This window comes from Moorena producens 3L (assembly GCF_000211815.1).
GTDB classification, from domain to species: Bacteria; Cyanobacteriota; Cyanobacteriia; order Cyanobacteriales; family Coleofasciculaceae; genus Moorena; species Moorena producens.
Genome location: NZ_GL890923.1, coordinates 1 through 44,429 on the forward strand (window position 1 = coordinate 1; position 44,429 = coordinate 44,429).

Sequence of the window (44,429 nt, forward strand, 5' to 3'; positions counted from 1 at the left end):
CATATGCACCATGGCTATTATGGCTGGGCGGGTACGTGAGAAGAAACCGACATCAGGCACAAATTGACTTGATTGAGGAATTGCTCTGTTGGGCTGAAGTGGAGCAAGCTAGTACTATTCTGGATGTCGGTTGTGGGATTGGTGGGAGTTCACTTTATTTAGCGCAACAGTTTGAAGCAAATGTTACTGGAATTACCTTAAGTCCAGTTCAAGCATCACGAGGGACTGAACGAGCGCAAGTGGCTGGGTTGGCAACACGGGTTCAGTTTCAGGTTGCTAATGCTTTGGATATGCCTTTTGCTGATGAAACCTTTGATTTTGTCTGGTCGATGGAGAGTGGAGAACATATGCCGGATAAGCAACAGTTTCTTCAAGAATGTTATCGGGTGCTGAAACCTGGGGGAAGGTTTTTAATGGCAACTTGGTGTCATCGTCCGATAACCTTGGCGACGGGACAATTGACAACAGATGAACAGCAGCATTTGGCTGAGATTTATCGGGTTTATTGTTTGCCTTATGTGATTTCTTTGCAGGAGTATGAGGAAATTGCTGGCAATTTGAATTTCCAAACTATTCGGACGGCGGATTGGTCAGATGCGGTTGAACCGTTTTGGGATATTGTGATTGATTCTGCTTTTGAGCCGAAAGCGCTTTTAGGGTTGCTCAATAGTAATTGGAAAATTGTGGAAGCGGCACTGTCGATGGGGTTGATGAGTCGAGGGTATCGCCGGGGCTTGATTCGTTATGGGTTGTTGTCTGGAACCAAGTGAAGGGAACAGGTCGGAGTTGTAGAACATATGAACTATAGCAATCCGATCTGATTCGTGAAATATAGTGGCCGAATCGCTATAACCCTTGCCCAGCAAGGATTTCCTATTTTGCTGATTGAAAAAATGATTTAGTAGGATTGCTATAGGTACTATCAGAGCAAGCTAAAACCGATGAGGGGGCTATAGTTTTAGTCCAAATTTTCTGCATAAGTGACATGCTCCTATAGCTAACTGTATTTTGTAGCTTTAAATTTTAACTAGGGGTAAGTCATGAACCACTTTACTATAGTGATGGAGTTTTTGGGCGATCGCGAAAGATTCCTGAAGGAGGTTGACCAAGGGATTAGGATTGATATCAAAATTATCTCTTTATTAATTGCCAGCTCGGCATTTTTTGGGATTTATGGTGCAATTATCGGCTCGTTTAGTAGCCCTCTCCAGATTATCTCTTCAGCTATCAAATTACCGGCGCTATACTTGTTAACGCTGTTGATTTGTTTACCGACTTTATATTTTTATGAGATTAGCTCAGGCTCTAAACGTAGTTTTGGGCAGTACCTAGCTTTGCTTTTGGCGGCGACATCTGTGATTAGTGTGATGCTATTTGGCTTTGCTCCTATCACTCTCTTTTTCCGTCTCTCGATTGATGATTATACATTTTTTCAGCTCTTAAATATAGTAATATTTGGCATCACTGGGTTAATTGGTGTCAATGTGTTTTACCAATGCATGGGATTGATCACTGAGCAAGAAGCTGAAGAAAACAAATCTCGCACTAGACTTCTTAAAGCTTGGTTAGTGCTGTATGGATTTGTTGGGAGCCAATTGGGATGGACCCTCAGACCATTTTTCGGAGATCCTGGGGAACCTTTTGCCGTATTTCGCGAGCTAGAGAGTAATTTTTATCTGCATTTGTTGGAGTTAATTGGTAAAGTGCTGGGTTGGGGTTAAGGCTTACTATTGATTTGTTGTTTTGAAGCCACACTTGTGGCAGCTATAGCGCTGCCCGCAGCGCTATTTATTCTATCGATAACGGATGGGATTGCTTGGGTGGAAGTAAGAGGACTTGATTTATTCGCGGTGTGATTTTCACTACTGACTGGTGGGTGATTGGGATTGGTTAAAGATATCAGAAAATGGTGTAACAGGAGCGAGATGATATGTCATCAAATTTAGGTAATTTACAGATTACGTCAGAAGATATCAGAAACCTGGTAGATCTGAATTTTGCTAAGCTTGTGGCTATTGATTTTTGTCGGGGGTTTATCTTTAAGAAGCCTAAGCATATGTTATCGGTTCTGTTAACTGAGATATTTATATTGGGTCTGAGTTTAATTTTATTTTTGCCTCCAATCCTGATTTTTATGAAAAATTCTGGCAATTTGCCTGAAGACCAGGCTGGGACAACGGGGCTATTTAGTCTATTGGTGGGATTGTTTGTGTCAGGAATAGTGATTGGGAATGTATATTTATATAAACAAGGGAAGCGAATTAAGTCTTTGGTTAGGTTAATGGATCAGGTTGATAACTATAATGGTGTGATTAAAGCGATTGAGTTAGCTGAACGGATAGAGGCGATTGAGGGGTCAAGTACTGAGTTGAAACAATCTGAAAGCCGTAAAAAAGTTATTGACTCTCTAGCTATTACTAAACAAAGTTTAGTGAATGCTTTACAAGTAGAAAATTTAATCAGAAGTCATGATAATTTAATTGACAGTCGTCAGGTATTGTTAAGCAATCTTGATGATAATTTTGCTACTTTGATGGCTTTTGAGCTGAGTGAGGAAACTGGTGAGTATGGTCGCTTACTTAATCAGTCTCTTCAGATTGGTATGAGTGTACATAAGGAGGTGATAAATTTACAAGGTAAGCGGTAGTTAGTTGAACGCGATCGCGTGGCCGAAAGGCCAAGGTTGTCTGTCAGAATGCAGAATTAAGAATGCAGAAGGCAGAATGTAGAATGTAGAATGTAGAATGTAGAATGTAGAATGTAGAATGTAGAATGTAGAATGCAGAATTACAAATTCTTAATTCTTAATTCTTAATTCTTAATTCTTAATTCTTAATTCTTAATTCTTAATTCTTAATTCTTAATTCAAAAATAAGGTAAGCTGATACCTAATCCCTATTAGATAACCATTTTTCTTTGATGCGTTGGATTTGTGCTTGAAAGAGGGCTGCTTTTTCGGGATTGACCATGGCGATGAAGTTGGCATAGCCTTGAATCGCTGCGATTACATTACTGGAGTTTCCCCAGTGTTTGCTGTCTGGACCGTCTTTTTCGATTTGATAGAGGGTGGCACGGAAGCGTTTTAATTGTTTTCTGGAAATATTGAGATGGTCGTTGACTACAATTCCTGTTACTTCTTGCTGCTGGGATTTCCGTAGGATTCGGGTCTTTTGTTGATTGATAGTAAACCCTTCGTGAGCTACTACGGAGCTGGTGCGTTTTAGGAGTTTACCGATAAAGCGGAGGCTATTACCGGAGGCGGAAAAGGTGAGATCATCGGCATAGCGGGTGTAAATAAAGCCTAAGTCTGTGGCTAGTTTGGTTAGTCGGTGGTCTAAACGACGGCACAATATGTTGGTAATGGCTGGTGAAGCGGGGGAGCCTTGGGGGAGGTGGCGATCGCTTGTGGCTACGTAGTAGGTTTTGCTATCTAGTTCGACTTCTTCGATGTCCGCTTCTGTACATAGTAATCCAAATACTGTTGCTGCTGCTTCTGAATAACCGAATGACCGGAAAAGTCCTTTGACTCGTTGGTAGGAAATGGATGGGAAGAAGTTTTTGAGGTCAATGTTGATAATGACATCAGCACCAACATGAGGCTGGGCGTTGGTTACTATGGAGCGATCGCGTCGAAAGCCGTGAGCTGCATTGTCTAGTTCTAGTTTTTCTAGTATGTTGCTGAGAATCCAGTGTTGTGCTTGTTTTAGTTTTGGTTTGGGTGCGGAAATTAATCGCTCTCCACCGGTTTTTTTGGGAATCTTGAAACGAATGTAGTGAGATATGGTGGCGGTTTTGCGATTAAATGCGAGAAAGCGTAGTTGTCCGAGGGTAATCCCCATGGCTTGAGCAATTTGTTGGGGTGTGCTAAGCAGCGGTAATTTATAGGTTTCTAATCGTATGCGATCGCTTTCGGTATGGTTTAGACCTGGGGATACTTGCTCACCGAGATAGAGTATTTCCTGTTCCTGGCGTATAGCCCACGCTTCGGCACGTTCGAGCCGTTGTTGTTCCCGTCGTTGTTTGGTTTCCTGACGCTTAAGCCTAGACTGGGCTAACCGTTCTTTTAGCAACCGCTTACGCAGTGCTTGTTCGTTTTGTAGTTTCTTACTTTCTTGGCGCAGTTGGGCTAGTTCTCGCTGGAGTTCTCCCCGCCGTCGAATTTCATCAGCTGGATCTTCTGGCATCTCACCTTGTGCTGGCCAAAATCCGTAGCGAATCATTTCTTCGAGGACGAATTCTTCTTTACCTATTTGGCGGATGCGATCGTAGAGTTCCTGACGGGTACGGGGTTGGTCTGACATGGGAACTATTTTTTAGTTTTTAGGTTGGTTGTTCGCGTAGCGTGGCCGTTCGCGTAGCGTGGCCAAAAGGCCAAAAGGCCAAGGTTGTTTGTTATAGCGCTATGGGCAGGGAATAGGGAACAGCGGATCACCGGAACAAAGAAGAGGCAAGAGGCAAGAGGCAAGAGATAAAAAATCCTCTGTACCTGATTAGGCTATAAACCGCTATACATTTTTTCCCATTGTCTTGATGAAGTCGCTGATGGGGGAAATTCCCTTTGGTGGCACCGGTACAGGCAGTTATGGGTGATTGTCAACTGCGCTTTTTCAATTTTAGCTGCTTGCACAAGAGTGTTCCAAGGTGATAGACAGAGCGGTAAGGGGCAGCCCTTTCGATACATCACAGCAGATTCATTTTTGACTAATGTTGCCAGATTTTCAGTTTGAGATACACTCGCAATCCCGTTATATATCACTAGGCATTAAGGTTAGGAAATTTATAAAAGCTGAAAAAGGTGCGACCCGTGGCGAATTTAATTCTTAATGCGGAAAGCGCACCTAAGTTTTTGTAGTCAACTTTAGCATGCATGCCCGCCCTGCTTACTAAGGGGGGTTAGGGGGGATTCCTCTTGCCTTGCGGGTAGCGCTATATGCGTCTTGACAACCTGGGATGGCTTAATCGGCATAGGCATAATCACCATAGAACACAGACAGGCAAAGTATATCGAGCACAATCAAGATTTTTTTCAGTTGTTTCATAGCTAGAACAGCTAGTGTAAAAATTTATTATTGACCGATGCTAATGTAATCACAACTATTATCACAAGTAGTTTATGATTAATTTTTTTTACTCTATTTTAATGTCCATCAGGAAATGATTGAATTTGTCCTACCTGTTGATTGAAAGGCTAAGCAGTGGATACATAAACCAATTTATCGTAAAAATTCCTGGAAAATAAATTATTATGACTCGAAGCTCCTGACTCGAAGCTCCTGACTCGGAGGATAGTTGGTTATGTCGAACTGAGGTAATTTTCAATTATCAATTTTTAATTGACGAAAAACACTGATGGTCTATAGATAAATCAGCAGCTAAGATCGATGAATTAACAGATCAGATGTGATAGGAGATGACAATGTCTGTACCTACCCGTACTCCTTTACCAATTATCCTAATTCGTGGGTTTGGCGGTCTCAATATTGAAGAGGAACAGCGCTTAACCTACCAGGGCTTTAACCAAGGCAGTGTCTATGAACACAAAAAGGGAACAAATGAGATTTATGAAGGATTAATCCTGAGTTTCCTCAAGTCAGACTGGCAATACCAGGATGCTACTAACGTGGTGACCTTTAGTAGTCGGGAAATTGAAGATGAACCAACCCTGCCTCGGAAACTAAAGTCTTTGCAGCAAATGCTCCAGGATGGCAAACCCCTGCCATCATCACTTCAGTGGTTAAAGGATAATGGTATTTTCGATAAATTTAAGCGCCTCAAAGAAGAAACCTATACTTTAAACTATCCAGACAAAACTGAACAAAAAAGATATTTTTCAGGGGATAAAGTAGTCATAAACCCAGAGATGTCAGAATACTTTTTGGAGTCTATCAAAGAGCCTTGGCGCTCTATTTGGGTATTTCGCTACTATGACCTAAAAGAGCGTAAATTTGACACCTATGGTAATGCCTTGGTGCGTCTGATCTACTTAATTCGTGAACTAACGGCGAATCAAGCAGGTGTTAAACCTAAGGTTAACATCATCGCCCATTCTATGGGTGGGTTAATCGCTCGCGAAGCAGTTCAAGTCACCTATCCCAGCCTTGGTCTTAAGGCTGAAGACTACATCAATAAAATTATCACTTTGGGCACTCCTCACCAAGGCATTACCTTCCAAATCTTAGAAGATTGGCTGGGTTTTGGGGGAGAACTAGGAGCTCAAGAAGAATTAGAGCGCTTTAATCTCAAAAATCAAAGTAAGCTCAACAACCCCTATTCGTTCCAAAATTTTGAGAAACACTTTCCCTTAGAACGACTTTTAACTATTGTTGGCACCAACTATAAGTCTTACAATTTGCGACAAGCCTCCTTTCTCAACCGCGTTTTCTCCCCGAGATATGAGTTTGGTTCTAACTATAACCGTAGTGATGGCTTAGTTAAGCAATTCTCTGCCCAAATTCCTGGGGCACCCCGTACCTTTATCCACAAATCCCACGGTGGTTTCGACTCCGTGATTACTTCCCGAGAAGCATTTGAAGTAGCAACGCGCTTTTTCTTTGGGAATGTGCGATCGCGTTTACGTTTTGTCAACGGCCAAATCACTCGGGGTAAGGATTGGTTTGGCAAAAGTGAGTTCTTTCTGGGAGTATCCATTAAACCCCGTCTGGTGGATTTTGAACTGTTCCACCAGAGTGAGGCTGCGGAAAACTGCTATGGTCCGTTTATTAAAGAGGATTTGACCGACGAAAAGCCAGCATTTCCTTGGGCAGATGGCAAAAATCTGATCTGGGAAGGGTACTTGAATACCATATCGATTCTAGAGGATGAGAGCATCCCAGCCCAAGAGAAAGACATGGTCTTACGGCTGGACTTTTACGTCGGTGAGCGGGATTTGTTAGGTCTTGGTTTCTCTGACAATGTCATCTTCCGCAAACAATACTATATTCGGGTTCTGATTGCCAAGACACCCATAGAACTCTACCTCCATAGCGATGAAAAATTTTCTCAGCCAGATTTTACCGCCAATCCCGCTGATAAGATGAAAGAAGTGGATGGTGCCTGGGAATTTCAAGTGCAAGACACTGGATTTGAAGGAACCTTCCAGATCGAAATTGATTGTCTTCCTGAACAGGGACATCCAGAACCGTTCCTTTCCGGGATAGAGTAATGGGTAATGGTTAATTAGTAATGGGTAATGGGTAATTGGTAGTTGATGATTACCGATTACCGATTACCCTGACCCAAAAATCCAGCCACTATTTGGTAAGTGATTGTAAGCTATCAGCGTGTCGCGTATCAGCTTATGCGCTACTTGAGGTGCTACTTGAGGTAGTTATGGGCTATGGGCAAGCTACACCGAACAGCTTTTGAATAAAACCGGTAAGCATTGGTTTATCTCTGTTACGGAAAGCTGACGGCTGACCACTGACGGCTGAATGCTTACAAGTAATTAACCGGAATTGTAAATAGATTGATACTAGATTTAACCAATGGCTTCATCAAAATCAAAACGCAATGCTTCTGACTCCAAAACCTCTGGCAATCGAACTGTCTACCAGGAATTTGGCACTAGCAACGACGCTGCAGTGGAACGACCGATTCAGGAACTTCCCCCAAATCAGCAAGATTTGCGGGTACAGGCATCACGGAAGGGACGTAAGGGAAAAACCGTTACAGTAATTAGTGGATTTCAATCATCACCAGAAACCTTAACCAAGTTACTTAAACAGCTGAAAGGCCAATGTGGTAGTGGTGGTACAGTTAAAGATAATACTATTGAAATTCAAGGAAATCATACTGATAAACTAGTGCAAATAATGATTAAACTGGGCTACAAAGCTAAAGTTAGTGGTGGTTAATGGTATAAGATAAAATAAACCTGGATGTTTAAACACGGATAAACGGATAACCTAATCTTAGGTTATCCGTTTGAATTACTAATTTTAATGACTAAATTTAAATTACTAGTTTGGTAATCCTTAAAACATCGTGATCGGAACGAAGATAGGGAACTGAGGTACTTCTGAATCCAGTAACAAAGGGTCGATGATACAACTTCCAATAAATGGGACTCAGGTCATGAGCGATCGCTTTTAGGGCTTTGAGTTCTTCTGCTAGTTCCGCTGCCAGTTCATTAATCCGTTCAGCGTGGTCATAAGCTTGTTGTGTGGCTTGTTCTATTTGGTCTTCCAGGGTTAGGGGTTGACTGATGGTAAGTGCTGGCTGTAACTGCTGCTGTTTTTGTTCCAACTGGGCTTCTAAGGCTGCGATCGCATTATCGATTCCTAGTATCTCTACCGAGCGTTGGGCGTTTTCACTGGCTTGACGACGGTAGGCTTGAGCGATCGCTTCTGGAGACTGGTCTTCTAAGATAATTTCCTGGCGGGTTAGGGTATCACGTTCAGCACGTAGTGCGGCAATGCTCTGGCGAATTGCGTCAATTTCTGAGTTTATTTGCTCCATTTTTGCCTTTAGCTATGAGTTTTATACTCTTTTTATATTGAACAGTCAACAGCCCCATCCACAAGGGGATGGGGCTTGTCACTAACAGGACTTACGCCATAACTATACCAGTAAGGTGCGTTAATAACGCACTCTACTATAGGGTTTGTATTTGAGATGTAAACCTAGGAGGTCTTGTTTTTTTGTCAAATAAAACTCCGGAGCTCTTGCCCCTCTTGGTTTTTCTCTAACTTCTGGTAATCTCTTGGTGTATCAATATCAATTACACCTAATGGAAAAGGAATACTACATACTTCGTTGTAGTATTTATTGATTAATTTTTTGGCACCCACGGTCTCATCTAAGGTTGCTAGTTCAGAGAAAAATATATGTTTAAACAAAACAGGTACACCTAATGTATCTGCATATTGGCAAGCAACGATGGGTTTTCCCGTATCATGATAGGCTGCCACTAAATAATTAATAATTTCAGGAGAAAGAAACGGCTGGTCACAAACAGTAATAACTGCTGCGTCTATGGTTTCAGAACAAGTGGCAAGGGATAGAATTCCCCTACGAATTGAGGAACCCATTCCCAAATTCCAATCTAGGTTTTCAACTACCGTTACAGAAGGTTGGTTAACTTCAGAATATATCTGTTGGGCATTTGCTCCTAAAACTACTACGACAGGCTTGCAGACTGAAGCCATTGCAGTCTCTATGGTATGGCGAAGCAAGCTGCATCCCTGATAGGGTAAGAGTTGTTTAGGTCTACCCATGCGGGTTGATGCACCTGCTGCTAAGATAATAATAGCAATATTTGATTCAGTTATTTTTAGCTTTGAATTGGTTATTTTCATTTCATAATTAAAATATTAAAAAGTTAAATTCAACAACCTTTATAGTTTTTAATTGGGATTTTATTGACTTGATTTCGTTTATGAATTGGTTCCATGCGGTGTTTTAAAAAGCCACCACCACGGTTTGCTAACACAGCTTGAATTTCAGCAATGATGGATAATGCGATCGCTTCTGGTGTATCTGCACCAATATCAATGCCAACAGGAGTGTGTAACTTTTGTAGCTGTATGGGTGTACATTCTACTCCTGCTGCACGTAAATCTTGCAGTAACCTGGCAGTGCGTTGCTTTGAACCCAAACAACCCAGATAGCTGATAGCAGCAGGGATTAGCACTTTCAAAATTTCTAAATCATCGAGGTAGTTATGAGTCATGACCACAGCAATGGTGTTATCATCAATACAGATTTGCTTGTCTAGAATTTCCCTGCGGGTGAGAATCACCTGATCAGCCATGATAAAACGCTCTTGAGTTACCTCACTCCCTCGACAATCAACTATAGTGACTCGCCACCCTAAGGCTTTAGCAAACTCTGCTACAGGTACACTATCACGACCTGCACCAAAAATTATTAGATGTGGCGGGGGTTTAATCAACTCGATAAAAATATCTACTTTACCGACTGCTAATTGGTATTGATGGAAACTTGAATGTTGATTTTCCAGAGCAGCTTGAGCATCTTTGAGCAAAGCAGCAGTCAAATACTCGTCTTTAATATCAGTATTTACAGTATTATTTGATTGCAGGATTAAACGCGCCCCAACCTTAACATTTACCCTACCTTCCACAGCAATAACAGTGGCAATAATACCTTGCTGCTGGTTATAGAAACATTGATGAATAAAAGCTAAGGGGTTAAGGGGATTATCTTGATTTAGAAGCTCAATAAAGACGTTTACCACACCGTTACAACCCAGCCCAAATCCCCAGATAATGTCCTCATCAGCAGTGGTATCATAAGTGATGACTATGGGTTTTCCGTCTGGCATCGAAACGCGAGTATGCTCAAATACATCATTTTCCAAACAACCACCGCTAATGGTTCCTACCATTTTACCACTTGATGTGATCAGCATTCGCGCACCAGGTTGGCGATAGGTAGAGCCTTGAGCATTGACAACAGTAGCAAGAAATACTTGTTCATTGTTGTGTTGAATTTTGGCAAATGCTGCTATAATATTATTTAGCTCTTTCATCTTGGCTGCTGGACACTCCTGTTATAGCCAAGCTTAACAATTTGGGCTCAATGATGTAAAGTAAAAATTTTCGTGGCTTTTGTGGAGATATTTGATGAATAGAATATTGTATTATCACCAGCAATCAAACTTTTCTCGTAAAATTCGCATATTGTTAGCTGAAAAAAAATTAGATTGCGAACTCAAAGAAGTTAATCTTAAGAATAAACCGTCTGAATTTATTAAAATTTCTCCCATTGGTAAAGTCCCTGTGTTTGTAGAACAAGATGGTACAGTTATTTGGGATTCTACATTAATTGCAGAGTATTTAGACGAAACCTATCCACAACCTAGTTTTTATCCAAGTAATTATCAGGCAAAGCTTGAATGTCGTAAATGGGAAGAAATCGCTGATTATTTAGGTGATAATATCATCAATTTATGGCTTTTAAATTTGACTAATAATTTAGAGGTAACTGATTATCGAACCAAATTAGAAACGTCAATTAATCGCCTTTTACCAATTTTTGATCAACAATTAGCCCAATCTCAATACTTATTAGGCAATGACACATGGACAGCAGCAGATGTAGCAGCGTTATGTTCCTTGGGTTACTACAGCCTTCGCTTGGATAAAGATTGGGGTTCGCGGTATCCTAACTTAGGAAATTGGTTCGAGAAATTACACGAGCGTGAGTCGGTAAATTCAACTGTTCCTATGCCGTTAAATTAAGTATGAAACTACAGGCAAGCGCACAAGAAAAAACTCAAATGGGGAAGTCATCCAAACCATTTATGGAAAAAGTGGCGATTATTGGTGCTGGACTTGGAGGTTTGGCTGTTGCTATAGCACTCCGGAAATGGGGGTATGATGTCCAAGTTTACGAAAAAGCTCAAGATTTTCGGCCCGTTGGTGGTGGTTTGGGGTTGTTACCAAATGGTTTAAATTTCCTTGATGCTATTGAACCGGGGATAGTAGAAACTATCAAAAAGTCAGGTTGTGAGGTTAGGAAAAGCGTTTTAAAGAATACTCAAGGTGAAACACTTCGCACTAACCCAGCAAGCAGATTTGATGATAAATATGGTCAGCCATTGATAACTGTTTGGTGGTGGCGTTTGCAGCAAATTATGGCATCTAAGTTACCATCTGATAGTATTCATCTTAACCATCGCTGCATCGGTTTTGAACAATACGACCGTCACGTGTCAATATATTTTGATAACGGGGAAAAGGTTAGTGCAGATTTGCTAATTGGAGGCGATGGTATAAATTCTGCCATTAGAGAAGCTTTAATTGGAGACGGTAAACCCCGCTATTTAGGAAGTATGTCTTGGCGTACTGTTATCAAATGTAACCAAGAATTACTTAATCCCGGTGAACTCGGATTTGTGAAAGGTAATCAAGAATTTATGTACCTCCTAAATGTCGGTGATGGGCATATTTCCTGGCTATATCGTAAGTTATTACCAGATTGTATTGTTTCCCAAGATGCGGCTGAGGTCAAATCTCGGGTTCTCGATCAATTAGCGGACTGGGGAGAATCATTGCGATCGCTTGTGGAAGCAACACCAGCAGAGCGCATTTTGGCCGGACCAATTTGCGACCGCTTACCGCTAAAATATTGGAGTCAAGGCAGAGTTACGTTGTTGGGTGATGCGGCTCACCCAATGGCTCCTGCTATGGCACAGGGAGCCAATAGTACGTTTGAAGACGCCTATGAACTAGCATTTTGCTGTTCCCAAGCATCGAGCATTGAAGAAGCTCTGGCTACTTATGAACACCGTCGTATACCCCGTACCCAACTGATGCAAACCCGTAGCGCTTTGGGTGAAATGCGTTACTACACAACCGATAGAGAGACTGCTAATCAGCAAATCCAGGAACAGTCACAGATGCGTAGCGAAGAATATCAAGATTGGGTTTTTAACTATAAGCCTGAGGTTAAATTCGATTATAATTATTCTAGTCTCTAGAAACAGTAAATTTTATGATTATCAAAAATCCATTAAAACAAACACAATATAAATCTAGACTAGGAATGGAAGTCCTTCCAGGATGTAACTTACTGCATCTGACCGATTCACAAAGACATGAATTAAAACAATCTCTATGGGAACATGGTGTGATTGTTGTCAAAAATCAACAGCTTACTGCATCGGAGTTAGAAGAATTTGCCATAAAAACTTTTGGAAATTTGATGTTTGGAGGTAATTCTTTTTCTTTAGACCCCGATCTCCCTCCAGATATCCAGAGCCAATATACAGCTATTTTAGGTAATCCTAAAGGATTTGATCAAGAACCTCCTGAAAAGATTTATGGAGCCCGGGTGTGGCATCAAGATAAAGATGGAGTACCCAGAAGAGAAGAATTAGATATGAATGCACTGTATGTTGTCATGCTCTACACTATAAAAGTTCCTGAAGAGGGAGAAAATGGACAACCTCACACCACAGAATATTTAGACTTAGTAGAAGCTTATAACAATCTTGATCCTAGTTATCAAAAGGAATTAGAAGGAATATCAATGTATCAAATGCCACCCATGTTTGATCGTCAAAATCTTGACTGGGATGATGTTCCTAAAAAAGTCCATCCCATTGTTTCAACTCACAAAGTTACGGGTCAAAAAGGATTATATTTGGGTTCTTGGAACACAGCAATTCCTCTGGGTATGGAAGATAAACGAGAAGAAGCCAAACAATACTGGCAAGATTTGTTTCAGACTGTTTTAAAACGCACCCCTGTATATTCCCATGTTTGGGAGCCAGGAGATATTATTTTTTGGGATAACTCACAAGTAATGCACCGGGGAACTTTCTATGATTCTACCAAATACCAGCGTATTGGATTACGGTTAGGAGTTGTGGATTGTCAATGAAATAATGTATCAGCAGTTTGACAAGTCGCTCAAGGAAAAAGAGAACAGGGAAGAGATAAGAGGGCATAGGGAATAGCGATGCGCTGGATCAAGAGGTGCGACCCGTGGCGAATTTAATTCTTAATGGGTCAAGCGCACCTAACAGGGAATTAACGTCCAAGAAGACTGTACCTCATAACTGCAATAAACTCTATATGTATGTTTATGTATTCTCTCTCTATCTGCCTGTTTTCTTATCCAAAACTCAGGTCACATTAAGTTTCAAAAGCTAATTTATCACCAAAGACTTGTTGCCAATCAGTATTAAATTGTTCAACTGCCAAAGGTGTAGCCGGATGTAAAACCATTTGTCCCATTAAACCTACAGGCAAAGTAATCGCACCAACCCCTGCTTGTAATACCTCTAAAACTTGACGCGAATTTTTAAAACTAGCCGGTAATAAACAACAACTTAGGTTTTGTTGTTGGACAAGTTGTTGAAGTTGCTCCACAACTGTGACACCATTTCCCCCCAAAACATCAATTCGATTTACATAAGGAGCTAAATAATCGGCACCTGCTAGTGCAGCTAAAAAACCTTGTTGAACTGTATAAATTGCCGTAGCTAATAGAGGTATCTGCTTCCGATGTAACTGTTTTATTGCCACCAGACCTATTTCCGTGGCGGGAATTTTAACCACAATATCATAGGGTAAAGCTGTTATTTTATCAGCTTCCAAGATTATTTCATCTACAGATTGACTGATAACTTGAATGTGGAAACGTGCCTCATTCCCTAGTATAGAATTTACTTCTTTAAGTAATTGATTAACACCTATATTGGCTTGAGCCAGAATACTGGGGTTGGTTGTTATTCCTTTAATGGGTAAGCAAGAGTGAAAACGTGCTATTTGTTCAACATCGGCACTGTCTAAATATAGTTCTAACATTATTAAATCCTGATTAACCTTTACTGACTGAAAATGCTCCGCAGCACAGTTATGTAAGCGTTAAGGTAAACTTTTTGATATTGAACACCAGATTATGCCAAAACCATATAGTTATGATTTGAGAATAAAAGTGATTTTGGCCAGCAAATTGCGTTCGCTCGTGCTGAGCAAACCTCCAAGCAACTCATAGAATGAGCCATAGCGCAAGTCCCCAGAAAGGAATAAATCGAAACCAGCCAATCCTGGTGTTAACTGCCCCCAAAAGTAAAGCCTGAAAAAGGGAAAAAAGTAATAAATCTACACAGAAAGCTAATGTAAGTCGGTTCGTCATCAATTGCTCCCCAAAATAGTTCATTCTCTCGACCAAATCTCCAAACTCTGGTCGTCCCATAACCCCCCAAACTAAGGCAATGATCCCCACTATCATTCCTGTCCAACCAAATACACGAGCTAATATTCCCTTGTTCGTTTCCTCCTTTACTGGAGGAATTGGTGTATTATAGCGCAGTGCCATATAAGGGGTAAGAACAGCATTGGTTCCGAACATCGCCAGACTCCAAATGAGAATCTTGGGGAAATGAGTTGTCCTTCTATCGACGAGGAGTAGAGGTAAAAACATAAAAATCCAAGCTTCGGCAAAGTTGAAGAGTGCTTCTAAGCTAGGATGAACCACTGGTGCTTCTAGATAATGAATGCCTACGAGGTTCAAAAGGGGTAAAATAAAGAAAAAATTCAGAGATTCATTTACTATTTCCTCTATAGTTTCTGGTTGAATAGCCCAAGCGGGTTCCCCTGGAATAAGTTGCCCTGGTGGAGATAGCAACAGAATGTAAATATAGGCGATCGCTATTAACCAAAAGACTAGAGCAAGAAAGCGTTGACTTTTTGGAATCCCTTGGCCTAAGGGAGAGATTTCCCTGGTACTTTTATCTTGCCGAGGTTTCAGCAGTCGCCGTATCAGCGGAGATACCAGTCGGATGATCAAGAATGCCGCCTTCCCTGGTTTTATGGGGGGTTCAACCAGATCACGGGCTAAAACTAACTTGCCAGTTACCTCAGAAAAACGATAAAAGCTAACACCTCGTCCGTTGGGAAAGGGAATGCCGTCTAACTCAACGTGCCATAGTACTCCTACTGCCAGGGGATCCCCTGTGGTGATATCGTCAATGACAAATTTTAAATCATCCGGGATACCTTGACAGGATTCTTCCAGAAGTTGTCTGACAGCTTCCTTTCCTTTGAATGGTTGGGAAAAGTTGAGATCCTCGTAAATACACTGGTCGTCTATCCACTCCATCGCAGCGTTAACATCCCTACGATTGATTGCTTCATACATGGACTGGATCAGATTATGGGCAGGTGTGGTCATGAGATTTTAGATTTTAGATTTTAAGTAAGCATTTAGTGGTAAACCTGCATGGCAGGGATTAACAGAAGCACCTTTCCAAAACTTATCTGGTGTAATTGGTAAATCACGGATACATTTACCTGTAGCATGCTAAATAAGCTGTTGCGCATTTAAACTGTGATAACAGCATTGCCTTTGTTTTTTATTTTTCGTACCCATTTTATAATTAACCCTCCTTCATTTAAAAGATGATTTAACAAACATTCTAATTCTTCAATTGATTTGAAAACTCGATTGGCAATATATTCTTTTGCTGAATGCCAAACCAATTCAATTAAGTTATAATCAGGACTATACTCGGGAAGATATTCTAAATAAATATTCGGCATATCTTCTTCTATTTTATGAATATATTCGGCTTTTTTGTGAAAACTAGCATTGTCTAAAATAATGACGATTTTCGGTCCTTTCTTAGCAAAGTCTTCTAGTTTATTACCCGCTTCCATCCATTCATTTTCTAGCTCTTTATAAAAGGTTTTTAAAACTTTATAAAAAGTTTGACTATTGCTTTTTTTGAGGAAATCTACAAATCTTTTTTTATCTGAATATCGCAAAGCTCCCATCACATTAACTCTCCCTTGCCTTTCGGGCAAAGCCCGACGCTGCGCGAACGGTCTCCTCTAACTTTTTTTCGCTTTCCTCTTTTACACCAGTTTTTTCTTCTGATGACTCTCAAACTAAATCCGCTTTCATCCCAAAACCATACCTGAAGACGCTCTGGGCTTTCTTTTTCTATTTTTAAATACTCATCTAGTTTCTTTTTAAATGCTTCCCTTTTTTTAGGGTCTTTTTTAGAATCTAAGCTATACTTTGACCAAAGGTAAACATATTTTTTCTTGACTAGTATCCTACGAACTTGAGACCCACTTAACTTGATGCCTGTTGTATCTTCTAAATGAACGGCTAATTTTTGAGCTGTCCATCGACCAAATTCATATCCTAATTCTTCGGGTTCTTTTTCGACTAATTCTAATAATACTTCTATATATTGTTTTGTTGCTTTTTGGTGATTGCCTTTCATTCTTTTATCTTTAAGACTCTCTAAGTCATCTGGATCTCCGTGGACACACCAATAACAGACTGTGTTCTTTGAACAACCCAAAACTTCAGCAATTTCTAACTGTGTTTTTCCACTATTCAACAACAGCAAAATTAAAATACGTTCTCTAATATTTCCATTTTCTTCTATTTTTAAGGCTTTTTGAAGTATTGTTTTTTGCTCTTGTGTCAGATAATTTTTTGCTGGCATATTTCCTATTATTGGGTTATTTATTAATTTTTATTATACCAATTTAAATGCCGAACAGCTTAGCATTAGCGATCGCAGATGAAGTCTGCCTGTTTTTCGACCACAGACTTTTGAGCCGTTCCACCTCCGCAATCAGTTGTTCAATTCCCTAGTTGGCAGTTGCAGCACCAGCTCCACCAGAACTGATTGGGGCAGCAGTTCCAGAGCTTCAAACCTATTTGGGATAGCTGACGGTTTAATTTCCATGGTTCTAAAATACTAATCATCTTTCCCCTTTTGTCAACCCCACCACCTGAATGCTTACAAATAATTTAGATATAACTCGTTGCACACAAATGTAACCAGTAAGGACAATTTAAAAATCCCTGAAACCACTTTCAGCAAAGGATTTCGTGATTTTTAGCAGGGAGAACTTCAGTCAGAAGCGATCACACCATCATCTTTCCCAGATTACCAAAAAGCGATCTCATCTCAACTTCTCTATACCTCCAAGATAGATCGCCCTTCTAACTCCCTATAACCAAAATAAAAACAGTAATTTTTTATTTATCAGAGAGTAAATCATCAATATCTTTATTATTGCTAAGTAACCATTTGAGAAGTTTTTTGCGTTGGTCTAATGGTAAATCTTCTGGATTGACATCTGCTCTATCTTTTAACAATTGCACAAGAGATTTTTGTGCTTTGTGTGTACGTTTTCTCCTACGCTGATTTTCATAAGTTTCAAGATTACGTTGAATTTTATTCATGTCGGGAACAATGAATTTAACACGACCAATTTCTTCTAAAATACCTTGTATTTCTCTAAATAATAACTTACTTTCTTCTCCAACACCTGTAATAGTTAACCAACCTTTAGTTCTTGTCATTGCAGTAAAAGCAATATTTCGTTGTTTGACAATATCACTTGATTTTGCAATATTTTCAAAACCGTAAACATATACAACAGATGCTTCATTGCCTTTAGCACGAAAAACACTTGTTATAGTTACACATCCCTGTGAACGAAATATATCAGCAGAAGTATCAGTTCCTATTCTGACAGATTGTATTTTTTTATTTTCTAAACCTTTATACAAATACTCATATTCTTGTTCTGCAATTTTTTTTCTACTATCTAAGGCAATAATTGCAATTTCATCAGGTTTTAATTCTTCTTCTTTAATATTTTTTTCGATGTCGTTGATTATCCATTTAAGTTCTTGCTGTCTATTCTCAAAATTTTGATATTGTATCAAATTATGATACCCTACTAATTCTTCCAGTAAATGAGGAGAATTAGACTTAGGGCGATAAAGAGTAATTTCTTGACCTGTAATTAATTCATTACTATTTACCTGTTCCACTTCATATCCTATATCTTGCCATCCACCCACTGTATTAATAAATTGAACTGCACCTCCTCTTCGTCTTAAACCTAAACCGAAAGCATGAGCAGCAATTAAAACAGGTCTAGGATTTCTATAACAATGATATAAAATCATATCTTTTTCAATCTCCCCTGGATAAACTCCATCGAGACTAACCAGTGGATTACCATCAATATCTTTTCCAAAAAGACTCTCAGCGGTTGGAATGTCTAATTCTTCAAGACTTTGAACCTCATCATATCCCCAAATTATTCTTTTGGGTTGTTTCAGTAACTCATAACATAGTCGGAAATAATTTTCACCAAAATCTTGAGCTTCATCAATAAGAATTGCATCAAAAATTTCTGGAATTTCGTTTTCATGCTCTAATAATTCGCCACAGCATCCATTAAAAGCAAATCTTCCACTAGATGTACCAAAGTAGCTTTTAGCGTTCTTAAAGTTTCTAAAATCGGTATTTACTATAGCTGTAACTTGCTGATATAGCCCAGATTGTTCTGACCCTCCCCATGCGTGAAGTATATGAATTTTATCCCAATTTGGTTGTTCTAATTCTCCTCTTGAAAATTCTTGAACAAAACGAGTGATATAATTAATAATTTGTTCGTATAGAGAGCGAGAATAAAATGTATAAACAATTGACCAATCGGGATTTTGAACGTGCATATATGCAGCTTTTTGAGCTAAAACCACTGTTTTACCTGTCCCAGCAAGCCCTCTAATTCTTTGAGGTCCAGCAGGAGTCTGAACGGCAACTTTATGTTGTTGACTATCAAAAGTTTTTATTTTTTCCTCAACTTTTCTTAGAAAAGCAGCTTTACTGTCTTGCTTTTTAGTAGGTCTGCGTTTTTTAGATTGAATTCCTTGTGAACCTGTAATTACTGCTATAGCAGTTTTCCATTCCTCAGAATCTTCTTGAAAAGGATATTTTTGTTTAATCGGTGAATTAATAATTCTTTGATATAGTTGCTCATCTTCTAAATCTCCTGAAAATATTAATTCCCATTTAGGTGCAGATAAATGATCTTGAAATCGCTTTTTCCATAGTGGTTCACTTACATATGGTAAAGCAACAAAAGCCTTACCAGCTATTTTGCAATTTCCTTGTTCATTTCTTAAAAATCCATGCTTAAACTGCTTTAATCTGTCAAGAATAGCCCACATATGCTTTTCAGCTTGGTCATAGGGTTCTATTTCGTCTTTGTACCAATCTTGCATATACCAAGTATGCCCTTCAATAGCCTCAATATTTTCTAAATAGCATCCTTTTACTTCTATGATAATTAATCCCCATTCAGGATGAATAATAATAATATCCGGTTCTAAACGAAGACCACTATATCTAGTAATGGGATAACGATGCCAACAGTAACCGGGTTGTTCATTGAATTGTCGTTTTATCGCATTCCAAACATTTTTTTCAGCTTCACTATCAAAGTTTTTTGTTGAAATAAATTCCATAAATATATTGGCTTTATAATGTGTGATTTTATAATTTGTTACAGTTTGATTTTTTTTATTCAGGTAATTAAAATAAAACTGAATAATTGAGGTATTTATTAATGCCGAATCCGTTGTTCAAGACCTCCGATTGTGGTGGAAATTACTAAAAAAAATCAAGCTACAAGGTGATAGCTTTTGCTGTCACAACAACTTATCCGGTGTAATTGGTAAATCACGGATACGTTTACCTGTAGCATGGTAAATAGCATTAGCGATCGCAGCCGATACTCCTGTAATCCCAATTTCACCCAAACCCCGTACCCCTGCGGGATTAAAGTTATAGTCAGGTTCCCCCACAAATGTCACCTGAATCCGGGGAATATCTGCATGACTGGGATAATGATAGGTGGCCAGGTCGTAAACCACAGGATAGCCAATATTGGGGTCAAAATCACAGGCTTCCATCAAGGCGTGTCCAATACCCATAATTACGGCACCTCGTATCTGAGACGCTGCAGTTTTGGCATTCATTACTCGCCCAATATTCATCACAGACACCCAACGGTTGACGCGCAAGCGGGCAATGTCTTCATCTACGCTGACTTCACAAAAATGTGCCCCCCAGGATTGGAATGCCCATTTCTTCCCCTCTTCACCGGCTGCAGAAGAGGCTGTCGCTTCAAAAGCAGCTTGTCCCGACTGATGCAGGGTGGCAAAGGCTTCTTGGGCTGTTTTCGCTTTAGCTGTCTGTAAAACCTCTTCACAAGCCCTCATGACTGCTGGTACAAGGGTTGCTGTCATTTGGGAACCACCCGCCATCCCACCATTTGGCAGTAAGGAGTCTCCCATCTCCACCCGTACCTGTTCTACGGCTAGCCCCAATACCTCGGCTGCTGTACCTGCAACAATGGTATATGCACCAGTACCCATGTCATTAGCACTAGTGAGGATATGGGCAGTACCATCGGCTAACAACCGCACTGTGACTGTGGCTGAACTCCGTAAAGCGGGGAAGGTTGATGCCGCCATGCCCCAACCAATCAGCTTACCATCACGGGTGAGGGAACGCACCTGTTTTGGTCTATCTTGCCACCCAAATTGTTCCGCACCCAGCCGCAAACATTCCCCGAAATCCTTGGCAGAGAAAGGTAAACCCTGGCGCTGGTGTTCCTTAGTTTCATTTTTTAACCGCAGTTCCACTGGGTCGATTTTTAACTCCCATGCCAATTCATCCATGGCTGATTCTAGTGCCCATAACCCCGGATTTTCCCCTGGGGCACGCATGAATGTGGGTGTCCCAACGTTCATCACCGCCAATTCCTGACGGTTTCGCAGATTGGGTGCAGCATACATAGCTGGTGTAATGCCTGTACAAGGTTCAGTAAAAATCTCAACTGGTGAGGTACAGGATTTAACCCCATGGTCGATCGCCATCAAGCTACCATCAGCATTTGCCCCTAAACGAATCGTTTGTTCTGTTTCAGACCGGTGTCCGGCGTTGGCGGTCATTTGCCGACGGCTGAGAACAACTTTCAGGGGACGTTGCAGTTGACGGGCAGCTGCTGCACCAATAATGGCATGGGGCCAAGGGAAGGCTTTAGAACCAAAACCCCCACCAATAAAAGGTGTGATAATACGGACTTTTTCCGGGGTAAGTCCAAACAGGTCTGCATAGGTACGCTGACTACCGATTACCCACTGGGATGGTTCGTAGACAGTCAGGGTGTCTGGATCTTGCCAGTGAGCAATGATAGCATGGGGTTCCATCGGTGCGTGTAGTTCGCTGGAAGTTGTGTAAGTAGCTGTAATCTCGGCTCCTACACCTGCCATAGCACTGGCAAAGTCCGCAGCAGCAAAATTCCCCTTCTCAAACGTCATCTGTTGCCCAAACATGGGTGGAGCTTCGTTAAAGGTAGCTTTGCTGGTTTCTACAATTGGTTCTTGGGTGACGTATTCTACCTTAACTAAATGGGCAGCGTGACGTGCCCGTTCAAAGGTATCTGCTACTACCAAACCAATAATCTGTCCTGCGTAGTAAATTTGGTCATCTGATAAGGGTAGTCGTGCCTCGTAGATTTTTGAGGTGAAAAAATCGTTAGCTGGTTTAGATACGGTCGGCGGGTTTTTATGAGTGAAAACTGCAATTACCCCTGGTGCTGTTGCTGCTGCTTGGGTATCAATACTTGTAATCTGCCCATGAGCAATATTAGCAGTCACCAGATAACCATGAACTAAACCGGGAATTTGATGTTCAGCAGCGTAGGTTGCTGTCCCTGTGACCTTTGCTCGTCCATCCTTGCGGTTAATATTAGTACCAGTTACTTGATTCATGCTACTCCTCCTCCTTGAGCAGAAACCATGAGGGCGCGACGAATCACCCGTTTTGCCAGTTCGACTTTATAACCGTTGTGAGTTAAAGGTTTGGCTAAGTTCAAGGCAATTTCTGCAGCCTCGGTCAATGTTGCTACATCCGCAGACTTACCAATCAAAAACTCTTCTGCTGCTGTTGCTCGCCAAGGCTTGTGTGCTACCCCACCCATTGCCAAGCGTGCAGCTTGGATTTGCTCCCCTTGCAAGTTTACCGCCGCCGCCACAGAAATTAAAGCAAAGGAATAGGAAGCGCGATCGCGTATTTTCAAATAAACCCCAGATTTCCCAAAGGATAAGCTGGGCAGAATCACAGCCGTAATTAACTCCCCTGGTTCTAAATTGGTGTCTTGCTCGGGTGTATTTCCTGGTAGACGGTGGAAATCTGTAAAAGGTATCTGCCTTTGCCCTTGGGGACTTGCTACTTCCACCACCGCATCCAATGCAGCTAGGGCAACACACATATCTGACGGGTGGACTGCTACACACTGCTCGCTGGCCCCAAGGATGGCATGAGTACGGTTAATTCCCGTGATTGCGGGGCAGCCTGTCCCTGGTTGCCGTTTATTACAAGCAAAGGCGGTATCGTAATAATATGGACAACGGGTACGTTGCAGCAGGTTTCCCCCCACTGTAGCCATGTTGCGAATTTGCTGAGATGCGCCAGAGAGAATTGCCCTAGCTAACATGGGATAGTTGCGGCGAATATCACTATTGTCTGCCACTGCGGTATTACTAACTAGCGCTCCCAGACGCAGACTACCATCAGCCATCGGTTCAATGTTCTGCATCTGTAACCGAGAGATATCAATCAGTTGCGATGGCTGATCTAAGAATACTTTGAGACGGTCAACTAAATTCGTTCCACCAGCGATAAACATGGAGTTTTGGTCAGCAACTGCCTGGTTTACCGCATCTAACCAGGATGTGGCACGGGTATAGGTGAAGTTATTCATGATGCTTAGTTATTTCCAGATTCACTAACCATAACCACTGCCACAGGAGAGGGTGGTTTTTGTCCAATTACCTGCTGTACGGCTGCCACAATACCATTGTAAGCACTGCATCGGCAGAGATTCCCACTCAGTCGTTCCTTAATTTCCGCCTCGGAGAGTTCAGCTAGTTGTGGAGGACTATGCAAATCTGGTGTCACCGCGCTAACACAACCCCGTTTAACTTCCTCCAAAAGAGCCACAGAAGCGCAAATTTGCCCTGGGGTACAATAGCCGCATTGGAAGCCATCATTGTCAATAAATGCCTGCTGCACCGGATTGAGAGTATCCCCTGTTGCCAAGCCTTCAATCGTAACAATCTCCTTACCTTCTTGCATGGCTGCCAAAGCGAGACAGGAATAAACTCGCTGACCATCAATTAAAACAGTGCAAGCTCCACATTGTCCATGATCGCACCCCTTTTTACTCCCGACTAATCCCAAATATTCACGCAGAGCATCTAGGAGTGTTAGACGGGGTTCAATGGTGAGGATGTGCTGTTCACCATTAATGGTAAGAGTCACATTCATCTAGGCTTCGCCTCCTTGTAAACTTTCTCTGGCCAATTACGGGGTGGAATTTCCCTTCCTTTGTAAAATTGCCGCTCCAACTTACCCAAAGCCAACCAAACTCCCCCACTCATTAAAACAGCTACAGTCAAAATAATAACAGTAACAATAGATACCTGAGGGTGAATAAATACCAGTAACGGAAGCAATACCCAAACCAGTGCAGTCCCTACAGCTAATCCCAGCCTTAACCGTTGCAAGTTCCCTAAAGCCCCACGACAACTCGCGCATTTTTGCGTGTGGGAATGATACCTTTCTAAGAGAACTTCCTTAGGTAGTGATGGTGGTAGAGTTTTTCCTGGAAATGGGTCGATACTATAATGATTAACCCAAAAACGCAACTGGAATACAAATAGGTCGGCTTTAGTTGGCAAATAAAACGCTTTATTAAAATTACCACTACCCCCTTGTTGTTCGATATATCTTTCTTGGTAATGCAAGAAAATCTGATCATCTTCCAAAACATTATTTTGCCCAATATGGGAATACCAGCGAGGAGTTAGTTTCAGAAATAACCTTGGTAATTTGGAGGAAAACTTAAAAGGAAAGCGGGCAAATAGCCGACACTCTCCCTTGCGAATGGGAGTCGCGTACACAACTGTTAGTGTCCTGCCAAACTGCTTGGAGGTGAGGTCATGCCACATCAGTCCAGGAGCAATAAAGGTAGTATCCTGTCGTCCTAGGGTTCCTTTACGGGGACCTTCTGCCCAAACCCCTTTAAATCCGCACTTCCCGGATTCTACAACCTCCAATTCCACAGGAGATACATTAGCGCGGTTACCGACACTGCGGTGGTGGGTGTAAGGAATATGACTGGGATCGAGTACATTTTCCATCAATGTTAGGGCATCATAAGGCAAATCCCGAAACGTATTCAAGCAAACCCAACCGTCCGGGTCTTCTTCTAAGGCATCAACAATAGGAACCTTAGTTTTAGCCGCATTCTCAGCAAGTCCCGGATAAACAAATAACAATCCTTGAGCAATTTTAGTCGGTAGTGAATTGACACAGGCACGTTGGGAAATTTCAGCCTTTCCCCTTTCTTTTTGCTGTGGAATGACCTCACACTGGCCTGTTCCGGAAAAAGCCCAGCCATGATAGGGACATTCTAGCCGTCCATCCTGATTAATTCTACCTTCAGACAGTGGAGCCAAACGGTGTGGACATTGATCGACAAACGCTCGCCACATCTGTTCATGCTTGTCCCACCAGAGGACAATATCCTGCTCTAACAAAGTGAAGCGAGTGGGCTGGGATTTGTCTAAATCTTCGACGTAAAAAACAGGATACCAAACTTCTTCCCAGTCAAAAAAATCTGAATTATAGCCACCTAATCCCAGTTTTTTCACTGCCTTATTTTGAGAGGTTACGGACTGTAAAACGCTGCTAGACATAGTAGGATTATTTTGTAAATTATTGGATTATTAATCAGAATAAATGTAACAAAATTTAAAAAAATAGTCAATAAAAAATTAACAATATAGGATGATATAAAGTAGCATCATCAGGACAGCTAAAATTTTCAATGATATGGTAGTCGTAGATTCAGAAAAACGTACATCAGCTAAAACAGCCTTGCGTCAAGTGCTTGCCGCTTGTGGTGGAAATACTAAGCATGAAGCCGTAATTGCTGCAATTAATCATTTATCTCAACTCAATCCCACAACAGCACCAACACGTCATGGGGAACTCCTGGATCATGAATGGTTGTTAATTAGCACACCTAATTTTCCCGGAGGAGAGCAACTGGCAGAGGGTCAGTATGCTTACACTCTCGGTCGTCTTGCGTTTAATATGTTTCAACCCACAGGATTAAAACTGGTGATTGACCGAGTTCTCCAACCTGTATTTTTGTTGGGAGATGGTCAACAGCGTAGTCATGATATCGTTGTGGAATTTACGACCGTTGATGAGTCTATGGCTCAAATCAAGGGAATTGTACGCAACCAAGGCGTTTGTTATCCCGTTAGTGATTGGGTGTTACAAGTACAATTTACAGGAGCTATTTTAGCCCCCCATCCATCAACAAATCTAAAAGATTGGCAAGCAATTTTTGGTGATCAATGCCCATCTTCACAGAAAAGTTGGACAGAAAAATTGATGTCTGGTTTTTTGAAGTTGATGTTCGGTTTAGTACCCCCCCAAGAGATGAACCCAGATACTGGAGAATTAGCATTTACCATGAAGCGATCGCCCAAAGGTCGTCTACAAATTCTCTATCTGGATGAGGAACTCAGAATAACTCGTGGGGAAAAGGGTACAGTTTTAGTCTGTGAAATTTAGTCTGTGAAATCCACAGGTGCGACCCCTCGCGAATTTAATTCTTAATGGGTGAAGCGCACCTACTAATTTTAAAAGCCATACAGCAATGGAAAATGGGGTTTATCAGACTCGCGTTTTGCCTCAAAAAAGTAAGATGCACCCGATTTGTTGGGAGCATCTCATTTTGGCAAATATATCGTTTTATTTTTGCTGTAGAATCACCATGATATAGCTATTTGCGGTATGTTTCTTCCAAAGTTAGATGCTCCTACTTGGTTTGGGGCGTTCTTTTTGTTTAACTCCCGCTAATCGCAAACAGGAACTAATCAATACTGGGTAACCCCAAGAATAGGTTGAGCCTTGGTTTTGGCTAACTGTGGCGCTGTGAAGGTACCAGAGTATAGAGGTGATTCCTCTTGAACAATGAGTGGTAAGGATTGGCGCATTTGAGCAGCAACCGCTACAGTTTTTACATCATAGGTTTGAGTGACTAGCTTCGGATAAAGACCGATCCCAATAATAGGGATTAACAGACAAGCGGTAACGAAAATTTCGCGAGCCTTGGCATCCCCTAGGTATTTCTCAATAATTATGCCAGAGTTATTTTTACCGAAAAATACTTGTCTGAGTAGTGAAAGCAGATAAATCGGAGTTAGGATTAATCCCACTGCGGCTAAGAGAACGATGACGACTTTGAAAGATGAGCTGTAGACACTGCTAGTGGTGACTCCAAGAAAGACTGACAACTCACCCACAAAACCACTCATTCCTGGTAAGGCTAGGGATGCCATGGAACCAGCAGTGAAAAGGGCAAATGCTTTGGGCATTTCTTTCGCCATTCCTCCCATTTTTGCCATCGCTAGGGTATGAGTACGCTCGTAGGTGACACCAGATAGGAAGAATAAGGCAGCAGCGATTAACCCATGGGAAAGCATTTGTAAGATAGCTCCATTCATTCCTAATTCAGTGAACGAAGCAATGCCAATCAATACAAAACCCATGTGGGAAATTGACGAGTAAGCTAGTCGTCGTTTGAGATTGTCTTGGCTAAAGGCAAGCAAAGCACCGTAGATAATATTGACCACACCTAATACTGCTAGCACTGGTGCGAAGTAAGTATGGGCATGAGGAAGCATTTCTAGATTCATGCGCATCAGTCCATACCCACCCATTTTCAATAAGACCCCAGCTAATATCATCGAGACTGGAGCAGAAGCTTGGCTGTGTGCATCTGGTAACCAGGTATGTAGCGGAAAAATCGGCAACTTGACACCATAGGCAATTAAGAAACCCGCATAAGCTACTAGTTCCAAAGCTATCGGGTAATGCCGATTCCCTAGGGTTTGCATGTCAAAGGTCACTGTATCTCCAGCAAACGCCATCACTAGCGCGGCGACCAGGATAAAAACTGAACCTGCTGCTGTGTAAAGAATAAACTTGGTTGCGGCGTAGAAGCGTTGTTTTCCTCCCCATATAGAAATGAGCAAGTACACTGGCAGCAACTCTAATTCCCACATTAGGAAAAACAACACTAAATCTTGAGCTGCAAACACCCCGAGCTGGGCGCTATACATGAACAGCATCAAGAAGTAAAACAGACGCGGTTTATGGTTAATCTTCCAAGCCGCAACAATAGCTAAGGTAGTGACTAAGCCACTTAACACAATCAGAGGCATCGATAAGCCATCGACTGCTACAGACCAACTAATGCCAAGCTGGGGTATCCACGTATAACTTTCCCTGAGCTGAAATTCGGAATTTTGGAAATTGTAATGATGCCAAAACCCATAGATGATTAGGACAAAATCCAGAACGGCTACACCTAGGGCATACCAACGAATCATCCTCAGCCACTTGCTGGGAATGATCGGAATCACCAAAGATGCCACTAGGGGCAGCAGAATAATCGTCGTTATCCAAGGAAAATTCACGGAGACCATAGCTAAGAATAAATACCTATTGCCACATGATTTCAGTATATTAAGTAAAGTAAAGTTTTGCAAAGGTTCTTTACCAAAAAACCAAAAAAAACTTTTTCAGTAGCCATTGCTACCGAAAAAGTAAAGAATTGTTAAAATTTTAGGTTAAGGTGGGTCACCCCCAGAACCCTTATGGTATAGGGTCATATCAAGTCAGGTGGAATACCCATAATTAGAGGGAGGGTCGGAAGTGTGGGGAGGGTGGGACGTGTGGGGAGATGGGGAGATGGCCAGATGGGGGAGATTTTTATTAAGGGTAATTATCCCGAGATGATATAAGAGGTTTGGGGTAATCAGAAGCAATTACCAACTATAACCAGCAGGGGGTCATACCATGGGATGTGGTATTAGCTACTTAATTCCAGAGCAATCTTGGTGCCTTGGCAATCTAGAGAAAGCGATCGCACTTGAGCCTGAATCCCGGCATCGGTCCAAGCTACCGCCATTGCCTCCTGAACCGCTGGTGCTTGGGACTCACTCACCAAAGCCAACAAAGTAGGACCTGCCCCACTAATCACCATGCCATAGGCTCCAGCATCCAAAGCTGCCGCCTCCACAGCGTCATAACCAGGAATCAGTTTTTGGCGATAAGGCTGATGTATCCGGTCTTGCAAACCGACCCGTAACCAATCCCCCTTACCAGACTCCAAACCCCGCAACAACAACCCCAAACTGGCCACATTCAAAACTGCATCAGCACGGCTATAGCTATCAGGCAACACCTGCCGTGCCTCCTGTGTTGAAAGCTCGAAATCGGGAATTGCCACCACCGGCACCAGATCAGAAGACCAAGCAACATCACAAACTACCCAATCCTGTTGTTGTGCTTCTGGTTCTTGGGGTCTTTGGGGTTTCATCACCAAACCTCGACCGGTCAAACGACATCCCCCCAAAAGCGCTGGAACCACATTATCAGGATGCCCCTCAATTGCGATCGCTAACTCCATTACCTCCTGCTGAGAAAGAGGTTTACCCGCTAACTGATTTGCAGCAATCAATCCTCCAACAATCGCTGTTGCCGAACTGCCCAATCCTCGTGCCAAAGGCACCCCCAAATCAATCTCTAGGTGTACCGGAGGCGGAGTTTTTCCCAGACGCTCATATAAGGTCACAAAGGCTCGATAGACAAGATTACTCTCATCTCTACTCACCTTCTTGGCTTCCACACCAGTAACATCAATCTTAAGCTTGACTGATCCAGAATTTACCGACTCCAGGCGAGTGACTTTAAACTGGTTATATACAGTTAACGCTGCGCCTATGCAATCGAAACCTGGTCCTAGATTAGCGGTAGTACCGGGCACAATAACCCTGACCGTAGAAACAACAGACATTTGACAATATTCTGAACTAAATAATCTTGCCCTAAAAATTGCTCTCCTGTCTACCTGCTTTGGTACATTTATTTACAGTTGGCTGCACGTAAGTGATTTTTTTTTGAATAAACGACACCAAGGCAGAAGTGAGAACGATTAATGATCTATGGTAATCTTGAATCAGTGTATTCTCAGCCTGTGAAAAATTCGATAAGTCGTGAGTGGAGAGCGTGCTGATAGAGCATGTTTGAAATCATCAAAGGCCGATCAGCTGCTAGGGGAGTTCTACATTAATAAAACCTGTTACTCCAAAGCCAAATTATTAAACACCTATAAAATTACAAAATTTTATAAGATACCAAGTTTTGTTAATCACTAAGCAAAATAGCTGAGCGCTTTCTGATAATGGGTAATAGGGCATAATAAATTACCTAATTAAATATAAAATATAATAGCGGTTTCCGTGGTTGAATGTTAATTGTTAAACATTGTTAAACATTGTTAAACATTGTTAAACGTTGTAGATAAAGCATAGTCCCACAAAGAAAAGGGAGTCAAGATCTATTATTTTGTTGCGGTCACAAAAAACTGAGTGGAAGCAATAGCGCGATCGCTCCTGCAAATAAATACCCTCTAAGGCTTGATCAAATTTCTCTCTAATTTCCGATAGGTTTTGACTTGCCGCAGACGCTCTAATGGTGGATAGAGAATCATCACACCTAAGGGAACTGCTGTCACTAAAATGGCGATCAGTACCAACACATTTAAAAATCCTAGTTTCAAACCGATACCTAAACTAATCCCCAAGGCTACCGATAACACAGGCACTCCTAGGGCTAAGATTTTACTAAACCCACGCTTTCGGCAGCTTTGAGCTACTCCTTCCCCTTCAAAGGCTGCCATAAACACTACCGCATCCACTGCTGCAAAGGTAGCAATCGCGCTATCCGTAGCGCGAAACTTGGCACCAAATCCAGCTACCAACAGGGCTGCTACTCCAGCAAAAAACACTGCTGCTACGGTATCCATAGCCTTTAACGGAATACTAAATCTGGCTCTGACTTTTGCTACCAGTTTCGAGACCATCCCAGATGTCACAGCCGCAGTCAATCCCAGCATTGCCACCAAGACTGAAACAAAAGTTGCGATCGCAATCCCGATTGTCCCACTGTTACTCACAATTCCCTCCCAAGCCGTAGTTTCTACCCACGTAGCTGTAGTAGCTAAGCCAATCAATAGCGCTAGGGATAGATAGGGAAGTTTTTTCGTGGCAATTGGTACCGGAGCAGTATGGATTTTCAGGGGTAAAACCTGAGTTGAGTGTTCAGCATTAGTGTGAATTAATACCTCGCGCTCATAGGTTTGGTCTGCCATCAGCTTACTGGTATCTATCGTAATGTGGCACAACCCTTGATTACCATTAACATCAGCTGTGTCCAATCGAATCCAGTCATGGAAGTAGGGAGTATGGGGTGGGTCACTGACATGGGGAGCAATTTGCCAGCGGCTTTCTAAGGCTGTGTCTGGAACTGTGTTACAAATCGTAATAGTTTTTGTCAGTTTTTCCCCTAATTTTTTAGCCCTCAACTCTAGATAAGGTTGGGATAGTTTTGCCTCTGGAATCCGGATGACGTAGATTGGCTTAAGGGCTTCTAAAGCCGTTTCAGCATCAGGAAAACGGTCTTTATGTTTCAGCTCTACCATCCTTTTCAGCCACTCCAGCCAACTCAAACTTACTTGAGGTAGACGATGCTGAAAATTGAGACAATAGTCTTCATCAATTAAAGTATTAATCGTAGTCGATGGAGTACCAGTTAGTAAACAAATCAAGGTCGCTCCTAACCCATATAAGTCTGACGCTTTACTTAGGGCTTTATCAAATAACTGTTCCGGAGCCATAAACCCGATAGTGCCTTTGGCTACACTACTCACCGCTAGTTCACTATCACCAATCCGAGCCAAGCCGAAGTCTACCAAAAAAACATTGATCGTCTCATCTACTAAGATATTTTCCGGTTTGATATCTCGATGAATGATCGGAGGAATCCGATGTTGTAGGTAAACCAGAATGTTGAGTAACCCAACCGCGATTTGCTTAATCTCCTCCGGGTCAAAACTACGAGGTACAGCCAAGGAAGGAGCATGTTTGTATTCTTGTATCAAACAACAGCCCCTAGTGGTTTGGAATGACCCTAAGTAACGGGGGATACCGGGATGATTCAGTCCCCGCAAAACTTGAATTTCCCCTTCTATGGTCTCATAGTCTGACCAGTTACTGTTGCGTTGAGCAAACTGAAACTGCTTGATCACTACCAATTGGTGATTGACCTGGTTTCGGGCTAGGTAGGTCACTCTCCCACCAGCGCGATTATGACCCAATTCCCTGATCACTTTGAAATCATGACTGGATAAGTCTAGAAAATTGCTCATGAGTCTATCGGGTACATCAGAGTCAAGCTACGCAGCAATGGGCAAGTTTTAATCGTAAGCATTCAGCCGTCAGCCGTCAGTGGTCAGTAGTCAGTAGTCAGTAGTCAGTGGTCAGCCGTTGGCCAATGGCCACTCAAGTAGCGTGCGCGTAGCGCATAAGTTGAGAGCTGAGAGCTGAGAGCTAAGAGCTGAGAACTGAGAGCTGAATGGTTACTTTTAATCCTTTCAGTTAGGCTGGGCTTACCGTGCTTCTATTTACGATAGCTTGCTAATTGGGGAACGGGAGCGACTAGATAATTTTTTTAATATGGTGGTAATGACAGGCGTTTCTACTTCTAACTGGGTTTTCCCTGATCTCCTATGAAACTGATCAAACGCACTACGCTCCATTATCAAGCTGGTAACTCAGATAAAATCTACGAAGTCGATCTCTGTGATTTCGGTAACGAGCAGTATATCGTTAACTTTCGCTATGGACGCCGTGGCAAGACCTTGAAAGAAAGTTCAAAAACTGCTCAGCCGGTAGCTTTAGCTAAAGCACAACAAGTGTTTGATCAGTTAGTTGGCTCAAAACTCAAGAAAGGCTATCAAGATGTAACTGAAGCATCAAGTAGTCAGACTCAAGAAGAGGTTAATGACTTAATTAGCAGTAACTTAGTTACCAAAGACCCACGCCATCAAGCCATTCTCAACGCGATTGCAAATCCAGATAGTAGTAAAGGCTCTAGTAAATGGTCCCAAACCCGAGCGATATGGCGGGCTGGAGAATTAAAAATTCGTGAAGCTACGCCCTTAATTATCCCTCTGATTGGCACTGATCAACCCTTAAAAGACTACTGCATTGCTTGGGCTTTAGGATGGTGTGGTGATGAGCATGTAATTCCTCATCTCCAACGCTTGTATGAAACCCCTTCAACTCCAGACTTTGTCAAGCGGATTGCTTGGGAAGCCTGGATGAAACTCTGTGATCCATCAACTCAAGAACGGTTGCGCTCTCAACAGATAGAGCAATTGCCTGCCGAATTGCAATCCCATATCGAAAGCGATAATCCTGCTGACTTCTCTAATGCCCTAGTTACCTATCTAGACAGTAACGACTATACTCGTTTTGGTGTTCTCGATACCCTATATCAAATTAATAATGCTCAAGTGCGTCCAGCACTACTAAACCTATTACGCACTGCTCCCCTACGCCCCAACTACTTCAAAGCCATTCGCCACATATTCAAGATTGCCGAATATCGACAAGATGCGGAAGTATTTGGCATTATCGCCTACCGCCTAGACACCGAGCCACCAATGTTTCGTCAGTCTTATTGGCATCGATATTACTGGGACAGAAATAGTCGCAAATATCTTCCCCGTTCCAATTACCTCGGTAGTCCTGATGCTAAACGGGCTTACAGCAACGTAACTCGTGACTATCTACGGCGGCGGGTATGGCGGACTCTCAGGAAATTGGGTGAAGAATGCGATCGCCTTTGGCACGGCAGAGCCGAACGCAATTACATAAATCTAGCCCTAGAGGTATTACTGAAATATTCTGATTCTGATGCAGTACCCGCCAGAACATCAACCTTCTATCGCTGGAACTACTCCAACGGTCGTCGCACCAGCTACACTCGCAACTGGGACAGCTATGCCGGTTACTTAACCTTTAACCATATTCTCTATACCAATAGTCCCCGTTACGTATTAATGCCCAACAGCCAGGCATGGCGTTGTCGAGACAACTACAAACCCGGTGATCCAGAGCCAGATGTCCGAGAAGAAGCCTTTCCTAAACTTTGGGAGCAACATCCAGACGCACTGCTACAGTTATTATTAGAAAGCCACTGTCATCAAGTTCATCAGTTTGCCGCCAAAGCCTTGAGGGTATGTCAGTCATTCTGTAATCAAATCGATACAGATACTGTAATCAGACTAGTTAACAAACCCTACCCAGTAACCGCTCAACTCGGCTTTGAACTAGCAACACAAAAATATAATTCCGATAATCCCGACAATCCTAACCTAGACTTATTACTTGCCTTAGCCAACTGCCAGTTTCCACCAGCTCGTACTCAAGCCCATCAGTGGATACAAGCAATACCAACTCACTTGATTACCGCCAGCCAGCTGATCATCCCTTTAGTGATCAGTCAACACTCCGATACCCGTACCTTTGCCCGTCAGTTACTGACTCAATCAATAGTAAGTGAAGCAACAGCCAAAGTATTAATCGGGCGAATGATTGCAGCAGTACTCGCACTAGAACCAACTCAAACCGATATCGGCAAAGACACTGCTCAAACCCTGCTTCTAGGTTTTACCCCCCAACTCCGGACATTGGGTATGGGAGTAGTACTAGATCTCCTCCAACACCCCATGCCAGAAATCCAGGAATTGGGAGCAAGAATCCTATTCAATCACGAAACTCCTGCCGCTGACTTACCACCCAAATTAATTGAATCACTCCTCAACGCTTCCCATCAGTCAGTGCAAGGGATTGGGGTTCAGATTTTCGGTCAACTTCCCGATCAACGGTTGCTACAAGACTACGACTTAGTATTAGCGATCGCAACCAATCAACAAGCACACTTGCGTCAAGGTATTCGTCCAGTAATTCAGCGCTTAGGAAAATTATATCCAGAATTTGTCACTCAGCTAGCCACAGAAATCATTAGCCTATTGCAGCTACCAGAAAGACATCAAGGTGTTCACCAAGATTTAGTCCAACTGCTACGAGAAGACTTACCCAGCTGGATGACTATGATTACCAAAGACAACGCGATGGAACTTCTCCAAGCCAAATCATCAGCCGCTCAAGAATTAGTAGGATTAGTACTCCAAGCTAACTATACCACTTGGGGATTAGAATTAAAAATTCCTGACATTGTTAAACTAGCCAATCATGAAATCCTATCCGTCCGTCAAGCCGCTTGGACAATGATTGAGCAAAGGCTCAACCGTATCCGTAGCAATTCTCAAGACATGTTAGCCGCAGTGCGATTACTAGAAGCAAAATGGCAGGATTCCCGAGAATTTGCTACCAAACTCTTTAGCCAACAAATTACCGAACAAGACTGGACACCTGAAGTCATGGTCAGTATTTGTGACAGTACTCGGGATGATGTTCGTCAATTTGGGCGGAATTTAGTCCTACGTACCTTTCAGCAGAGTTATGGTCAAGATTATCTGCTTAAATTTAGTGAACATCCCAGCCAAGACATGCAGCTATTTGCCACTAACTATCTAGAACAGTATGCCGTAGATAATCCCGACCGTTTGCAAGACTTAATCCCTTACTTTATCAGTATTTTGTCTCGGGTTAATCGCGGACGAATTGCTAAACAGCGCGTCTTCGCATTTCTAGAAGCTGAAGCCCAAAAAAGCCAAGCAGCTGCTAAAATAGTAGCAGAAATATTAACACGACAATCCATCACAATGGCTATTGGTGATAAAGCCCGTTCAATTCAGCTCATGCTTAAAATTCACCAAAACTATCCTACTATTCCTCTTCCTATTCAGGTTAAACCAGTATCCGAATTAAGAGGAGTGTAGGGATTTATCAGTTGTGTATTGTAGGGAGTCGGGAGTCAAGCACACCGAGGGAGTCGGGAATAGGGAGTAGCGATAGTACGAGAAACCCTATAGCATTTTCAACTATATCCTGATCGCTTATGAAACAAAGTAATGATTCAGGATAACACCAAAAAATCTTATTATCTATTTCCATTATCTATTTCATAATTTTCCCGATTCTAAATTCTAAATTCTAAATTCTAAATTCTAAATTCTAAATTCCCGATTCCCTTCTTAACAATAAAAAAAATACTTCAATACCCTAAAAACCATGGAATTTAACTACGCCTATAAAAATAGTACAGCAGTTAGCGATCGCGGCAGCAGCACCCAAATGTCCTTCTCCCCAGACACCAAGCGTCCTCCCACTTACTTCATTGGTGAATTAGGGAAAAATGTAGCCTTTCGAGAAGCCATCAGCGCCCTACATGACGTAGTATTTTCCGATTTACGCTTCAAACCCAAAGACAGAACCGAGTATAAACAATGGCGTGCCAACCAAGACCAACAAGACTGGCAACTCATAGCCGCACAACGCCAAGACATCGCCAATAAAATTAAACCCTTACAAGCAGAACTAACTCAATTAAATCAGAACCGATATCAACGATTATCCACCTTTTATAAAGCCAGACAACAGTACTACAATTACCTCTATCAGAAAGACCGTGATGCCTGGTTTGTCCTCGATCCAGTAATTACCGTTCATCCCGATGAAGTCTTCTTTGAATGTTTCAGCCAAGATGAATCCAGTTATGGGCGACTAGGAGCCAGCTACGAAGTTTTTAAAACTATCAACGAATTCGCCTGCGGTACAACAAACATAGATTACTCCGCCGCCCTTTACAACGAATTTCAAAAAATCCGCAGTTACAAGACAACCCAATTTGAAATTGACCCCTCCGGTTTTGAAGTAAAAACCACCCATGAAGCAGCATTTAAAGAAGTCAAAATTGACCTACCAGACAGTTGGGTAAGAGGATTTCTACAAGTCAGTTCCGCCATGGCCTTACCCGCCACCACCTTTGACTTGCAGCCCATGGATATTCACAATATCTGTTTTGTGTTGCGTCGCCACAAAGAAAAAACTGGCCCACGGGGAATGCGTTACCATCTCAAACCAGGAGAACCCGTGCGAATAGTATTTGAGCCTTGGAACATCGAAGTAGTCTGTTCGCGATCGCCCTATCAAGGTTCATCAGAACAGGTCATCCGAGTTTGGGGACGCCGCCGCCTCCACATCCTAGAACGTCTTATCCCCATTGCCAACAAATTTACCATTCACCTACTCGGAACCGGTATGCCATCCTTTTATGTAGCTGACCTAGGGGATATGTCCTTTACCCTCGGCTTATCAGGATGGACAGCTAACGATTGGGCACAAGCGGGTAACTTTGACTTAATGGCACCCCGTGCAGATGTAGACCAGTGGACTCAACAACTCATTTTTGACGCACTCAGAGAAAACTGGGTCGAAAGTCCCCACAGTCTCGCCCAGCGCTTAGACTTAAGCCCGACTGCTGTCCTAGGTGCCTTAGGAGCTTACACCCAAGCCGGACGAGCCATTTACGACTTAAACAAGCAAGTATATCGAGTCCGGGAACTATCTCGAGAGCCCTTACCCATGGAACGGTTACGGTTTGCCAATCAGCGAGAAGAAACAGCAACCCGCTTCTTAAGTAACAATGCCGTACAAGTAACCTCAGTAAAAGACACTCAAGGTACACTCCAGCTACAGGGAAATGTCAGAGATAAAAGCAAAACCTATAATCCCGCTTTGACAATTGATCCCGATGAGCGTATAATAGCGGCAGAGTGTACCTGTAATTGGTATCAGCAAAATAAGCTGTACAAAGGTCCTTGTGAACACATTCTGGCGTTGCGGATGCAGCACGCTCGTCAGTCTCAATAAATCACGTCCATTCCAGCAGTTGGTAAACAGCCTTGCAATCTGGGCGGTGGATCGCCGTCCCTGCGATAAGTTCAACCACGCATCACTAGCCTGCTCGTGACTGTGCGGGCTATCGGGTGCTATCGCTATTACGGTTTCGTTTTCCTAAAACTAATTAGCGATAGCACCCGAGCCCGCTTGAGTTGAGCAGTCTAGTCCGAGGGAGTTTACGAAGGGGTAACCAACGGATTGGGCGTGTTTTTTTGGTGTTGCTTAATCTGGGAATGGTTAACCAGAAAAGGTAATTTTTTGAGATTTGAAATATAGTCATTTCAAATAACAATGGAACACTTTTTCGTATGAAACCCAATTAGAGCAATAAATAGTTTTCTCAATATAAATTGAAATGACTCTAATAAATAAGAAGGGCATTGCTTGATTGAGCAATGCCGATACTTTTGCTCCATCTTGGATAGTGAGTTGAAGAATTGATGGTAGAATTACATTCTCTTTTACCTAAAACTAATGAATCGAGTTGCCCAACTAACCATAAAAAAACCATTAACAATTAACGATTTAGGCTCCGCCAATCTGAATATTGCGCACCCGCACCGGCACACAAGCATGGGTCATTTGAGCAATTTGTATCGGTTCGCCTTTACCACACATATGGGTACCAAACTGCTCCTGTTCCGAAGCCACTCCAATAGCATCAACACTATTCCAGAAATCAGTACTCATAGAATGATAGGTAACATCCTTGAGCATTCCCACTACTTTACCTTTCTCCACCTTCCAGAAAGCATCTCCACCAAACTGAAAATTACGTCGCTGCTGGTCAATGGAGAAACTACCTCTACCATCAATTAAAATCCCTTCCTCAGTCTCAGCAATCATTTCTGCGAGTGTGGCAGAGTGACTTCCTCCCTCTGCTCCCGGTTCCAACCCTAAATTAGGAATCCGCACCATCGGTACACTTGACCAACTATCCGCGTAAGCGCAACCGTTACTACTGGCATTACCTAGTCGATAAGCGGTTTCCCGGTCAGTGAGGTAGTCTACTAAAATGCCATCCTTGACAACATACCAATCTTGTGCAGGTACCCCCTCATCATCATAGCCTAAAGTACTACGTCCCCCCGATTGAGTGCGATCGCATTTAAAATTCACCCAAGGAGCAGCATATTGCAGCTTGCCCAATTTATCAGTAGTGGCAAAGCTAGTACCAGCAAAATTCGACTCATAGCCATACACCCGATCTAGTTCCGTAGGGTGTCCCACCGATTCATGAATCGTTAGGTGGAGATGACTAGGCTTCAGAATCAGAGTGCTGCGAATACCAGAAGGTCCTTTAGGAGCATGAACCTTCTCTATTGCTTCTTCTGCTACCCGTTCTACCTGATTCAAAAGGTCTGGGGGTTGAATATGCTCGTAACCGATATTTAAAGGTGGACGCTCATAGCTACGGCTTTGAGCATCCCCATTAGCAACTGCTGTACAACCCATACCTGGATAGCTGCGGTAGATAGTCTGTTCAATTAGGGAATCAACAGTAGACGCAAAAATCTTGTCTTCACGAGTAAAACGCAGGAAAGAGTAAGCCTTTTTAATTCCGCGATCGCTATAGCTAAGCAATTGATTATTGATACGCAATAGTAAATCTGCTTTCTCAGTAATTGGTATAGTAAACGGGTCAATTTCGATCGGAGTAATATAGGTATCGCGATAGGCTTCTACTGGGGCTAATCTTACCTGTGTTTGCTGAGACAGGCGGCTACCTTTAGCAATCTCCACAGCTAAAGCCACCATTCGTTCCACTTCCTCTGGAGTTTTATAGGGACTAGCCGCAAAGCCCCAAGCGCCCTTTAGTAACACTCTTACTCCAAAACCAGAACTAACATTATCACAGAGTTGGCTAAGGGAGCGATCGCGTGCAGTTAAGTTCTGATTACGGTAAGTACAAATACGGATATCTCCATACTCACAACCAGCTTTACGAATTAAATCAATCCCTAGTGTCGCCAAGTCTCTCGCCAAGTCAGTAGTCGTAATTGGTGCTAAGGCTTTTATCATTGTATGTAAAGTATGTAAATAATGTTTAAGAACAATGCCTAATATGGATTAAAGTTGCTATAATCGCACTGGCTAGATTATGATTAACCTAGCCCTCTCCTCATTTTAATAAACGTCAGTAAAATCAAGGTCGCTGGTTGTAAGCATTCAGCCTAATCCTAAAAGCAATAAGAACCAATAATAAATCAGCGTCTTTCTGGTTGTCCACAATCAATCATGTACTCCCACCCCTGGGTCAAATGCCTGAGTTTTCCTTGATTATTGATATCAAAACTATCGGCTAATCTCAAATAGCTTCAGGAATTATACATCTAGTTAGCTGGTAATAGTTAATTGGCTCCCGATTATCCATTACCCATTAGCGTTGACCACAAGGTATTCGTATTTAACTTGTTACCAATGGCGACCTGTCATCCCAGCAGGCGGAACCAGTTACCCTCTATTATCTTCCTAAAAAAAATTATATAAATTAGAATTTATACAGATTACAATTACTTAAAAAAAACTATGCTTACTGGTTCAATGTTAACAAAAATAATCACAATTTTTACCGCAATGGGAATGAGTGTACTTTTAGTAAAATCAGATTTATACAAGAGATTTAACCCTGAGCAATCTTACGCCACAGCAAATAACTACCATACCCAAGAAAACAAAACTGTAACCAAGATGGAATTTGGCCAGACTAAAGATGATCAGAAAGTTTATCTCTATACTTTAACCAATACCAATGGTTTAGTAGCTAAGATAACCAACTATGGTGCGACTCTTACTGAATTACACTTGCCTGATAACAGCGGTCAGCTAGACGATGTAGTGCTGGGATTTGATAGTCTAGAAGATTATTTTACGGCTAAGCGCTACCTATATTATGGTGCAATTGTTGGTCGCGTCGCTAATAGGATTAAAGATGCTCAGTTTACTCTCAATGGTGAAAAGTATGAGCTAGCTGCTAATGCCGGTTCCCATCACATACATGGTGGTAAAAAGGGTTTTGACAAAGTGGTTTGGAAAGCTGAACCGATTAACAGTAGCCAAGGACAGGCACTAAAACTAACTTATCTGAGTCCTGATGGAGAAGAAGGATATCCAGGTGATTTGACAGTTACAGCCATTTACACTCTGACTAACGATAATCAGTTAAAGCTGGAAATGACTGCTACCACTAACAAACCTACTCCTGTCAACTTGGTGAATCATTCCTATTGGAACTTGGCTGGTCATGGTTCTGGGAATATTCTAGGACAATATTTAACGATCAATGCCGATAGATATACGCCTACCAACGAACAGCGAATCCCTACAGGAGAGATTAAATCAGTTAAAGATACACCTTACGACTTTACTCAGCCTCAGTTGATTGGAGATGGAATTAATCAGCTTAGAAATACCCTAAAGCAAAACTATCCAGGAGGCTACGACCTCAATTATGTCTTGAATGGAGAATCAGAAAAAATCAAACTCGCAGCTACTGTATATGAACCAAAATCTGGTCGGGTGATGGAGCTTCACAGTAATCAGCCAGGAATACAGTTTTTTTCGGGAAATCTTCCTAAGCTTAGAACTGTGGGTAAAGGAGATGTTGTTTATACAAATCATCAAGGTTTGTGCCTAGAGACACAACATTTTCCTGACTCAGTCAATCAGCCTAACTTTCCTTCGGTTATCTTGCATCCAGGTGAAACTTACCGACACCTAATGGTTTATAAATTTTACACCAAACAAAATAATCTAGGAGAAATTATTGCTCCCAATACTCAAGTTGAAAAAGTAGCAGGAGGTTTTAAGTTTACTGAAGGACCTGTTTGGCATCCCGACGGCTTTCTGCTATTTAGTGACATCCCAGCTAATACCATTTATAAATGGCAACCAGATCAAAAAACCGAGATTTTTCGTCAACCTTCTGGCAATGCTAATGGTAATACGTTAGACCGCTCAGGGCGTTTAGTTACTGCCGAACATAGTAATCGTCGTCTATCCCTAACACAGAAAGATGGAAAAATCATAACTCTAGCTAGTCACTACCAAGGGAAGCGGCTGAATAGTCCCAACGATCTAGCAGTCAAATCAGATGGTAGCATCTATTTTACTGATCCTCCCTATGGCATCAAATCCGAACAAGAAGAATTAGGGTTTTATGGTGTTTATCGTCTAGCACCAGATGGCACACTAACCCTGCTAGTTGATGACTTTGTTCGCCCTAATGGTATTGTCTTTTCCCCAGATGAAACTAAATTATATGTGAATGATTCAGAAAGAGGTCATATTCGGGTTTTTGATGTCAAGCCAGACGGGATGTTAGAGAATGGAAAACTTTTTGCCGAACTGAAACCTCCTAGTAAAGAGGGGGCAGCAGATGGTATGAAGGTAGACATCCAAGGAAATGTTTACAGCACTGGACCTGGGGGAGTTTGGATTTTTGATCCCAGTGGCAACCTACTGGGCATTATTGAAGTGCCAGAAGCTCCCGCTAATTTAGCCTGGGGTGACAGTGACTACCAAACCCTTTACATTACAGCAAGAAACAGTCTTTACCGTATTCGTCTTAAAATTAAAGGGATGCCCTAGAAAGTTATAGCAATTCTCCTGGATTAATCAGATACTTAGTAGGAGTATAGAATTCATAATTCAGATTAATAATACTGAATTTGTAGGATGGGTAGAGCGATCGCAAAACTGATTCCAGCCTTACTACACGTTACTAAATGGAGTCTCAAGGCGACGTTACAAAGCCGTGACCCTTACAGCGGTACGATCAAGACGGGGCATTTTAGCCTTAATGACCGCTGTGGCTTGGTGACTCACTATCCCCCTGGTAAACCCTACGACAGTATGTTAGAGGCTTCCTTTGCTAAGCGTTGGGAATCTCAGAAAACTGAGTGGGTCTTAGAGCGAGAAGTGGATTTAATTCCGATTCCTGGTAGTGTGATGGTGCCCGACTTTCGGATTGTTCATCCTGATGGGCGAAATTTCCTATTAGAAATTATTGGTTACTGGCGTCCAGAATATTTAAAGAAGAAATTCGCTCAGGTGCGCAAGGCCGAATGTGACAATTTGATTCTGGCGATTTCGGAACGGTTAAATTTGGAGAAAGCTGGGGTGACGGTGAAGAATTTGCCAGCTCAAGTTGTTTGGTTTAAGGATAAACTTTCACCGAAAGCTGTGTTGGAGCTTTTGGAATAGTTTGGGAAAAGGCAAAGTTGTTGAGGGTGATAGCAGGGAGTCGGGAGTCGGGAGCGGTGCGACCCCTGGCGAATTTAATTACGGGTCAAGCGCACCGAGGGAGTCGGGAGCGGTGCGACCCGTGGCAAATTTAATTACGGGTCAAGCGCACCGAGGGAGCAGGGACTTCGGAGCAGGGAGTAGGGAGTAGGGAGTAGGGAGCATAAACCAGGAAACAGCAATGCAGCGTGAGACCGCGCTGCATCAAGACAGGGGTAATAAAATTGGATTTATAGCAATCGCCAGGGCAGTTAGGACTTTTGTCATGTCCTAACTGCCTTGGCGACTGCTATATGATCAGCTTTAAGCTCTCTAAATCCTTTTGTCCCTCGAAATAACCTGTTACACAGAGGACAGACATACCCATTTAACTGGCTATTAAAATTCTGCCTAAAGTAAGCTTCTTGCCAAGTTAAGGGAAAAGTTCTTCGCCGAGGATTACAGGGAGATAGTCCTTCAGGTAAATCAACCAATTTTATGTTTATTTCTTCAAAATAATTCTAACAATTTCAACAGCTTTATCGCACTGTTGCTTTTGTCCTTTTTGTTGACTCCATCGACCTTTTGGTTCTGGGTATCCATTGTTTTCATCAAGTAGCTCTCTGGCTTTATTTCGAGGGCTACGAATGAATTCACCCGCATGATTCCATTGTGTGTCTGATACCTGTTCGGGAGATATTTTTAGCTCAGCAGCTCCGGCTATAAACAAAGCAAGCTGCTTGTACTTATCGACACTAACTCCAATAAGTTTTTTTGATAAAATAGATTTCATCCAATCAACAAATATGGTAAAGTATTCTTCCGAAATAACTTCAAAATTTGAAAGTATTTGTTTACTTCTTTCTTCTTTTGGATCTTCTTGATACTGGAGTTGACTACAGTAAATATCTAAAGCGTTATCAGTTGAGCCGTTAAAAGACATTTTGAGATGAATCGGTCTTTTCAATAAATCATCAAGTTTTTTACGTTCAAGACAGATTAAGTACCACAAGAACATCAATGATGGTGTTTGACCTTTTGCTTTTTCTTTACCCTCCCACCATTGGTACCAAAGCTTTCTAGCGTCAGGAAATTTATCCCAAGGATTAGAAAGTCCTTGTCTTTGCGCTAACTCAAGCATTCGTTGAGAAGGCTTTATAGTAGAGTTAGAATCGTTGGAATCCTCATCTTCACTAACCTCTTCATTAGTTTGCTCAGGATTATCATGAATTCCAACTAAACGAATAAAGGTTACACTTTTAGATTGACTGTAATAAGCTAAACGAATATCTTGACCAGAAAGAGGAGTTCCTCCTTCGTTGATTCGTCTAAATATTTCTAGCTTAGTTTGTAACTCTATATTTTTAGGAAGATAAATTATAGTCAGCGGATAATCTTTAAATATATATTTAAGGTCTTCCTCCAATTCGCTGTATTTTTTGCCGGTATATAGATGAGAGTCTGGTAGTATATAGTCAATAGTTTTATCATTACTTATCGAAAATTCATTATTACAAAAACTTCTGATAGTGTTGAGTCGCTGTTGCCCATCAACAACTTCGCATTTTCGGTTATCATCTTCACAAAAGAAGAAAGCTGGAATAGTAAGATTGTTAAGAATAGACTCAATAAAAAGTGATTTTTTTCTAAGGTTCCATTGATTAGCATCTCTCTGGTAATCAGGAACATAGACACGCCCATTTTCTAACCTTGCCAAGATGGTTTCTATGCTTTCGCTTTGAGATTTTGTGGTGTCTTGTACTAAAGGTTTAAACATACAATCTCCTTCTGATCTTTACTATCATGGATTCTAGATCATCGGTAAGCATTCAGCCGTCAGCCTTCAGCCGTTGGCCACGCTGCTTGAGGTGCTTATTTTCTTCAAAAGCACCTCAAGTAGCACCATCTGTAGCGCTAATCGCTGACCGCTGATAGCTGATAGCTGAAGGCTTACTATCATTCTTTATAGTTACATAGTTTTCTGTTAAGATTGTAACATAGTTCCCTGTTAACATTCCAAACTAACAAGATTATCT

The 44,429-nt window shown here is 41.9% G+C and carries 30 protein-coding genes and 3 pseudogenes; 14 read left to right on the plus strand and 19 right to left on the minus strand.

What is annotated here, in order from left to right:
* The 3 genes and pseudogenes from LYNGBM3L_RS15025 to LYNGBM3L_RS15035 form a co-directional block, all read left to right on the plus strand.
* Window positions 1-770 (plus strand): annotated as a pseudogene (locus LYNGBM3L_RS15025) (methyltransferase domain-containing protein); the annotation flags it as partial.
* Between the two features lie 270 nt (window positions 771-1,040).
* Window positions 1,041-1,721: a hypothetical protein gene (locus tag LYNGBM3L_RS15030; RefSeq protein ID WP_008184809.1), complete on the plus strand. Its 681-nt coding sequence runs from the start codon at window positions 1,041-1,043 to the stop codon at window positions 1,719-1,721.
* Window positions 1,722-1,930: 209 nt separating this feature from the next.
* Complete coding sequence (locus LYNGBM3L_RS15035; RefSeq protein ID WP_008184811.1) at window positions 1,931-2,647, plus strand: hypothetical protein; 717 nt, start codon at window positions 1,931-1,933, stop codon at window positions 2,645-2,647.
* Window positions 2,648-2,888: 241 nt separating this feature from the next.
* Here the strand turns inward: LYNGBM3L_RS15035 and LYNGBM3L_RS15040 are convergent, their stop codons facing one another.
* Both LYNGBM3L_RS15040 and LYNGBM3L_RS43605 read right to left on the minus strand, forming a co-directional pair.
* On the minus strand, window positions 2,889-4,301 hold the full coding sequence (locus LYNGBM3L_RS15040) for a reverse transcriptase family protein (protein WP_008184813.1): 1,413 nt from the start codon (window positions 4,299-4,301) through the stop codon (window positions 2,889-2,891).
* Between the two features lie 5 nt (window positions 4,302-4,306).
* Window positions 4,307-4,465: a hypothetical protein gene (locus tag LYNGBM3L_RS43605; RefSeq protein ID WP_154659803.1), complete on the minus strand. Its 159-nt coding sequence runs from the start codon at window positions 4,463-4,465 to the stop codon at window positions 4,307-4,309.
* Window positions 4,466-5,416: 951 nt separating this feature from the next.
* On the opposite strand from LYNGBM3L_RS43605, the gene LYNGBM3L_RS15045 reads away from it, so the two are divergent.
* Window positions 5,417-7,162, plus strand: coding sequence for an esterase/lipase family protein (locus LYNGBM3L_RS15045; RefSeq protein WP_008184815.1), 1,746 nt, complete (start codon window positions 5,417-5,419; stop codon window positions 7,160-7,162).
* Window positions 7,163-7,484: 322 nt separating this feature from the next.
* Entirely contained in the window at window positions 7,485-7,853 is a 369-nt protein-coding gene (locus LYNGBM3L_RS15050; RefSeq protein WP_008184817.1) for a translation initiation factor, read from the plus strand.
* Between the two features lie 97 nt (window positions 7,854-7,950).
* Here the strand turns inward: LYNGBM3L_RS15050 and LYNGBM3L_RS15055 are convergent, their stop codons facing one another.
* The 3 genes from LYNGBM3L_RS15055 to LYNGBM3L_RS15065 form a co-directional block, all read right to left on the minus strand.
* A complete protein-coding gene (locus LYNGBM3L_RS15055) occupies window positions 7,951-8,457 on the minus strand; it encodes a hypothetical protein (protein ID WP_008184819.1) in 507 nt (168 codons plus the stop codon).
* Window positions 8,458-8,642: 185 nt separating this feature from the next.
* Window positions 8,643-9,296: a nucleotidyltransferase family protein gene (locus LYNGBM3L_RS15060; protein ID WP_008184821.1), complete on the minus strand. Its 654-nt coding sequence runs from the start codon at window positions 9,294-9,296 to the stop codon at window positions 8,643-8,645.
* A gap of 29 nt (window positions 9,297-9,325) precedes the next feature.
* The gene (locus LYNGBM3L_RS15065; protein ID WP_008184823.1) at window positions 9,326-10,492 is read right to left on the minus strand and encodes an XdhC family protein; all 1,167 of its coding nucleotides are present in this window, start codon (window positions 10,490-10,492) and stop codon (window positions 9,326-9,328) included.
* Between the two features lie 94 nt (window positions 10,493-10,586).
* Here LYNGBM3L_RS15065 and LYNGBM3L_RS15070 point away from each other — a divergent pair, with 94 nt between their 5' ends.
* Genes LYNGBM3L_RS15070 through LYNGBM3L_RS36540 form a run of 3 tightly spaced genes read left to right on the plus strand, consistent with a single transcriptional unit; the run spans window position 10,587 to window position 13,350 of the window.
* Complete coding sequence (locus LYNGBM3L_RS15070; RefSeq protein ID WP_008184825.1) at window positions 10,587-11,204, plus strand: glutathione S-transferase family protein; 618 nt, start codon at window positions 10,587-10,589, stop codon at window positions 11,202-11,204.
* Window positions 11,205-11,242: 38 nt separating this feature from the next.
* Entirely contained in the window at window positions 11,243-12,445 is a 1,203-nt protein-coding gene (locus LYNGBM3L_RS15075; RefSeq protein WP_044493332.1) for an FAD-dependent oxidoreductase, read from the plus strand.
* A gap of 14 nt (window positions 12,446-12,459) precedes the next feature.
* The gene (locus tag LYNGBM3L_RS36540; protein WP_008184828.1) at window positions 12,460-13,350 is read left to right on the plus strand and encodes a TauD/TfdA dioxygenase family protein; all 891 of its coding nucleotides are present in this window, start codon (window positions 12,460-12,462) and stop codon (window positions 13,348-13,350) included.
* A gap of 254 nt (window positions 13,351-13,604) precedes the next feature.
* On the opposite strand, the gene LYNGBM3L_RS15085 is transcribed toward LYNGBM3L_RS36540, so the two are convergent.
* From LYNGBM3L_RS15085 to LYNGBM3L_RS15125, 8 genes and pseudogenes are all read right to left on the minus strand, one after another.
* Entirely contained in the window at window positions 13,605-14,279 is a 675-nt protein-coding gene (locus LYNGBM3L_RS15085; RefSeq protein WP_008184830.1) for a transaldolase family protein, read from the minus strand.
* 184 nt (window positions 14,280-14,463) lie between these two features.
* On the minus strand, window positions 14,464-15,648 hold the full coding sequence (locus LYNGBM3L_RS15090; protein ID WP_008184832.1) for a nuclear transport factor 2 family protein: 1,185 nt from the start codon (window positions 15,646-15,648) through the stop codon (window positions 14,464-14,466).
* 149 nt (window positions 15,649-15,797) lie between these two features.
* Window positions 15,798-16,936: pseudogene (locus LYNGBM3L_RS38400) on the minus strand (IS630 family transposase).
* 542 nt (window positions 16,937-17,478) lie between these two features.
* The gene (locus LYNGBM3L_RS15105; RefSeq protein WP_008184837.1) at window positions 17,479-19,767 is read right to left on the minus strand and encodes an NERD domain-containing protein; all 2,289 of its coding nucleotides are present in this window, start codon (window positions 19,765-19,767) and stop codon (window positions 17,479-17,481) included.
* A 183-nt stretch (window positions 19,768-19,950) separates the two neighbouring features.
* The gene (locus tag LYNGBM3L_RS15110; RefSeq protein ID WP_008184839.1) at window positions 19,951-22,080 is read right to left on the minus strand and encodes a xanthine dehydrogenase family protein molybdopterin-binding subunit; all 2,130 of its coding nucleotides are present in this window, start codon (window positions 22,078-22,080) and stop codon (window positions 19,951-19,953) included.
* Window positions 22,077-23,072 carry an FAD binding domain-containing protein gene (locus tag LYNGBM3L_RS15115; protein ID WP_008184842.1) on the minus strand — a complete coding sequence of 332 codons (996 nt, stop codon included), beginning with the start codon at window positions 23,070-23,072 and terminating at the stop codon, window positions 22,077-22,079. Before LYNGBM3L_RS15115 ends, LYNGBM3L_RS15110 begins: the two co-directional genes overlap by 4 nt.
* 5 nt (window positions 23,073-23,077) lie before the next feature.
* On the minus strand, window positions 23,078-23,638 hold the full coding sequence (locus LYNGBM3L_RS15120; RefSeq protein WP_008184845.1) for a (2Fe-2S)-binding protein: 561 nt from the start codon (window positions 23,636-23,638) through the stop codon (window positions 23,078-23,080).
* Window positions 23,635-25,071: an aromatic ring-hydroxylating dioxygenase subunit alpha gene (locus LYNGBM3L_RS15125; protein ID WP_008184847.1), complete on the minus strand. Its 1,437-nt coding sequence runs from the start codon at window positions 25,069-25,071 to the stop codon at window positions 23,635-23,637. Before LYNGBM3L_RS15125 ends, LYNGBM3L_RS15120 begins: the two co-directional genes overlap by 4 nt.
* A 136-nt stretch (window positions 25,072-25,207) precedes the next feature.
* Here LYNGBM3L_RS15125 and LYNGBM3L_RS15130 point away from each other — a divergent pair, with 136 nt between their 5' ends.
* Window positions 25,208-25,960: a PAP/fibrillin family protein gene (locus LYNGBM3L_RS15130; RefSeq protein WP_008184849.1), complete on the plus strand. Its 753-nt coding sequence runs from the start codon at window positions 25,208-25,210 to the stop codon at window positions 25,958-25,960.
* Between the two features lie 305 nt (window positions 25,961-26,265).
* Here LYNGBM3L_RS15130 and LYNGBM3L_RS15135 read toward each other — a convergent pair whose 3' ends face one another.
* From LYNGBM3L_RS15135 to LYNGBM3L_RS15145, 3 genes are all read right to left on the minus strand, one after another.
* Complete coding sequence (locus LYNGBM3L_RS15135; protein ID WP_044493330.1) at window positions 26,266-27,879, minus strand: NAD(P)H-quinone oxidoreductase subunit 4; 1,614 nt, start codon at window positions 27,877-27,879, stop codon at window positions 26,266-26,268.
* A gap of 386 nt (window positions 27,880-28,265) precedes the next feature.
* Window positions 28,266-29,252: a homoserine kinase gene (gene thrB / locus LYNGBM3L_RS15140; protein ID WP_008184855.1), complete on the minus strand. Its 987-nt coding sequence runs from the start codon at window positions 29,250-29,252 to the stop codon at window positions 28,266-28,268.
* A gap of 615 nt (window positions 29,253-29,867) precedes the next feature.
* Window positions 29,868-31,664, minus strand: a complete 1,797-nt coding sequence (locus tag LYNGBM3L_RS15145) for a serine/threonine protein kinase (protein WP_008184856.1) — start codon at window positions 31,662-31,664, stop codon at window positions 29,868-29,870.
* A 360-nt stretch (window positions 31,665-32,024) separates the two neighbouring features.
* Here LYNGBM3L_RS15145 and LYNGBM3L_RS15150 point away from each other — a divergent pair, with 360 nt between their 5' ends.
* Window positions 32,025-35,207: a WGR domain-containing protein gene (locus tag LYNGBM3L_RS15150; RefSeq protein WP_008184858.1), complete on the plus strand. Its 3,183-nt coding sequence runs from the start codon at window positions 32,025-32,027 to the stop codon at window positions 35,205-35,207.
* Window positions 35,208-35,214: 7 nt separating this feature from the next.
* On the opposite strand, the gene LYNGBM3L_RS43610 is transcribed toward LYNGBM3L_RS15150, so the two are convergent.
* Complete coding sequence (locus LYNGBM3L_RS43610) at window positions 35,215-35,382, minus strand: hypothetical protein (RefSeq protein ID WP_154659804.1); 168 nt, start codon at window positions 35,380-35,382, stop codon at window positions 35,215-35,217.
* A gap of 117 nt (window positions 35,383-35,499) precedes the next feature.
* On the opposite strand from LYNGBM3L_RS43610, the gene LYNGBM3L_RS15155 reads away from it, so the two are divergent.
* The gene (locus LYNGBM3L_RS15155; RefSeq protein WP_008184860.1) at window positions 35,500-37,140 is read left to right on the plus strand and encodes an SWIM zinc finger family protein; all 1,641 of its coding nucleotides are present in this window, start codon (window positions 35,500-35,502) and stop codon (window positions 37,138-37,140) included.
* A gap of 555 nt (window positions 37,141-37,695) precedes the next feature.
* Here the strand turns inward: LYNGBM3L_RS15155 and LYNGBM3L_RS15160 are convergent.
* Entirely contained in the window at window positions 37,696-39,192 is a 1,497-nt protein-coding gene (locus LYNGBM3L_RS15160; protein WP_008184862.1) for a TldD/PmbA family protein, read from the minus strand.
* Between the two features lie 669 nt (window positions 39,193-39,861).
* Between LYNGBM3L_RS15160 and LYNGBM3L_RS48675 the strand changes: the two genes are divergently transcribed.
* Both LYNGBM3L_RS48675 and LYNGBM3L_RS15170 read left to right on the plus strand, forming a co-directional pair.
* On the plus strand, window positions 39,862-41,760 hold the full coding sequence (locus tag LYNGBM3L_RS48675; RefSeq protein ID WP_071986888.1) for an aldose epimerase family protein: 1,899 nt from the start codon (window positions 39,862-39,864) through the stop codon (window positions 41,758-41,760).
* Between the two features lie 84 nt (window positions 41,761-41,844).
* A pseudogene (locus LYNGBM3L_RS15170) lies at window positions 41,845-42,375 on the plus strand (DUF790 family protein); the annotation flags it as partial.
* A gap of 520 nt (window positions 42,376-42,895) precedes the next feature.
* Here the strand turns inward: LYNGBM3L_RS15170 and LYNGBM3L_RS15180 are convergent.
* Window positions 42,896-44,170: a GmrSD restriction endonuclease domain-containing protein gene (locus tag LYNGBM3L_RS15180; RefSeq protein WP_008184870.1), complete on the minus strand. Its 1,275-nt coding sequence runs from the start codon at window positions 44,168-44,170 to the stop codon at window positions 42,896-42,898.
* A gap of 26 nt (window positions 44,171-44,196) precedes the next feature.
* Between LYNGBM3L_RS15180 and LYNGBM3L_RS48680 the strand changes: the two genes are divergently transcribed.
* Window positions 44,197-44,325 carry a hypothetical protein gene (locus LYNGBM3L_RS48680; protein ID WP_267872040.1) on the plus strand — a complete coding sequence of 43 codons (129 nt, stop codon included), beginning with the start codon at window positions 44,197-44,199 and terminating at the stop codon, window positions 44,323-44,325.
* The last annotated feature ends 104 nt before the right edge of the window (window positions 44,326-44,429 follow it).

Excerpts from the sequence above, each read along its gene's own strand:
- LYNGBM3L_RS15055 (WP_008184819.1), bottom strand. The coding sequence starts at position 8,457 with ATGGAGCAAATAAACTCAGAAATTGACGCAATTCGCCAGAGCATTGCC.
- LYNGBM3L_RS15085 (WP_008184830.1), bottom strand. The coding sequence starts at position 14,279 with ATGTTAGAACTATATTTAGACAGTGCCGATGTTGAACAAATAGCACGT.
- LYNGBM3L_RS15150 (WP_008184858.1), top strand. The coding sequence starts at position 32,025 with ATGAAACTGATCAAACGCACTACGCTCCATTATCAAGCTGGTAACTCA.
- LYNGBM3L_RS15115 (WP_008184842.1), bottom strand. The coding sequence starts at position 23,072 with ATGAATAACTTCACCTATACCCGTGCCACATCCTGGTTAGATGCGGTA.
- LYNGBM3L_RS15040 (WP_008184813.1), bottom strand. The coding sequence starts at position 4,301 with ATGTCAGACCAACCCCGTACCCGTCAGGAACTCTACGATCGCATCCGC.
- LYNGBM3L_RS48675 (WP_071986888.1), top strand. The coding sequence starts at position 39,862 with ATGGAATTTGGCCAGACTAAAGATGATCAGAAAGTTTATCTCTATACT.
- LYNGBM3L_RS15180 (WP_008184870.1), bottom strand. The coding sequence starts at position 44,170 with ATGTTTAAACCTTTAGTACAAGACACCACAAAATCTCAAAGCGAAAGC.
- LYNGBM3L_RS15060 (WP_008184821.1), bottom strand. The coding sequence starts at position 9,296 with ATGAAAATAACCAATTCAAAGCTAAAAATAACTGAATCAAATATTGCT.
- LYNGBM3L_RS15065 (WP_008184823.1), bottom strand. The coding sequence starts at position 10,492 with ATGAAAGAGCTAAATAATATTATAGCAGCATTTGCCAAAATTCAACAC.
- LYNGBM3L_RS15145 (WP_008184856.1), bottom strand. The coding sequence starts at position 31,664 with ATGAGCAATTTTCTAGACTTATCCAGTCATGATTTCAAAGTGATCAGG.
- LYNGBM3L_RS15130 (WP_008184849.1), top strand. The coding sequence starts at position 25,208 with ATGGTAGTCGTAGATTCAGAAAAACGTACATCAGCTAAAACAGCCTTG.
- thrB (WP_008184855.1), bottom strand. The coding sequence starts at position 29,252 with ATGTCTGTTGTTTCTACGGTCAGGGTTATTGTGCCCGGTACTACCGCT.
- LYNGBM3L_RS15120 (WP_008184845.1), bottom strand. The coding sequence starts at position 23,638 with ATGAATGTGACTCTTACCATTAATGGTGAACAGCACATCCTCACCATT.
- LYNGBM3L_RS15160 (WP_008184862.1), bottom strand. The coding sequence starts at position 39,192 with ATGATAAAAGCCTTAGCACCAATTACGACTACTGACTTGGCGAGAGAC.
- LYNGBM3L_RS15125 (WP_008184847.1), bottom strand. The coding sequence starts at position 25,071 with ATGTCTAGCAGCGTTTTACAGTCCGTAACCTCTCAAAATAAGGCAGTG.
- LYNGBM3L_RS15135 (WP_044493330.1), bottom strand. The coding sequence starts at position 27,879 with ATGGTCTCCGTGAATTTTCCTTGGATAACGACGATTATTCTGCTGCCC.
- LYNGBM3L_RS15090 (WP_008184832.1), bottom strand. The coding sequence starts at position 15,648 with ATGACCACACCTGCCCATAATCTGATCCAGTCCATGTATGAAGCAATC.
- LYNGBM3L_RS15050 (WP_008184817.1), top strand. The coding sequence starts at position 7,485 with ATGGCTTCATCAAAATCAAAACGCAATGCTTCTGACTCCAAAACCTCT.
- LYNGBM3L_RS15045 (WP_008184815.1), top strand. The coding sequence starts at position 5,417 with ATGTCTGTACCTACCCGTACTCCTTTACCAATTATCCTAATTCGTGGG.
- LYNGBM3L_RS43610 (WP_154659804.1), bottom strand. The coding sequence starts at position 35,382 with ATGGAAATAGATAATAAGATTTTTTGGTGTTATCCTGAATCATTACTT.
- LYNGBM3L_RS36540 (WP_008184828.1), top strand. The coding sequence starts at position 12,460 with ATGATTATCAAAAATCCATTAAAACAAACACAATATAAATCTAGACTA.
- LYNGBM3L_RS15070 (WP_008184825.1), top strand. The coding sequence starts at position 10,587 with ATGAATAGAATATTGTATTATCACCAGCAATCAAACTTTTCTCGTAAA.
- LYNGBM3L_RS15110 (WP_008184839.1), bottom strand. The coding sequence starts at position 22,080 with ATGAATCAAGTAACTGGTACTAATATTAACCGCAAGGATGGACGAGCA.
- LYNGBM3L_RS15030 (WP_008184809.1), top strand. The coding sequence starts at position 1,041 with ATGAACCACTTTACTATAGTGATGGAGTTTTTGGGCGATCGCGAAAGA.
- LYNGBM3L_RS48680 (WP_267872040.1), top strand. The coding sequence starts at position 44,197 with ATGGATTCTAGATCATCGGTAAGCATTCAGCCGTCAGCCTTCAGCCGT.
- LYNGBM3L_RS15035 (WP_008184811.1), top strand. The coding sequence starts at position 1,931 with ATGTCATCAAATTTAGGTAATTTACAGATTACGTCAGAAGATATCAGA.
- LYNGBM3L_RS15075 (WP_044493332.1), top strand. The coding sequence starts at position 11,243 with ATGGGGAAGTCATCCAAACCATTTATGGAAAAAGTGGCGATTATTGGT.
- LYNGBM3L_RS15105 (WP_008184837.1), bottom strand. The coding sequence starts at position 19,767 with ATGGAATTTATTTCAACAAAAAACTTTGATAGTGAAGCTGAAAAAAAT.
- LYNGBM3L_RS15155 (WP_008184860.1), top strand. The coding sequence starts at position 35,500 with ATGGAATTTAACTACGCCTATAAAAATAGTACAGCAGTTAGCGATCGC.